At 71.5% G+C, this 55,750-nt stretch carries 49 protein-coding genes and 1 pseudogene (1 of these 50 cut by a window edge); 17 read left to right on the plus strand and 33 right to left on the minus strand.

Going from position 1 to position 55,750, the window contains the following annotated elements:
* From AB0D85_RS46350 to AB0D85_RS46360, 3 genes and pseudogenes are all read left to right on the plus strand, one after another.
* Nucleotides 1–209, plus strand: a pseudogene (locus AB0D85_RS46350) (electron transfer flavoprotein subunit beta); the annotation flags it as partial.
* 21 nt (nucleotides 210–230) lie between these two features.
* Nucleotides 231–1,193, plus strand: a complete 963-nt coding sequence (locus AB0D85_RS46355) for an electron transfer flavoprotein subunit alpha/FixB family protein (RefSeq protein ID WP_362335563.1) — start codon at nucleotides 231–233, stop codon at nucleotides 1,191–1,193.
* Between the two features lie 98 nt (nucleotides 1,194–1,291).
* Nucleotides 1,292–2,446, plus strand: a complete 1,155-nt coding sequence (locus tag AB0D85_RS46360; protein WP_362335566.1) for a histidine kinase — start codon at nucleotides 1,292–1,294, stop codon at nucleotides 2,444–2,446.
* Between the two features lie 94 nt (nucleotides 2,447–2,540).
* Here the strand turns inward: AB0D85_RS46360 and AB0D85_RS46365 are convergent, their stop codons facing one another.
* The 4 genes from AB0D85_RS46365 to AB0D85_RS46380 all read right to left on the minus strand — a co-directional run bounded on the left by AB0D85_RS46365 (nucleotide 2,541) and on the right by AB0D85_RS46380 (nucleotide 8,607).
* On the minus strand, nucleotides 2,541–3,782 hold the full coding sequence (locus tag AB0D85_RS46365; RefSeq protein ID WP_362335570.1) for a cytochrome P450: 1,242 nt from the start codon (nucleotides 3,780–3,782) through the stop codon (nucleotides 2,541–2,543).
* A gap of 328 nt (nucleotides 3,783–4,110) precedes the next feature.
* Nucleotides 4,111–5,715, minus strand: coding sequence for an FAD-dependent oxidoreductase (locus tag AB0D85_RS46370; RefSeq protein WP_362335573.1), 1,605 nt, complete (start codon nucleotides 5,713–5,715; stop codon nucleotides 4,111–4,113).
* A gap of 199 nt (nucleotides 5,716–5,914) precedes the next feature.
* Nucleotides 5,915–6,760, minus strand: a complete 846-nt coding sequence (locus AB0D85_RS46375; RefSeq protein ID WP_362335576.1) for a mycofactocin-coupled SDR family oxidoreductase — start codon at nucleotides 6,758–6,760, stop codon at nucleotides 5,915–5,917.
* Nucleotides 6,757–8,607, minus strand: coding sequence for an NAD(P)/FAD-dependent oxidoreductase (locus tag AB0D85_RS46380; RefSeq protein ID WP_362335579.1), 1,851 nt, complete (start codon nucleotides 8,605–8,607; stop codon nucleotides 6,757–6,759). The genes AB0D85_RS46375 and AB0D85_RS46380 overlap by 4 nt, the downstream gene beginning before the upstream one ends.
* A 145-nt stretch (nucleotides 8,608–8,752) precedes the next feature.
* Here AB0D85_RS46380 and AB0D85_RS46385 point away from each other — a divergent pair, with 145 nt between their 5' ends.
* Together AB0D85_RS46385 and AB0D85_RS46390 are read left to right on the plus strand one after the other, a co-directional pair.
* Nucleotides 8,753–9,769 (plus strand): LLM class flavin-dependent oxidoreductase, encoded by a 1,017-nt coding sequence (locus AB0D85_RS46385; protein WP_362335582.1) that lies wholly within the window; start codon nucleotides 8,753–8,755, stop codon nucleotides 9,767–9,769.
* 48 nt (nucleotides 9,770–9,817) lie between these two features.
* Nucleotides 9,818–10,072, plus strand: a complete 255-nt coding sequence (locus AB0D85_RS46390; protein WP_362335585.1) for a NifU family protein — start codon at nucleotides 9,818–9,820, stop codon at nucleotides 10,070–10,072.
* A 71-nt stretch (nucleotides 10,073–10,143) separates the two neighbouring features.
* On the opposite strand, the gene AB0D85_RS46395 is transcribed toward AB0D85_RS46390, so the two are convergent.
* From AB0D85_RS46395 to AB0D85_RS46420, 6 genes are all read right to left on the minus strand, one after another.
* The gene (locus AB0D85_RS46395; protein WP_362335588.1) at nucleotides 10,144–10,707 is read right to left on the minus strand and encodes a flavin reductase family protein; all 564 of its coding nucleotides are present in this window, start codon (nucleotides 10,705–10,707) and stop codon (nucleotides 10,144–10,146) included.
* 24 nt (nucleotides 10,708–10,731) lie between these two features.
* Nucleotides 10,732–11,913 carry a hydroxylase gene (locus AB0D85_RS46400; RefSeq protein WP_362335591.1) on the minus strand — a complete coding sequence of 394 codons (1,182 nt, stop codon included), beginning with the start codon at nucleotides 11,911–11,913 and terminating at the stop codon, nucleotides 10,732–10,734.
* A gap of 207 nt (nucleotides 11,914–12,120) precedes the next feature.
* Nucleotides 12,121–12,945, minus strand: coding sequence for an IclR family transcriptional regulator (locus AB0D85_RS46405; protein WP_362335594.1), 825 nt, complete (start codon nucleotides 12,943–12,945; stop codon nucleotides 12,121–12,123).
* A gap of 126 nt (nucleotides 12,946–13,071) precedes the next feature.
* Nucleotides 13,072–13,842, minus strand: coding sequence for a glucose 1-dehydrogenase (locus AB0D85_RS46410; protein ID WP_362335598.1), 771 nt, complete (start codon nucleotides 13,840–13,842; stop codon nucleotides 13,072–13,074).
* Between the two features lie 9 nt (nucleotides 13,843–13,851).
* Nucleotides 13,852–14,643, minus strand: coding sequence for an SDR family NAD(P)-dependent oxidoreductase (locus tag AB0D85_RS46415; RefSeq protein ID WP_362335601.1), 792 nt, complete (start codon nucleotides 14,641–14,643; stop codon nucleotides 13,852–13,854).
* A gap of 73 nt (nucleotides 14,644–14,716) precedes the next feature.
* Nucleotides 14,717–15,736, minus strand: coding sequence for a GDSL-type esterase/lipase family protein (locus AB0D85_RS46420; RefSeq protein WP_362335604.1), 1,020 nt, complete (start codon nucleotides 15,734–15,736; stop codon nucleotides 14,717–14,719).
* Nucleotides 15,737–15,914: 178 nt separating this feature from the next.
* Between AB0D85_RS46420 and AB0D85_RS46425 the strand changes: the two genes are divergently transcribed.
* Nucleotides 15,915–16,694 carry an SDR family oxidoreductase gene (locus AB0D85_RS46425; RefSeq protein ID WP_362335607.1) on the plus strand — a complete coding sequence of 260 codons (780 nt, stop codon included), beginning with the start codon at nucleotides 15,915–15,917 and terminating at the stop codon, nucleotides 16,692–16,694.
* 65 nt (nucleotides 16,695–16,759) lie between these two features.
* On the opposite strand, the gene trxA is transcribed toward AB0D85_RS46425, so the two are convergent.
* The 5 genes from trxA to AB0D85_RS46450 form a co-directional block, all read right to left on the minus strand.
* On the minus strand, nucleotides 16,760–17,086 hold the full coding sequence (trxA, locus tag AB0D85_RS46430; protein WP_362335610.1) for a thioredoxin: 327 nt from the start codon (nucleotides 17,084–17,086) through the stop codon (nucleotides 16,760–16,762).
* Nucleotides 17,087–17,118: 32 nt separating this feature from the next.
* The gene (locus tag AB0D85_RS46435; RefSeq protein WP_362335613.1) at nucleotides 17,119–18,825 is read right to left on the minus strand and encodes a hypothetical protein; all 1,707 of its coding nucleotides are present in this window, start codon (nucleotides 18,823–18,825) and stop codon (nucleotides 17,119–17,121) included.
* A gap of 48 nt (nucleotides 18,826–18,873) precedes the next feature.
* On the minus strand, nucleotides 18,874–19,809 hold the full coding sequence (locus AB0D85_RS46440) for an alcohol dehydrogenase catalytic domain-containing protein (protein ID WP_362335616.1): 936 nt from the start codon (nucleotides 19,807–19,809) through the stop codon (nucleotides 18,874–18,876).
* Nucleotides 19,810–19,822: 13 nt separating this feature from the next.
* The gene (locus tag AB0D85_RS46445; protein ID WP_362335619.1) at nucleotides 19,823–21,760 is read right to left on the minus strand and encodes an NAD(P)/FAD-dependent oxidoreductase; all 1,938 of its coding nucleotides are present in this window, start codon (nucleotides 21,758–21,760) and stop codon (nucleotides 19,823–19,825) included.
* Nucleotides 21,761–22,150: 390 nt separating this feature from the next.
* On the minus strand, nucleotides 22,151–22,945 hold the full coding sequence (locus AB0D85_RS46450; protein ID WP_362335622.1) for an FCD domain-containing protein: 795 nt from the start codon (nucleotides 22,943–22,945) through the stop codon (nucleotides 22,151–22,153).
* Nucleotides 22,946–23,142: 197 nt separating this feature from the next.
* Here AB0D85_RS46450 and AB0D85_RS46455 point away from each other — a divergent pair, with 197 nt between their 5' ends.
* The 4 genes from AB0D85_RS46455 (at nucleotide 23,143) to AB0D85_RS46470 (ending at nucleotide 27,805) form a co-directional block, all read left to right on the plus strand.
* Nucleotides 23,143–24,270 (plus strand): acyl-CoA dehydrogenase family protein, encoded by a 1,128-nt coding sequence (locus AB0D85_RS46455; protein ID WP_362335625.1) that lies wholly within the window; start codon nucleotides 23,143–23,145, stop codon nucleotides 24,268–24,270.
* Nucleotides 24,267–25,454: an acyl-CoA dehydrogenase family protein gene (locus AB0D85_RS46460; protein WP_362335628.1), complete on the plus strand. Its 1,188-nt coding sequence runs from the start codon at nucleotides 24,267–24,269 to the stop codon at nucleotides 25,452–25,454. The genes AB0D85_RS46455 and AB0D85_RS46460 overlap by 4 nt, the downstream gene beginning before the upstream one ends.
* 188 nt (nucleotides 25,455–25,642) lie before the next feature.
* Nucleotides 25,643–26,833: an acyl-CoA dehydrogenase family protein gene (locus tag AB0D85_RS46465; protein WP_362335631.1), complete on the plus strand. Its 1,191-nt coding sequence runs from the start codon at nucleotides 25,643–25,645 to the stop codon at nucleotides 26,831–26,833.
* Between the two features lie 42 nt (nucleotides 26,834–26,875).
* Complete coding sequence (locus tag AB0D85_RS46470; RefSeq protein WP_362335860.1) at nucleotides 26,876–27,805, plus strand: cyclase family protein; 930 nt, start codon at nucleotides 26,876–26,878, stop codon at nucleotides 27,803–27,805.
* Between the two features lie 102 nt (nucleotides 27,806–27,907).
* Here the strand turns inward: AB0D85_RS46470 and AB0D85_RS46475 are convergent, their stop codons facing one another.
* Nucleotides 27,908–28,678, minus strand: coding sequence for a crotonase/enoyl-CoA hydratase family protein (locus tag AB0D85_RS46475; protein ID WP_362335634.1), 771 nt, complete (start codon nucleotides 28,676–28,678; stop codon nucleotides 27,908–27,910).
* Nucleotides 28,675–29,442, minus strand: a complete 768-nt coding sequence (locus AB0D85_RS46480; RefSeq protein WP_362335637.1) for an SDR family NAD(P)-dependent oxidoreductase — start codon at nucleotides 29,440–29,442, stop codon at nucleotides 28,675–28,677. The genes AB0D85_RS46475 and AB0D85_RS46480 overlap by 4 nt, the downstream gene beginning before the upstream one ends.
* Before the next feature lie 79 nt (nucleotides 29,443–29,521).
* Between AB0D85_RS46480 and AB0D85_RS46485 the strand changes: the two genes are divergently transcribed.
* Together AB0D85_RS46485 and AB0D85_RS46490 are read left to right on the plus strand one after the other, a co-directional pair.
* Nucleotides 29,522–31,090, plus strand: a complete 1,569-nt coding sequence (locus tag AB0D85_RS46485) for a class I adenylate-forming enzyme family protein (RefSeq protein ID WP_362335640.1) — start codon at nucleotides 29,522–29,524, stop codon at nucleotides 31,088–31,090.
* Complete coding sequence (locus AB0D85_RS46490; protein ID WP_362335643.1) at nucleotides 31,087–32,328, plus strand: MaoC family dehydratase N-terminal domain-containing protein; 1,242 nt, start codon at nucleotides 31,087–31,089, stop codon at nucleotides 32,326–32,328. Before AB0D85_RS46485 ends, AB0D85_RS46490 begins: the two co-directional genes overlap by 4 nt.
* Before the next feature lie 48 nt (nucleotides 32,329–32,376).
* On the opposite strand, the gene AB0D85_RS46495 is transcribed toward AB0D85_RS46490, so the two are convergent.
* Nucleotides 32,377–33,180, minus strand: a complete 804-nt coding sequence (locus tag AB0D85_RS46495; protein ID WP_362335646.1) for an enoyl-CoA hydratase/isomerase family protein — start codon at nucleotides 33,178–33,180, stop codon at nucleotides 32,377–32,379.
* A 128-nt stretch (nucleotides 33,181–33,308) separates the two neighbouring features.
* Here AB0D85_RS46495 and AB0D85_RS46500 point away from each other — a divergent pair, with 128 nt between their 5' ends.
* Nucleotides 33,309–34,391: an acyl-CoA dehydrogenase family protein gene (locus tag AB0D85_RS46500; RefSeq protein WP_362335649.1), complete on the plus strand. Its 1,083-nt coding sequence runs from the start codon at nucleotides 33,309–33,311 to the stop codon at nucleotides 34,389–34,391.
* Here AB0D85_RS46500 and AB0D85_RS46505 read toward each other — a convergent pair.
* Genes AB0D85_RS46505 through AB0D85_RS46520 form a run of 4 tightly spaced genes read right to left on the minus strand, consistent with a single transcriptional unit; the run spans nucleotide 34,372 to nucleotide 39,446 of the window.
* Entirely contained in the window at nucleotides 34,372–35,427 is a 1,056-nt protein-coding gene (locus AB0D85_RS46505) for an LLM class F420-dependent oxidoreductase (RefSeq protein ID WP_362335652.1), read from the minus strand. The genes AB0D85_RS46500 and AB0D85_RS46505 overlap by 20 nt on opposite strands.
* A 43-nt stretch (nucleotides 35,428–35,470) precedes the next feature.
* Nucleotides 35,471–37,114, minus strand: coding sequence for an AMP-binding protein (locus AB0D85_RS46510; RefSeq protein WP_362335655.1), 1,644 nt, complete (start codon nucleotides 37,112–37,114; stop codon nucleotides 35,471–35,473).
* 22 nt (nucleotides 37,115–37,136) lie between these two features.
* Nucleotides 37,137–38,285, minus strand: a complete 1,149-nt coding sequence (locus AB0D85_RS46515; RefSeq protein WP_362335658.1) for a thiolase family protein — start codon at nucleotides 38,283–38,285, stop codon at nucleotides 37,137–37,139.
* A 60-nt stretch (nucleotides 38,286–38,345) separates the two neighbouring features.
* Nucleotides 38,346–39,446 carry a CaiB/BaiF CoA-transferase family protein gene (locus tag AB0D85_RS46520; RefSeq protein ID WP_362335661.1) on the minus strand — a complete coding sequence of 367 codons (1,101 nt, stop codon included), beginning with the start codon at nucleotides 39,444–39,446 and terminating at the stop codon, nucleotides 38,346–38,348.
* 56 nt (nucleotides 39,447–39,502) lie between these two features.
* On the opposite strand from AB0D85_RS46520, the gene AB0D85_RS46525 reads away from it, so the two are divergent.
* Nucleotides 39,503–40,690, plus strand: a complete 1,188-nt coding sequence (locus tag AB0D85_RS46525; protein ID WP_362335664.1) for an acyl-CoA dehydrogenase family protein — start codon at nucleotides 39,503–39,505, stop codon at nucleotides 40,688–40,690.
* Nucleotides 40,691–40,788: 98 nt separating this feature from the next.
* On the opposite strand, the gene AB0D85_RS46530 is transcribed toward AB0D85_RS46525, so the two are convergent.
* From AB0D85_RS46530 to AB0D85_RS46550, 5 genes are all read right to left on the minus strand, one after another.
* Complete coding sequence (locus AB0D85_RS46530) at nucleotides 40,789–41,739, minus strand: SDR family NAD(P)-dependent oxidoreductase (RefSeq protein ID WP_362335667.1); 951 nt, start codon at nucleotides 41,737–41,739, stop codon at nucleotides 40,789–40,791.
* A 208-nt stretch (nucleotides 41,740–41,947) separates the two neighbouring features.
* Entirely contained in the window at nucleotides 41,948–42,142 is a 195-nt protein-coding gene (locus tag AB0D85_RS46535; RefSeq protein WP_362335670.1) for a ferredoxin, read from the minus strand.
* A gap of 21 nt (nucleotides 42,143–42,163) precedes the next feature.
* Entirely contained in the window at nucleotides 42,164–43,351 is a 1,188-nt protein-coding gene (locus AB0D85_RS46540) for an FAD-dependent oxidoreductase (protein WP_362335673.1), read from the minus strand.
* Between the two features lie 270 nt (nucleotides 43,352–43,621).
* On the minus strand, nucleotides 43,622–44,362 hold the full coding sequence (locus AB0D85_RS46545) for an SDR family NAD(P)-dependent oxidoreductase (protein ID WP_362335676.1): 741 nt from the start codon (nucleotides 44,360–44,362) through the stop codon (nucleotides 43,622–43,624).
* A 115-nt stretch (nucleotides 44,363–44,477) separates the two neighbouring features.
* Nucleotides 44,478–44,870 (minus strand): carboxymuconolactone decarboxylase family protein, encoded by a 393-nt coding sequence (locus tag AB0D85_RS46550; protein ID WP_362335679.1) that lies wholly within the window; start codon nucleotides 44,868–44,870, stop codon nucleotides 44,478–44,480.
* A 292-nt stretch (nucleotides 44,871–45,162) separates the two neighbouring features.
* On the opposite strand from AB0D85_RS46550, the gene AB0D85_RS46555 reads away from it, so the two are divergent.
* The gene (locus AB0D85_RS46555) at nucleotides 45,163–46,824 is read left to right on the plus strand and encodes an NAD(P)/FAD-dependent oxidoreductase (RefSeq protein WP_362335682.1); all 1,662 of its coding nucleotides are present in this window, start codon (nucleotides 45,163–45,165) and stop codon (nucleotides 46,822–46,824) included.
* A gap of 53 nt (nucleotides 46,825–46,877) precedes the next feature.
* Here AB0D85_RS46555 and AB0D85_RS46560 read toward each other — a convergent pair whose 3' ends face one another.
* A complete protein-coding gene (locus tag AB0D85_RS46560) occupies nucleotides 46,878–47,276 on the minus strand; it encodes a nuclear transport factor 2 family protein (RefSeq protein ID WP_362335685.1) in 399 nt (132 codons plus the stop codon).
* A 192-nt stretch (nucleotides 47,277–47,468) separates the two neighbouring features.
* Here AB0D85_RS46560 and AB0D85_RS46565 point away from each other — a divergent pair, with 192 nt between their 5' ends.
* A complete protein-coding gene (locus tag AB0D85_RS46565; RefSeq protein ID WP_362335688.1) occupies nucleotides 47,469–48,515 on the plus strand; it encodes a cyclase family protein in 1,047 nt (348 codons plus the stop codon).
* A 74-nt stretch (nucleotides 48,516–48,589) separates the two neighbouring features.
* Here the strand turns inward: AB0D85_RS46565 and AB0D85_RS46570 are convergent, their stop codons facing one another.
* The 3 genes from AB0D85_RS46570 to AB0D85_RS46580 form a co-directional block, all read right to left on the minus strand.
* The gene (locus tag AB0D85_RS46570; protein WP_362335691.1) at nucleotides 48,590–49,531 is read right to left on the minus strand and encodes a hypothetical protein; all 942 of its coding nucleotides are present in this window, start codon (nucleotides 49,529–49,531) and stop codon (nucleotides 48,590–48,592) included.
* 125 nt (nucleotides 49,532–49,656) lie between these two features.
* Nucleotides 49,657–50,394 (minus strand): TetR/AcrR family transcriptional regulator, encoded by a 738-nt coding sequence (locus tag AB0D85_RS46575; protein ID WP_362335694.1) that lies wholly within the window; start codon nucleotides 50,392–50,394, stop codon nucleotides 49,657–49,659.
* A 312-nt stretch (nucleotides 50,395–50,706) separates the two neighbouring features.
* On the minus strand, nucleotides 50,707–52,704 hold the full coding sequence (locus tag AB0D85_RS46580) for a dehydrogenase E1 component subunit alpha/beta (protein WP_362335697.1): 1,998 nt from the start codon (nucleotides 52,702–52,704) through the stop codon (nucleotides 50,707–50,709).
* Between the two features lie 129 nt (nucleotides 52,705–52,833).
* On the opposite strand from AB0D85_RS46580, the gene AB0D85_RS46585 reads away from it, so the two are divergent.
* A complete protein-coding gene (locus AB0D85_RS46585; RefSeq protein ID WP_362335700.1) occupies nucleotides 52,834–53,541 on the plus strand; it encodes a TetR/AcrR family transcriptional regulator in 708 nt (235 codons plus the stop codon).
* 56 nt (nucleotides 53,542–53,597) lie between these two features.
* Here AB0D85_RS46585 and AB0D85_RS46590 read toward each other — a convergent pair whose 3' ends face one another.
* Nucleotides 53,598–54,752, minus strand: coding sequence for an acyl-CoA dehydrogenase family protein (locus tag AB0D85_RS46590; protein ID WP_362335703.1), 1,155 nt, complete (start codon nucleotides 54,750–54,752; stop codon nucleotides 53,598–53,600).
* Between the two features lies 1 nt (nucleotide 54,753).
* Nucleotides 54,754–55,750, minus strand: the 3' portion of a protein-coding gene (locus AB0D85_RS46595) for an alcohol dehydrogenase catalytic domain-containing protein (protein ID WP_362335706.1). 62 nt of this gene lie beyond the right edge of the window; the window shows 997 of its 1,059 coding nt (coding positions 63–1,059); the start codon falls outside the window, past its right edge — the gene reads right to left on this strand; it ends in the stop codon at nucleotides 54,754–54,756.

Raw genomic sequence — 55,750 nt, forward strand, 5'->3', positions numbered from 1 at the left:
GGATCATGGCGGCGAAGAAGAAGCCGGTTCAGTCCTGGGACCTGTCCGACCTCGACATCGAGGCGGAGGAGGTCGGCCTGGAGGGCGCCTGGACCAAGGTCGAGGACGCCACCGCGCGTCCGGCCCGTACCGCGGGCACGATCGTCAAGGACGAGGGCGAGGGCGGCAAGCAGCTCGGTGCCTTTCTCGCAGGCCAGAAGTTCATCTGACGCAAAAGGAGTTGCTGTCCCATGGCTGAAGTCCTCGTCTACGTCGACCACGCAGACGGTGCCGTCCGCAAGCCCACCCTGGAGCTGCTGACCCTGGCCCGCCGGATCGGCGAGCCCGTCGCCGTCGCCCTCGGTGCCGGCGCCGCCGACACCGCCGCCGCGCTCGCCGAGCACGGCGCGACCCGCGTGCTGACCCACGATGCCGCCGAGTACGCCGACTACCTGGTCGTCCCGAAGGTCGACGCCCTCCAGGCCGCCGTCGCCGCCGTCTCCCCGGCCGCCGTCCTGGTCCCCTCCTCCGCGGAGGGCAAGGAGATCGCCGCCCGCCTCGCGCTGCGCATCGGCTCCGGCATCATCACCGACGCGGTCGACCTCGAAGCCGGCGACGAAGGCCCCATCGCCACCCAGTCGGTGTTCGCCGCCTCCTTCACCACCAAGTCCCGTGTCTCCAAGGGCACCCCCGTCATCACGGTCAAGCCCAACAGCGCCGCCGTCCAGGCCGCCCCGGCCGCCGGCACGGTCGAAGCCCTCAACGTCACCTTCTGCGCCGCGGCGACCGGCACCAAGGTCACCGCCCGCACCCCGCGTGAGTCGACGGGGCGTCCGGAGCTGACCGAGGCCGCGATCGTGGTCTCCGGCGGCCGCGGCGTCAACGGCGCCGAGAACTTCGCGGTCATCGAGGCCCTCGCCGACTCCCTCGGCGCGGCCGTCGGCGCCTCCCGCGCCGCGGTCGACGCCGGCTGGTACCCGCACACCAACCAGGTCGGCCAGACCGGCAAGTCCGTGTCCCCGCAGCTGTACATCGCCAACGGCATCTCCGGCGCCATCCAGCACCGCGCCGGCATGCAGACCTCCAAGACCATCGTCGCGGTCAACAAGGACGCCGAGGCCCCGATCTTCGAACTCGCCGACTACGGCGTCGTCGGCGACCTCTTCGACGTCGTCCCCCAGCTCACCGACGAGATCAACGCCCGCAAGGCCTGAGCAGGCAGTCCTCCGGGGTGATGGGGTAGCTGGCTACACCATCCAATGACGGTGCTGCTCCACCGCGCCCGCCGTTCGCGTCGCCTAGCGTTGGTCCCATGTGGAAAGCGATGTGCCAGGCCGCGCGGGCGACGGGACAGCTGGCCCGTTCCGTGGCCTTGACCTTCGCCCTGTATCTCTTCGTCACGGTGCTGCTGATCACCGTCGTCGCCACCCTCTCGGTGGTCGGGGCATGGATGCTGCCCGAGACCGTCCTGCTGATCCGCCGGATCGCCGGGGCGAAGCGGCGGATGGTCGGCTCATGGACCGGCCGGGAGATCCCGGAGGCGTACCTGCCGCTGACCGGCACCGTGCGCGAGCGCGTCCGTGCCGCGGTGGGCGACCCCGGTACCGCTGCCGACCTGCGCTGGCTCGGTGCGCAGTACCTGTACGGGCCGCTGGGGCTGCTCGCCGTAGCGCTGTGGCCGCTCGGGCTGGTCGTCGACGGCCTGTGGTGCGGCGTGCTGCGGAGACCGGCCGTGGTGCTTCCGCTGATCGGGCGCCTCGCCGACCTGGACGCCCTGTGGTCCGAGTCGCTGCTCAAGCCGTCGCCGAAGGCCCGGCTCACCGTCCGGGTGGCGGAGCTGACGCAGACCCGGGCGGGCGCGATCACGGCGCACGGCGCCGAGCTGCGCCGGATCGAGCGGGACCTCCACGACGGCACCCAGGCCCGTCTGGTCTCCCTCTCCATGCGCATCGGTCTGGCCAAGCGGGCCTACGACCACGATCCCGAGGCCGCGCGCCGGATGCTCGACCAGGCGCAGGAACTGGCCGAGGAGGCCCTGACCGAGTTGCGGCACGTCGTCCGCGGCATCCACCCGCCGATCCTGACCGACCGCGGACTGGTCGGCGCGGTCCGGGCACTGGCCGCCGGCAGCGGGCTCGACGTGACCGTCGATGTGACGGGGCTGGATGATCCGGGGGTGCGCGCCCCGGCCGCGGTGGAGGCCGCCGCGTACTACGCGGTCGCCGAGGCGCTGACGAACGCGGCGAAGCACAGCGGGTCGCCCCGGGCCTATGTCGGCCTGGAGCGTGTCGGCGGCGGTCTGCGGGCGACCGTCCGCGACGACGGGCACGGCGGCGCCGACGAGGCGGGCGGCACCGGGCTGCTCGGCATACGGCGTCGGGTGGCCGCGCTGGACGGCGAGGTGACCGTGTCCAGCCCTGTGGGAGGACCGACCGAGATCTCCGTGGAGTTGCCCTGCGTGTGGTGATCGCCGAGGACGCCGCGAGGCTCCCCGCGTCCACCGCGTCGTGGCCCGGCAAAGGTGTCCATGCCGGCCGTCCGGCCGGCATGGACACCGCTGACTACCAGGCGACGGGCAGCTCGTAGATGCCGTAGGCCTGCGAGTCCTCCTTGAACTTCAGCTCGGAGAGGTCGGCCGCCATCCGCAGCGTCGGGATGCGCTTGAACAACGTGCTGAAGACCACGTGGAGTTCGACCCGGGCCAGCTGCTGCCCGACGCACTGGTGCGGTCCCCAGCTGAACGACATGTGGTGCGAGGCCTTGCGGGTGAGGTCGAGCTTCTCCGGCTCGGGGAACGCCTCCGGGTCCCAGTTGGCGGCCGGCAGGGCGGCGATGACGCCCTCGCCGGCCCGGATGACCTCGCCGTCGATCTCGATGTCGTCGACGACCGCGCGCCGGGCCAGCAGGTGCGGGATGGTCAGGTAACGGAGCAGTTCCTCGACCGCGTTGGTGACGAACTTCGGGTCGTCGCTGTTCTCGCGCAGCAGCGCGAGCTGGTCCGGGTTCTCCAGGAGGACCGCGGTACCCAGGGTGATCATGTTGGCGCTGGTGTCATGACCGGCGACCAGCAGGATGTGCCCGAGCGGGGCCGCCTCCGACATGGCGAGATCGCCCGCCTTGACGCGCTCGGCGAGGTCGGAGAGGACGTCCTCGCCGGGGTTGTCCATCTTGGCCTCGATCAGCCCGGAGATGTACTCGCGCAGTATGCGGGTCGTCTCCGCCGCCTCCTCCGCGGTCTTGAACCGCGCGTTGGTGACCCCGGCGTGCTCCTGGAAGAACTCGTGGTCCCCGTACGGCACCCCGAGCATGGCGCAGATCATCAGCGACGGCAGCGGCAGCGACAGCGCCTCGTTCAGCTCGGTGGGGTTCGGGCCCGCCAGCATCCGGTCGATCAGGTCGTCGGTGATCTGCTGGATCTCCGGGCGCAGTTTCTCCATCCGGTGCCGGGTGAAGGAGCTCGTCAGCATCCGGCGCCAGCGCTGGTGCTCGGTGCCGTCGGTGTTGTTGATCGACGGCTGCATCTCGGCCGCGTGCGCCTTCATGGACGCGGTGGTGTGCGGGTAGCCGGGCGCCCCGATGTTGGCGCTGAGCCGGGGATCGGCCAGCAGCTGACGCTGCGCGGCGTGGGTCGTCGCCACCCAGGGAGTGCTGCCGTCCCAGGTCTCGACCCTGCGCACCGACTTCCCCGAGTCGTGCAGCGCGAGCAGGGCCGGCGGCGGGGCGAAGGGGCACTCCGCCGCCCGTGGCGACGGGTACTTCGGCATCTCCTCGGTCACGCCGGCGCCGGTCGTGTTCTCAGCCATGTCCGCACTCCTCTTTCTTGACTTCGTCATCAGACGGCGACGGTCCACGCGCGTTCGTCATGACGTCGGCGGAACTGCCCGCCTCGCCCTGCCGCGGTAGACGGCGGCTGCCCCAGGACGGCCTTCGAAAGTCATGCGCGGCTCCTGGCCCACGGCACGGCGATGTGCACGGCGGCAATCTTACGTCGACCGATCGGTACAATCAATGGCGGCGCTTCTTTCCCGCCAGGCCCGGGCACCCCGAGAACGACTGCGCAGAGGAGAGCACGGGCCGGAGGCCGCGCCCCCCGTGGAGTCGCGGCCTCCGGCCTTCCGTTGCGCCGGACGATCAGGCCGGCCCCTGCCCGACGAGGTCGAGCACGGCACGGTAGGAGAACGCCAGGCTGCTGCCGATCGGTGTGCCGGCACCCGGATACGCCCGGCCCGACATGGCGGCGGCGGTGTTCCCGGCCGCGTAGAGCCCCGGGATCGCTTCGCCGTCCGGCCTCAGGACGCGCGCGTTCTCGTCGGTCCTGAGCCCGCCTTTGGTGCCGATGTCGGAGAGGACGACCGTCGCGACGTAGAAGGGCCCGGTCTCGATCGGCTGGAGCAGCGGGTTGGCGACGCCGGGCCACGGCTTCGCCGGGTAGTTCATGACGGGTCCGGCGGGGAAGCCCACGATGTGGAAGTTCATCTGGTCCCAGGGGCTCTCGCCCCGGTGGAACCGTTCGTCCACACCGTCGGCGGCGTAGCCGTTGAACTCGTCCACGGTCTTGCGCAGCGCCTCGTACGGCACCCCGATCAGCCCCGCCAGCTCTTCCAGGGTGTCGGCCTTCTTCAGCGCGCCCGACTCCAGCCACGCGGGGTTCGGCGGCTGCTCGGGGTCGCCGCCGAAGCCGTCGCGGTCGATCAGTCCCTGGTCGAGGATCCAGTGGCAGGGGATGTGGGAGACGCCGGTGGTGGAGTGCAGCCGCACCATCTCGTGGCCGGCCTGGTCGTAGGGGCGGGTCTCGTTCATGAAGCGCTCGCCGGCTCCGTTGACCCAGATTCCGCCGCGGGTTCCCGAATGGAACACCGGCAGCCCGTCCGGCTGGACGAGGCCCGGCGCGTACCAGGCCTCGTCGAGCAGGTCGGTGGCCGCGCCCACCGCCACGCCCGCCTGGAGCGCGTCCCCGGTGTTGCCCGGGCAGCCGTTCGACCAGGTGCCGTCGAGCGGCACCGGGTGGTACTTCGCCCGGAGTTCCGCGTTGCGTTCGAAGCCGCCCGCGGCGAGGAGCACACCGCGCCCGGCGCGGAAGGTGACGTGCTCGCCCTCGCTCGTCGCGGTGACGCCGACGACGCGGTCGTTCTCCACCACCAGGCTCTCCAGCCGGGTGTTGAGCCGGAGCGTCCCGTTCCCGGTCTCCAGGAAGGCCGCCAGGGCCCGGCCGATGAGGGCGCGGCCGCCGGTGAGCACCGTGCCGCGCTCCACGCCCCAGCGTTCCCTCGGGATGCTGCCGCGGACCGTCTCGGCCCGGTCCCCGAGGTCCGCGACGGGGAGATCGGGCGGGAAGATGGTCCGTCCCGCGAGCGTCGCGCCCGGGGCCGACGCGAAGTAGTCGGGTACGGGGCCGTGGACGAACGACTGGAACCAGGGGTTCTGCTCCAGTTCGTCGATCAGCCGGCGCCCCGCCTCCAGATAGGCGTCCTGGAGGTGCTGCCTGGTGTCGTCCGCCACCACGCTGCGCAGATAGGCACGGGCGTCCTCCGGCCCCTCCTCGATGCCCGCCCGCTTCAGCGGCGCCGACCCCGGGTACCAGATGCCCGCGCCGGAGTAGGCGGTCGTACCGCCGACGCGGTCCGTCTTCTCGATCACGAGGGTGCGCAGGCCCCGCGACGCCGCGACATACGCGCCGACGAGCCCGCCTCCCCCCGATCCCACGACGACGACGTCGTAGCTCTCCCCACTGGCCATCACAGTCCTCCTCGTGTGCAGCTCTCAGGGTTGCGCTCCGGGCACCCGTCCCAGGGCACCCGGAGCGCCGGTGACCGTCCCTTGTCACCTCGCCCGGCGGAACTCCCCCGGGAGAATGACGTCAGTGTGAAGGGGGCCTTCTCCGCCAGGGTGGCCGGATTCCGGTCACCGGAACGGAAACTGCGGGGCCCACGCGGTGTCAGCGGTTGGTGCGGCCCAGGTCCACCGGAAGCTGGACTCCGGTGATGTGACGTGCCTCGTCCGAGGCGATCCAGGCCACGGCCGCCGCGATGTCCTCGGCCTGGCTGACGCCGTCGGGCAGCACGCCCTGGAAGAAGGCGCTCAGTTCCGGGTCGTTCTCCAGGACGGGGCGGATCCCCGGCACGAGTTTGGTGTCGACGCCGTGCGGGTGGACGGTGTTGACCCTGATCCGGTGCGAACCCAGCTCGTTGGCAAGGGTTTTGGCCAGTCCGGTGACACCGTGTTTGGCGGCCACGTAGTCCGCCAGCAACGGCAGTCCGCGCAGTCCGGCGACCGAGCTGGTGAAGACGATCGCGCCGCCGGTCGCCTGCTCGATCATCAGCGGCACGGCGGCCTTCACGGTGTGGAAGGCGCCGGTCAGGTTGATGTCGAGGGTGGCGTTCCAGTGGTCGAGCTCGATCTCCCAGGTGCGGGCGAACGTGGTCATGCCCGCGTTGGCCACCACCACGTCCAGCCGCCCGAGTTCGCGGACGCTGTCCGTCAGGGCCGACCGTACGGCGGGGAAGTCGCGGATGTCGGCCTTGTGGGTCAGGATGCGCCGGCCGAGCTTCTCGACGAGGCGGGCCGTCTCCGCGAGGTCCTCGACGGTCGCTCCCGGGTACTCCGTGGTGGGCAGGTCCTCGCAGATGTCCAGCGCGATGATGTCGGCGCCCTCCGCGGCGAAGCGCACCGCCTCGGCGCGGCCCTGCCCGCGTGCCGCTCCGGTGATAAAGACGACCTTCCCCTGGAAACGGCGGGCGATGGGCTCGCCCGGAACGGGTGCCTCGGGAACGGCGGCGGTCATCGGGTGCCTCCTTCGTCGGCGGCCTGCTGTGTGGTCGAGGCCGGTTTCGGTGCGGGTGTGAGGCTCAGCCCGGTGAGTTCACCGCTGTGCCGCCATTGCTCCAGCATGCTGAAGTAGGCGGTGGAGGTGCCCGGGTAGTTGACGTTCTTGGGGGGCCGGGCCGTGGGGTCGCCCTCGTTGTTCCAGCGGCCCGGTGTGCAGTCCTGGAGGAAGGTGCCGCCGCCCAGGAGGGCGAGGCCGGAACCTTCCACCACATGCCGGACGTAGGCTTCCTCGTCCTGCCGGGTGGCGTCCGCGATCACCCCGCGGCGCTCGAACTCCCCGACGCAGGCGGCGACATGCTGCGCGGTCTCGTCGAGGGTGTGGCAGAAGTTGATCGCGGCGGTGCCCTGGGTGTAGTTGGGCGGCAGGATGAAGAAGTTGGGGAAGCCGCTCGTCATGACACCGTGGAAGGTCTCCGGCCCGCCCTGCCACTTCCGCGAGAGGCTGACACCGGCGCGGCCGGTCACGTCGAAGCCCACCCGGTCGACGTAGGCGGAGTCCTGGTCGAAGCCGGTGGCCAGGATCAGGCAGTCGACCGGGTACTCGGTCCCGTCGACCTCGACCCCCCGCGGGGTGATCCGCCGTACGCCCTGCCCCTGGGTGTCGACCAGCCGGACGTTGGGCCGGTTGAAGGACGGCAGGTACTCGTCGTGGAAGCAGGGGCGCTTGCACTGGTAGCGGTAGTACGGCTTCAGGGCCTCGGCCGTCGCCGGGTCCCGCACGGTCTCGTCGATCCGGGCCCGGATGTTCTCCATGTGCCTGAGGTCGGTCAGCTCCCGCTTCTCCGCGGCCTCCTCGGGGCTGAGGTCGCCGTAGGAGTCGCTGCTGAGCAGCGCGTGGTAGAAGACGGTCCAGCCGTCCCCCACCTGGTCCTCGGTGATCTGCTCGCCGTTGGTGACGAGGGTGAAGTTCTCCCGCCGCCGCTTCGTCCAGCCGGGTTTCTGGCTGCGCGCCCACTCCAGGTCGGTCTCCCTGTTGTCGCGGACGCCGACCGTGGACGGGGTCCGCTGGAAGACGAGGAGTTCGCGGGCCGAGGCGGCGAGCGGCGCCACGACCTGGACGGCGGTGGCGCCGGTGCCGATGACGCCCACCGTCTTGTCGCCGAGCTTGGTGAGCGGGCTGCCGGCGTCGCCGCCGGTGTAGTCGTAGTCCCAGCGCGAGGTGTGGAAGAGCCTGCCCCGGAAGGTGTCGATGCCCTCGATGGCCGGCAGCTTCAGCGAGGTGAAGGAGCCGTGCGCCACCACCACGTACCGGGCCTGGAACGCGTCACCGCGGTCCGTGCGCACGGTCCACCTGGCCGTGTCCTCCTGCCAGTCGAGCCCGGTCACCGAGGTGTGGAAGAGCGCCTGGTCGTAGAGGTCGAAGTGGCGGGCCAGGCGCCGGGCGTGGGCGAGGATCTCGGGGCCGTAGGAGTAGCGGTGCCGGGGGATGTAGCCCAGTTCCTCCAGCATCGGGAGGTAGATGTAGGACTCGACGTCGCACATCGCGCCGGGATAGCGGTTCCAGTACCAGACACCGCCGACGTCCCCGGCCTTCTCGACGATGCGGATACGGTCGAGGCCCGCCTTGCGCAGGTGCGCGGCGGCGAGCAGGCCGCCGAATCCTCCTCCCACCACCATCACGTCGACGGTGTCGTGCAGCGGCTCACGCGGCACGACGTCCGTGAACGGGTCCTCGACCAGTTCCTCGTGCTGGGTGAGGTCGAGGATCTCGCGGCGCGAGGGATCGAGGCGCTTGTCCCGCTCGGCCCGGTACTTGGCACGCGCCCGATCGAGTTCCGCGGGTGCGGCCGAGGTCTGCGTCATCCCTGTTTCTCCGTCCTGGGGAGAGCGACGTTACAAGAACAGCTAAATCATGTGAAGGTATCGAACACCTTCAATTAGCTAACTCAATGCTATGATTGCGAGGTTCATTCGTGAAGCACACGGACGTCCGGGAGGATCGGACCCCATGACCGAGTTCGGGATGCCCTGGCCGGGGGCCGAGGTCGGCGCGACGGCCGAGGGCGCGGGCGTCACGGCCTTCTGCACCGGCGAGTTCGCCGACCACGACGCCTATGTGACGGTCGCCCAGATGGCGGCCGCGACCCGCAGCGCGCTGGTCGGATCGGCCATCGCCTACGGGTTCTCGCGCACCCCGTTCGCCCACGCCACGGCGATCCGCACCCTGTGGAACCAGGCTCCCGGACGCGTCTTCGCCGGGCTGGGTTCGGGCGCGTTCGCCATCAACCGCGACTGGTGCGGTGTGCCGGCCGACCGCCCCGTGGAGCGGATGTCCGAGCTGGTGACGGCCGTTCGGGCCTGGCTGCACGCCGAGAACGGCCAACGCGTGCGCTTCGAGGGCGAGTTCTACCAGGTCGACGCCAGGGTCAAGGCACCGGTGCTCGGCCGGATCGAGGTGCCGGTGCTGCTGGCCGGGTTCCAGCGGCGGATGGCGGCCGCGGCCGGCCGTACCGCCGACGGCATCATCGGCCACGGGCTCTTCACCGACCGGTGGTGGGACGACATGGTCCGGCCGGCCGTCGAGGCGGGCTTCCACGAGAGCGGACGGGAGCGGCGGCCGCTGGAGCACGGCTGGCTGCTGACGGCGATCGACGACGCCGATCCCGAGCGGGCCGTCACCGACATGCGCCGGATGATCGCCTTCTACCTGACCGTACGCACCTACGACGCGTTCGCCGCGCACCACGGCTGGACCTCCCAGGTCGAGAAGATCAGGGAGGCGTTCGCCGAAGGCCGGACGGACGACATGGCACGGGCCGTCACGGACGACATGGTCGACGCCGTGGCACTGTGCGGGAGCACGTCCGACGCCGTCGCCGCCCTGCGCCGGCGACGCGGTTCCCTCGCCCGTGACGTCGCCCACTTCGCGCCGCCGTCCTTCCTGGTGAGCGAGCGTCGCCGGCAGGCCTACGCCCGTGCCTCCCTGGCCCTGCTCCCCGCGCTGAAGTCCGACGCGGCACCCTGAGGAAGCCCCGACCCTCACCCCGCACACCGACGTCAGAGGAGACCTGTCATGCCGCAAGCCCGGGAAGTCGTCCAGGAAGTACTCGCGCTGCTGGAGCCGATGGTCGCACCGGACGGCGGGTCCATCCGGCTCGCGGAGTTCGCACCCGAACAGTCCCGGCTGACCGTGGACTACTCCCGCGGCCACAACGACGCCTGCTCCACCTGCGTGCTCGACGGCGATTCGCTCAAGGCGTTCATCGAGGAGGGGCTGCAGACCCGGGGCATCGAGCTCTCGGAGGTGACGGTACGGGAGCCGAGCTGAGCACCCCCGACCACGGGCGGGGCACGGTGAGTTCACCGTGCCCCGCCCTTTTCGCGCACCTGCCCCGGCGGCTACCAGCCGACGAGCCGGTCCAGCAGGACCGAGGTGCTGGAGAAGTAGTCGCCGTAGCCGCCGCGGAAGAACAGCAACGGGGTCTTGGCCGACTCGGCGCGCAGCGCGCGGACGCGGCCCACGGCCAGGTGGTGGTCGCCGATCTCCACGACGTCCGCGAGCTCACAGTCGACCCAGGCCACGACGCCGTCGAGGACCGGGTTGCCCAGCGGCGACCGACGCCAGGTGATGCCGTCGAACCGGTCGGCCCCCCGCGTCGCCATCGACCGGCACAGCACCTCCTGGTCGGAGGCGAGGGCGTTGACGCAGTAGCGGCCGGCGGCGCGGATCCTCGGGAAGGTCCGCGAGGAGCGGTCCGCCAGGAACGCCACCAGGGGCGGTTCGAGGGAGACCGAGGTGAAGGACCCGACGATCATCGCCTCGGGCCGGCCGTCCGGCATCATCGCGGTGACGGCCACCACGCTCGTGGGGAAGTTCCCCAGCACCTGACGGAAGTGGGTCCTGTCCTCGGGAGCGTCCGGGGAACCGGCGGAAGAGGCACTCGGTGCGCCCTCGGCGTGCATGTATGTCCTCCCGTGAACGGCGGTTCAGAGCATCACGCGCAGCTGCGGGGGCAGGTCGATCCCCATCTGCGCCAGCGAGTTGGCGTGGTAGGCCACACCGGGAACATGGATCATGTGGGCCAGGCCCACGTGCGCGTCCCGCCAGTAGCGCTGCAGCGGGTTGTTCCGCCGGATCACGTTCCCGCCGGACCTCGCGAAGATCTCGTCGAGCGCCGACACCGCCCGCCAGGCGCAGCGCACCTGGTTGCGCCTGATGTCGGAACGCTCCTCGATCGTGACCGTCTCCCCCGCGGCCACGCGGTCGTGGGCCCGGCTGATGCCGTCGATGAGCTGCACGCGCGAGGCGGCGATCTCCGCGGCGGCCTCCCCGGCCGTGTAGAGCACATAGGGGTCGTCGCGGACCTGGACGCCGGTCACCGCCACGCGCTCGCGCTGCTGGGCCAGATGGATGCCGAGGGCGCCCTCGCAGATGCCGATGACGGCGGAGGTGATGCCGAGCGGGAACATCGAGGTGAAGGGCAGCCGGTAGAGGGCCTCACCGACACCGTTGCTGACCGCCGCCTCCCCCGCCGAGACCTCGTCCTGGTCGACGGTCCGGTAGGCCGGGACGAAGGCGCCGTCGACCACGACGTCCTTGCTGCCGGTGCCGGACAGTCCGATCACGTCCCAGGAGTCGTCGATGATCTCGTACGACGACCTGGGCAGCAGCACGTGCAGGACGTGCGGCGGGGACGCCGGCCGGCCCTTGCCGTCCCCGACGAGTGCGCCGAGGAAGACCCAGTCGGCGTGGTCGGTGCCCGACGAGAAGGGCCAGCGCCCGGACAGGACGTACCCTCCGTCGACGGGTTCGGCGATCCCGTTCGGCATGTAGGGGGAGGCGATCCAGGTGTCGGGGTTCTCGCCCCAGATCTCCTGTGCCACCCTCGGGTCCATCTGCGCGGCCTCCCAGGGGTGGACGCCGACGACTCCGCACACCCAGCCGGCGGCTCCGTCGTGGCGGGCCACGGCCATGACGGCCTCGGCGAAGTCGCGCGGATGGGCCGCGTAGCCGCCGAACTTGGTGGGCTGCAGCAGCCGGAGCACCCCGGCGGAGCGCAGCAGAGCGACCGTCTCGTCGCTCAGCTTGCCCAACTTCTCGTTCTCGGCGGCCAGTTCCGCCAGCCTCGGACCGTACTGCTCGACTCGTTCGACGACGTCATGCGGCATGCCTGGTACCGTCCACTTCCTCGTATGCCGCCTCCCGAGGACGGCGTGGAATATCCCTCATTGTCATTTCTTGCGGTGTCTGCGGGGCGCCGGGTCCCGTTGGGCGGGACACCGTGGCCGCGAAGGGGAGGCGAGCGGTCGCCGCCGGGCCGTGCGGTCGCCGCGGTCGCCCCGGGCGCGGCGCTCGGCGTCGCGTCCGCCTGCCGCTCAGCGTCCCGCGTCCGCCACGCCGACGGACGTCATCTGCCCGCTGAGCGGAACGGACGTGATCAGCGGGCGCGGCCGCGGCCTGGACGTCACCGTCAGCCGGCGGGAGATCTCGGCGGCGATCCACTTCACCCGGAACTTCAACTCCTCGGCGCGGATGTGTTCCTTGGGGCCGCACACCGAGATGCCGGCGATCGCCCGGTCCATCACGAGGACCGGTGCGGCCACGCACGCCACCGTGGACACGGCCTCGCCGGTCTCCGTGGCGTATCCGGTGCCGCGGATCCGGGCGAGGGCGGACTCCAGGGCCTGGGCCGTGGCGATGCTCGCGTCCGTACGACGGCACAGACCGCTCCAGAGGTATTCGTCCACCACCTCCTCGGGGGAGTACGCGAGGATCGCCTTGCCCACCGCCGTGCAGTGGGCCGGAAGGCGGCCGCCGATCCGGGACGGCAGGGTGCTGGCGAACGCTCCGCCGACCCGTTCCAGGTAGACCACGTCCTGCTGGTCGAGCACCGCCAGGTGCACCACATGGCCCGTGGCCGCGCACAGTTCCTGCAGCAGCGGCCGGGCGGCCTCGTTCATCCGGGTCCGGTGCACGACCAGGCTGCCGATCTCGAACATGCGCAGCCCGAGCCGGTACTCGTTGTCGTACCTGCTCAACAGGCGGGCGCTGACCAGCTGCTGGAGGATGCGGTGCACGGAGGAGCGCGGCAGACCGCTGCGCGCGCTGATCTGACCCAGGTTGAGCGGTCCGGCGGACCGTTCGAAGACACCCAGGATCACGACGACCCTGTCGACCATGCTGGACGGTGATTCGGACACTGCGACCTCCTGAGCATCCCTGGACGGCCGACCGCTCGGCACGGTCGTGGCGGCGGCACGTCCAACGGGTCCCTGACGGGAAGGACTTCATCGGCTCTGTCTCGTCGGATCGGTCGGGTCGGTGGTTCAGACGGGCAACTCCCGGTAGGGACCGGCGAGATGGCCGCCGTCGGCGGTGAACTGGGCCCCGGTGCAGTAGGAGGACTCGTCCGAGGCGAGGAACAGGGCCATGGCCGCGATCTCCTCCGGCCGGCCCATCCGGGTCAGTGGCTGCCGCCCCACGGTGCGGGCCAGCCGCGCGGAGCGCGCCTCGCCGATGGAGCGGACGAGCGGTGTGTCGATGATCCCCGGGTGCAGTGAGTTGACCCGGATGCCCAGAGGACCGAGGTCGATGGCCAGGGACCGGGTGAGGCCGGTCAATGCGTGCTTGGAGGCGACATAGCTCGCCATCGAGCCCACGCCGGTCAGTCCGTCGATGGAGGACACGTTGACGACCGAGGCTCCGTGTCCCTCGCGCAGGAGGGGAAGCATGGCGCGGATGCCGTAGAACGCCCCGTGCACATTGACGTCGAACAGCCGGAGGTGGTCCTCGATGTCGAGCTCGTCGATCCGGCCGAGCCGCGCGGGCGCGATCCCGGCGTTGTTGACCAGGACGTCCAGGCGTCCGAACCGCTCCCGCACGGTGGCGGCGACGGCGTCCCAGTCCGCGGTGGAGGTGACGTCGAGCCGGAGGTAGCGTCCGCCCGCCGAGCGCGCGGTCGCCTCGCCGAGGTCGTCCAGGACGTCGCTGACGATCACCTCCGCGCCCTCCCGCGCGAACAGGGCGGCCTCGCAGGCGCCCTGACCGCGCGCGGCCCCGGTGATCAGCGCCACCTTGCCCTGCAGTCTTCCTGTCATGCACGCCTCTCAGGCCATCGAAGCTCCGCCGTTGACGCGGATCACGTGTCCGGTGACGAAGCGGCTCGCCCCGGACGCCAGATAGAGGACCGCGTAGGCCGAGTCGAGCGCCTCGGCGACCGTGCCCAGCGGTGAGGCGGTGGCCATCCTGCCCGCGAGTTCGTCGAACCGGTCCTGCTGGAAGCCGCCGGAGTCGTCGACGTGCCGCTGCCGGGTGATGCCGGTGTCCGTCCAGCCGGGTGCGACCCCGTTGACCCGGATGCCCCGGGGTCCCAGTTCGACGGCGAAGGTACGGGTCAGCGCCTCGCCGCCCTTCTTCGCCGCGGCGTAGGAACCGGTGCCGGCGGTGGCGAAGTCGATGATGGTGGAGAGCGTGTTGACGATGCTCGACCCCGGTCGCATGACGCGCGCGGCGGCCTGAGCGCCGTAGAGCACGCTCTTCAGGTTGACCGAGAGGACCCGGTCGAACTCCTCGGGCGGCACCTCGGTGAGCGGGCGGCGGATCATGATGCCCGCGTTGTTGACGAGAACGTCGAGCTGTCCGAGCCCGGAGACGGTCTCGTCGACCAGGGCGGTGACGGCGTCCGGATCGGCCACGTCCACGCGGCGGGCCACGGCTTCCCCGCCGTTCTCCTTGATGCCGGTCACAGTCGCCTCGGCGCTCTCCGGGTCGAGGTCGGCGACGACGACCCGGGCGCCGGCCGCGGCGAGCACGTCCGCGCTCGCCCGGCCGATGCCGCTGCCGCCCCCGGTGACCACGGCCACCTTGCCGTCCAGCCGGAATGCGGTCGACGGATCCATCTCGCTCCTCCCCCGCCGTGTCACGGCGGTGTTGGTTCGTACGGTCTGGGACCGTCGGGGTTCCGACGGCCCGTCATGCCGTCCCCGCCCCCACTCGCCCGGCCTCCCGTCCGAGCCCGGCGGCGACCTGCGCCGTCACCCCCTCGGCGAGGGCCCGGTGGCCCTCGTCGCCCGGGTGGATGCCGTCCACGAGCAGTTCGGCCGGCACCAGGTCCCGTCCCGGGACGAGCGTCACGCGGTCGTCCCCGGTCGTCACGGCGAACCGGCGCACCGACTCCTCCAGCGCCTCGCGGAGATCGGCGAGCGTGGCGCCGAAGCGGTTGGGGACGGCTTCCGCGTCCGGCCGGACGACGGGGCTCACCACGACGACCGGGGCCTCGGGCAGCCCTTCGCGTACGACGGTGAGGTAGAGCCTCATCGTCTCGGCGATGCGGGCCGCGCTGGTCGGCAGCGACGTGTACGCGTTGGTGCCCCACGCCAGCGCCACGGCGTCGGCCCCGGAGGCGGCCACGGCGTCGGCGGTGGGGAGTTCGCCCCGGGCCGCCCCGGCGAAGCCGAGGTTGACCAGGTCGAGGCCCAGGGTGCCGGCGACCCGCGAGGGCCAGGCGAGACCGGGTTCCGTGACCGACCAGCCCTGGGTGATCGAGTCGCCGTACACCACCCACAGGGGACCCCTGGGCGCCGGTTCCAGGAGCCCGTCCCCCGCCAGACCGACTACCGCGACCTCGACGGACTCGGGCAGATACACGCGTACGACCTGGTCCGGATCCCGCTCCGGCAGCGGCACGCGCACCACTGCCCCGTCGGCCGGCAGGGGCACCCTCCGCGACGGCCTGTTCGCCACCCGGACCACGAAGGCCTCGGGGAGCGTGGGCGCGGGCACGGAGGTCCGCTCCCCCACGGTCACCGTCAACTCGACGGTCGTCACCGCGCCGGTGAAGGCGAGGTGCACTCCCGCGGGCACCCGGGCGGCCCGTACGGTGTCGGCGGTCAGCTTCGCGCAGACACCGGCCGGCAGCCGCGAGCGTCCGTCGGCCCAGGGCACCGTGGGCAGGACACCACGGAGAAAGCGCTCCGGCTGAACCCGGATCATGGGGAATCACCTCTCGATCGGACTTCGGCCCGGGGCGTTGAACACTCCTCCGTGAATCATCTAACTTACTTAACGGATATCGCTATATTAACGAGGTGGCTCCATCCGGCGTCAAGGAACGTGTCAGCACCTTCCGGAGCGCTTCTGCGGACGGCCCCTCGGCAGCCAGGGAGGCACGATGGGCATCACGGAACTCACCCCCGACTACCGCGACTTGATCGACCTGACCGGCAGACACGTCCTGGTTCTCGGCGGCGGTCTGGGCATCGGACGGCAGACCTGCCTCGCCGCCGCCGGCGTCGGCGCCCACGTGTCCGTGGTCGACATGGACCACACCCGCGCCAAGGCGGTCGCCGAGGAGGTCGGCGGCCTGGCACTCACGGGTGACGCGACGGACCGCGCGGAGGTCGAGCGGTTCGTCGGCGAGGCCGTGGCACGGTTCGGCCCGGTGCACGGGCTGGCCGACATCATCGGCCTGTCCGACAACGGTCCGCTCAGCGAGGTGACCGACGAACTCTGGACGCGGGGGCTCGATCTGAACCTCCGTCATGTCTTCCTCGCCCTGCAGATCGGCGCGCGTGCCATGACCGAGGGCGGCTCGATGGTGTTCGTCGGGTCCGTATCGGGGCTGCGCTCCGCGCCCGGCCACGCCGTGTACGGGGCCGCGAAGGCCGGACTCGCCAACCTGGTCAGCACGGCCGCTCTCGAACTCGGCCCCGGCATCCGCGTGAACGTCGTCGCCCCCGGCCAGACGGCGACCCCCCGGGTGGCCGAGCGGCACCCGGAGCCCGGCTACTACGACCGGGCCGCGGAGCAGGTGCCGCTGGGCAGGGTGGGCCGGACGAGTGACATCGCCTCGGCCATCCTGTTCTTCCTCACCGACCTCTCGGCATGGGTCACGGGGCAGACCCTGGTGGTCGACGGCGGCGCGGGACGGAAGTTCGCCTACCGGCTCTGACACGAGGCACGGACGGGGTGGCGCGGACCGGGAGACCCCGGTCCGCGCCACCCCGTCGTCGCACCTCACAGATGGTCGGCGATGGCCTTCTCGATCACCGTGCGCGGCTTGGCGCCGACCAGGGTCGTCACGAGTTCCCCGCCGGAGAACAGCAGGAGAGCGGGGATCGAGGAGACCCCGAACCTCCGCGCCGTCTCCGGGTTCTGGTCCAGATCGACCTTCACGATGTCCAGGGTCCCCTGGTGCGCCTCGGCCATCGTGTCCAGGATCGGGCCCATCATCCGGCACGGGCCGCACCACGGCGCCCAGAAGTCCACGAGCACCGGCCGGCCGGCCCCCCGGACGACCTCGTCGAAGTCGTCGTCGGTGACCGCGCGCACGACTGCGGACATGGTCACCCCTCCTTCCTCCGCCTGGCCGCGGACTATCCGATCGCGATGATCTTCTCGGTGATCGGTGTGGTCATGGTGCCGAAGACGAACTCCTTGGGCGTGCCGTGTCCGGCGACGGCGATGTTGATCGCGGCCGGGTCGTTGAACGCCTGGACGGACTGGCTGCGCTGCTCCTCGGGCGTGAGCTGGAACATCCAGTCCCACTCGGGCCGCACCAGCCCGCGCTCCCGGAAGTCGATGAAGGGCGCGATGACATCGGCGATCCGCGGCCGCATGTTGTGCAGCAGGAACCGCTTCACCGCGTCCTTGCTCAGCCCGGCGTCCGCGAACTTCCTCGCCGTCTCCGGCGGCAGCAGGTAGAAGAGCCCGTCCTCGTTGCCCTGGAGGCCGGCCAGCGTGCTGGTCATGAACCCGACCTGGGTGAGGGTGGGGGTGCGCGCCGCGATGGAGCGGATACGGCGGTCGGCCGGCCCGTGGTTGGAGCCGAGGTCCCACTCGCCCACCGTGTGCACCACCGTCACCGTGCTGTCGTCGGGGCGCAGTCCCTGGCCCACCTGGTAGGGCTCCCAGGGGCTTTCGTCCTCGTTCTCCCCCAGCACCTGGATGTTCTTGCGCACCGTGCCGATGGTGTCGAGGTCCATGCGCCCGGGGATCCAGGCGCCGAGGTTGCGCAGGGTCAGGGCGACCGCCCGGCCGATGCGGATGTTGACCCGGTTGTTCAGGCCGGGGCCGAGCGGGCTGCGGCCGCTGTTGATGCCGAGCTTCTTCACCAGGGGGCCGTTGACGAGGATCACGGGGGCGAACGCCCCGGTGGACATCAGGACCGAGAGGTTCATCGGGGGCGGGCAGGCGGCGATCGCCTTGAGCGCGGCGATCACGACGGGCAGTTCCTCCGGGCGGCACCCGGCCATCGCGGCGTTCACCGCGATCCGCTCCAGGGTCCCGTTGCCGTGCAGCGGGGGGACGGTGAGGATCAGCTCGTCACGGGGCCGCCCCTGGGCCTCGACGATGGCCTCCACCTTCGCCCGGGTCGGCGGATGCAGCGGCAGGCCGTCGCCGAAGTCCCGTTCCAGGTAGTACGTGTTGAAGGCGTCGACGGCCGCCACCGCGTCGGCCCCGTGGAAGGTGTACGACTCCTGCCAGTCCTCGGCCTCCTCCTGCGGCTCACCGGCGGCGTCTTCGCCGTGCCCGGCGTCCTCGGTGAGGGCGCGGATGACGTCGTCCGCCAGCGGCACGGTCTGCTCGGCAGCCTGTTCCGCCGTGAGCGCGGTGAAGACCCGGGGCACGACCACGTACCGCAGGCCGGGCACCCCGAACACCTTGGCGCTGGTGTCCGTGTCCCGCTCGAAGCCCCGGGCCACGATGGTGACCTGCGGAACGCCGGCCTTCTCCGCCTGGGCGCCGTCGTGGATCAGCCAGGAGGTGCAGGCGCCGCAGTCCGCCGTGGCACCGATCAGCGCGTCGCTCTCCTCGATGGCCCGCCGCAGCAGCTCGGGCTCGAAGCGGATGGATCCGGGGTAGAGGCGGATCTTGAGATCCGGGTACCTCTCCTTGATCTTCTCCGCCACCGCACGCAGCGCGACCTCGGCGTTGGGCTTGCTGTTGGAGAGCAGCCCCAGCACCTTCCCGTTCAGCGTGTCCAGTCGCGGGGCGATGGGCGACCCCGCGGATTCCTGCTTGTCCGCGGTCGGATTGACCACCTCGACGGTGATCTGCTCTGCGCCGGCTTGGATCGTCACGACCCTCTCCTCAACCGTTCGGTTGTCTGTATCAGTTGGATGGTTCATTCACGGATGTACGACGACCTTGAAGGTCCCCGGTGGTCTGGCGGCGGCGATCTCGAAGGCGCGTGCGGCGTCCTCGATGCCGAACCGGTGGCTGATCAGGGTCCGGGCGATCTCGGGCCGGTCGGCCAGCAGCCGGGCGGAGCGGGTGAACTCCCTCGCGCCCGTGGCGTCCTGCGCGTACCCCATCGACGGCACGAGGCGGACCTCCTTGAGGAAGGCGGCCATGTACGGCCAGCCCATGTCGGGGGGATAGACGCCGACCGTGCTCACCGTGCCGAGCGGCCGGGCCAGTTCGATGGCACGGGACAGCCCGCTCTCGCTGCCGCTCGCCTCGACGACGACGTCGTACAGGCCCGACGGGCGGGTCATCCCCAGGCGCTCGCCCGCCTCGGCCTGGTACGGGTGTCTGGCCAGGAGGGACACCTCGGGTGCGCCCATCCGCTGGGCCGCGGCGGCTGCCAGCATGCCGATGGTGCCGGCCCCCACCACCGCGACCCGGGTGTCCGGGCCGACCTCGCCCTTGTGGCAGGCGTGCCAGGAGACGGCGCCCGGCTCGACGAGTGCCGCGTCCTCCAGGGGCAGCCCGGGCGGCAGCGGTACGAGTGCGGACGACGGCGCCCGGTAGCGCTCCGCCATCCCGCCCGGCGCTGTCATCCCCACGATGTCCCGGCCCGCCGCCCGGCACATGTTGTGCCGGCCCGCCGCGCACCACTCGCAGTCGCCGCACCGGGCGATGGCCTCGACGGCGACGGGTGTGCCGTCCGGGGCCGTACCGGCTATCTCGTGCCCGGCGATCTGGGTGCTTCCACGTCTCAGATATCTCAGGTCCGAGCCGCAGATCCCCACGGCCGCCACCCGGACCGACTCGCCCTCCCCGCCCGGCTCGTCGGTCTCCACGACCTCGACGCCCGGGGGCGCGCAGCGAACCGCTCTCACCGCAATCCACCCCTCACGCGAAGTCGTAGTCCTCGGGGCGGAACCGCGCCAGCAGCTCGTGGTACTCCTCAAGGCGCCAGGGCACGTTGACCTGTTGCCGGCCGAACTCGTTCACGTAGTAGTTGCGGTCCTTGGATCCCGGGTCGTACCAGATGAGGGAGAGCATCGCCTCGTCCAGCCGGCGGTTGTAGTCCGCGAAGACCTCCTCACGCACGGCCAGCTGGCGATGGCCGCCCTCGATCAGGGCGACCAGCCCCTCGGCGATGTAGCGCGCCCAGGTCTCCATCCATACGATCAACGACCCCGACCGGTTCTGCGAGTTGGGCCCGTACATGATGAACAGGTTCGGGAAGCGGGGCACCGTGATGCTGAGGTAGGCGCGGGGGCCGCCGCCCTCGGGGTCGTTCCAGCGGTCCTCCAGGGTCTCCCCGTCCAGCCCCTGGTAGCGGGTGGGCCACAGGTACTTCTGGGTGGCGAAGCCGGTGGCCGTGAAGACGAGGTCGTAGGAGCGTTCCTTGCCGTCGGCGGTGCGGATACCGGTCGGGGTGAACCGCTCGATGGTCTCCGTGACCAGCTCGACGTTGTCCTCGAGGAGCGAGGCGTACCAGTTGTTGTCGACGATGAGCCGACGGGCCATGGGCGCGTGCCGCGGGATGAGCTTCTCCCACAGGTCGGGGCGGTCGCCGAGCTTGGACTTCACGTACGTGGTCAGGCTCTCCCGGTAGCCGTCGTTCGCCTCGTTGACGAGACCGCCCGCGGCCTGCCACTCGGGGTCGGGTTCCTGGAGGACCTGGCCGCCCAGGCGGAGGGTCGCGATGGAGTAGCAGTACCAGTTCCAGTAGTACGGCATGGTGTCCAGCAGCCAGCGGGTCTCCGGAGTGATGGCCTCGCCGTAGCGGTCCCGGGGGCTGATCCACTGCGGGGTGCGCTGGAAGACGCCGACGTTCCGGGCCCGCTCGCGCACGGACGACATCATCTGCACGCCGGTCGAGCCGTTGCCGATGATGGCGACGTCGCGGCCGTCGAGCCGTTCCTGGCCGGTGCATTCGGCGGTGTGCACGATCTCGCCCCGGAACTCCTCGATGCCCGGGAGGTCGAGGCGCTTGGGCGTGGCGAACAGACCACTGGCGCTCACCACGGCATTGGCGTCGATCTTCTGCGCCCGGCCGTCGATCTCGACGTCGAGCGACCACCGGCCGGTCCCGGCGTCGAAGACGGCTTCCCTGACGTCGCTGTCGAAGCTGATGTGCTCGAAGACGCCGTACTTCTTGGCCACGTGCTGGAGGTACTCGCGGACCTCGCCGGCCCGCGCGAAGTACTCGGTCCACGGGTAGTTCTTCTCGAAGAAGAACTGGTAGAGGAAGTTGGTGGTGTCCACCCGGACGTCGGGGTAGGCGTTGATGCTCCAGGTGCCGCCCAGTTCCGGGCGCCGCTCGTAGACCGTGTACGGGATGCCGAGGTGCTCCAGCTGGACGGCCACGGCGATGCCGCCGAAGCCGGCGCCGATGACCGCCACATGGAAGCCCTCCGGGACGGCCGGATCGGCGGCCGTCCACCGGGCGAGCCGGGGGTGGTCGTCGAAGGCGGCGAGGTCGCGCCGGTAGGCCCAGTCCCGTTCGGTGAGTTCCTCGTTGCGGAACGCCTCGTACATGCGGCGCAGTTCGGTGTCGTCGGGCTTGACCTCGGTGAAACCGGACGGCTTGTGGAGGAGGAACTCCTTCGCCCTGGCCCGCAGTTCGGTTACGGCCTCCTCGGCCACGACCGTCTGGTTGAGCGCGCCGCCGTACATGGGGGTCGTCCTGAGCGGCATTTCGAGCAGGGACTCGTCCCGGGTGGCCTGGTACAGCGCCAGCCTCAGCGCGTTCAGATCGGCGTCGTCCAGCGCGCGGTCGACGAACGCCCCGTCCACCTGCGGTGGCGTTCCCGTCGCGAGCCTGCCGTTCTCCGTCATGCGGCTCCTTCCCTGAAGGCGCGCCCGCGGTGACGGGCAGCCATCCACGCATCAAGGTTATTCAGTTAACTTAATCGACTCATGGAGCCGGATTCAAGACGGAGGTCGGGCGCACTCCGCGCATGACATGACAGGGGCGGGCGGATGATCGTCGCGGAGATCCGGCACCGGGACGGGCGCCGCGGCCGTGGGAGCCTTCGGCGCCGGGCCGCCGTACGAGGAGAAGGGCCCCGGCGTCGCCAAGGCCTTGAGGCCGGGGAGCAGGCAGGCTCCACCCGGCGTCCGCGTCACGCGGCCGACATCACGTTCCGCTGAGCGGGACAGCCGCTGCGAAACCGACGCCCGTCTGCGGAAATGGGACGGCGTCGCGCTGTACCGCGGCGACCCGGGTCAGGAGAAGAGGTCCACCACGGGCTTGTTGTGCAGGTCGTCCTTGAGGAGGTAGGTGCCCGCGACCTTCATATGGTTGCGCCAGTGCCGCTCGGCACCCTCCGCGTCCCGCGCCTCGAGCAGTGTCACGAGCCGCCGGTACGCCTTGATCGCGCGCTGGAAACGCTCGGGCGACTCGGTCTTGTCGAAGTTGCGCGCGACCCGCAGTTCGAGATGGGTCGCCACGATCTCCTGGAGCACGGCACCCTGGACGGCGAGGGTCCGGTTGCCGCAGCGGTCCATGATCAGCTCATGGAACCGGTAGGTGAGCCTCGACCACAGGGCCGGGTCGGGCACGGCGTCGTCCTTGGCCTCCACCGCGGACTGCAGTTCCGCCACCACGGCTTCGAGGTCGGCGAGGTCCTGCTTCGTCCTGCGCTTGGCCAGCATGCGGGCGCACGCGGGCTCGGCGACCATCCGGGCCTCGTACACGTCGTCGACGGTGGTCCCCTGCATCTGCAGGAGCAGGCCGACGTGGCGGGCCGCCACGGAGAAGTCCGGGGCCATGACCTGGGCGCCGCCCCGGCTGCCGCGGCGGACCCTGATGAGCATCTCGGCCTCGAGGATGCGGAAGGCCTCGCGCAGGGTGGGCCGCGAGACGCCGAACTGCTCCATGAGCTGCATCTCGGGCGGCAGGGTCTCGCCGGGGTTCAGCTCGCCCTGGACGATCCTGCGGCGCAGCTGTGCGGCGATCAGCTCCGCCGTCTTGGGCGCACGGACCGTCTGACCGATTTGCGGACCCAATGTGGCACTCATGCGAATGAGTGTACTTGATGGGAGACTCTCATCACCTGCGTGACGACGAGGACATCCGGCCGCCGGCCCGCCTCCCCCAGCCCTCCCGATGACCGGGACGACCGAGCCCTCTCGATCCGTTAATCAGTTTACTGATTTACCCGATCACTGCTAAGGTCACGATGCGTGAAGGTCACGACGATGCCGGTGGACACGCGATGAGCCTCAGTCTCGACGAGGACCAGGAGGAACTGCGCCGGCTGGTGCGCGGGTTCCTCGACGACAAGGCCATGACGCACCGGCCACCGCCTGCCGACACCCGCCCGCAGGAGTACGACCCGGACGTCTGGCGGCAGCTCTCCGCCCAGCTCGGCCTCACCGGACTCACCGTGCCCGAACGGTACGGGGGCGACGGCCTGGGTCCGGCCGAACTGGGCGTCGTACTGGAGGAGATGGGCCGGGCCCTCTGCCCGAGCCCGTTCTTCGCCACGGTGGCGCTGGCCGGTCAGGCCCTCCTGCGGTGCGGTGACGTCCGGGCGCAGGAGCGCTGGCTGCCGGGCATCGCCTCGGGCGCCCTCACCGCGACGCTGGCGACGGCCGAACCGGACGGCGGCTGGGAGTCGGACGTCCGCACGGCCGCGACCGGCCTGCCCGACGGCGGCTGGTCGCTGAACGGGACGAAGAGCCACGTGGTCGACGGGCACACCGCCGATCTGCTGCTCGTGACCGCGCGGTGCCCCGACGGCGTCGGCGTCTTCGCCGTCCCGGGAACCGCGCCCGGCCTGACCCGCACGGTCCTCGACGCCCTGGACCCGACCCGGCCGCTGGCCCGGATCCGCCTCGACGCCACCCCGGCGACCAGGATCGGCACCGGCGACGCCTCGGCCTGGCTCGCCGCGGTGCGCGACCAGGTCCGCGCCGCCCTCGCGGCGGAGCAGGTCGGCGGTGCCGCGGCCTGCCTCGACATGGCCGTCGCCCACGCCAGGACACGTGAGCAGTTCGGGCGCCCGATCGGCTCCTTCCAGGCGGTCAAGCACAAGTGCGCACAACTCCTGGTCGAGGTGGAGTGCGCCCGGTCGGCGGCCAGGTTCGCCGGATCCGCGGTGGGCACACCGGGCACCGAGGCGGCGATCGCGGCCGGCGTGGCCCGCACCTACTGCTCGGAGGCCTTCACCCACGCGGCGAAGGAGAACATCCAGATCCACGGCGGGATCGGCTTCACCTGGGAGCACCGTGCGCACCTCTATCTGCGCCGGGCCAAGTCGTCCGAGCTGTTGTTCGGCACGCCGCGCGAGGAACGCGCCCGGCTCGCCCGGCTCACCATGGCGGGAGGAACCCACGCATGACGACCACCGCCCCGAGCCCGCGCGGCCAGGAGTCGCTCGACGGCTTCCGGACCCGGCTGCGGGACTTCCTGGCCGGCCACGGCCCCGGGCGGCGCCCGCGGGATCCCGAGGAGCGCTTCGCCTGGACCCGTGCCTGGCAGGCCGCTCTCTTCGACCACGGTTTCGCCGGGCCCGGCTGGCCGACGGAGTACGGCGGTATGGACCTGCCCTTCGCCCATCAGGTGGTGTACCAGGAGGAGTTGGCCCGCGCCCGGGTGCCCGGACCGGTCGGGACGGGGCTGGGGATCGCCGCGCCGACGATCATCAGGTTCGGCAGCGCCGAGCAGAAGCGCCGCTGGCTGCCCGCGATGCTGCGCGGCGACACGGTCTGGGCGCAGGGCTACTCCGAGCCCGAGGCCGGCTCCGACCTGCCGAGCCTGCGCACCACCGCACGCCGCGAAGGTGACGCGTACGTGGTGAACGGGCAGAAGGTGTGGACCAGTCACGCCGCCCGCGCGGACGTCTTCTTCACCCTCGTGCGCACCGGCACGCGTGAGTCCCGGCAGCGTGGGATCAGCTATCTGATCGTCGACGCCCACGCTCCGGGCGTGGAGGTACGCCCGCTGCGGGACCTGACGGGAGACCATCTGTTCGCGGAGGTGTTCTTCGACGACGTCCGCGTGCCCGTCGCCGACCGGGTCGGGGAGGAGAACGGGGGCTGGCCGCTGGTCCGCACGAGCCTGGGCCACGAGCGCGCCGCCGGGGCCATGAACCAGGCCGCGACCTACCGCCGCGTCCTCACCGAACTGCGGCAGCTCCTCGCCGAACGGGGGGCGTTGGACGACGCGGAGGTGCGGGACCGGATGGCCGACTTCGAGATCCGGGTGCGCATCATGGGCTACAACGGGCAGCGGACCATCTCCGACATCCTCGCCCATGGCGAGCCGGGCCCGGTCTCCTCGGTGTCCCGGCTGCACATCACCGCCTTCGAGCAGGACATCCACGAGTTCGCCGTCGACATGCTGGGCCCGGCGGGTCTGCTGGGCCGGGGGTCCGAGGAGGCGGTGCAGCGCGGCAGATGGCTCTACGGCTTCCTGCGCACCCGCGCGTCGACGATCGGCGCGGGCACGGCCGAGATCCAGCGGAACACCCTCGCCGAGCAGGTACTGGGTCTGCCCCGCGATCCCGGGATGCCCGCGGTCTGAGGTCCGGCGGGGCGGACGGCCCGGCGGTCTCAGGTACGGCGGGGCGGACGGGCCCGCCCGCGACGGGGACACCGTCCGACCAGGACACCGTCCCACCGAGCGCGGTCAGGACACCGTCCGACGGACCGTGACGAGGACCTCGGCCGACCGCGACCGGGGCACCACAGCCCGCTTCGACAGGAGAGACGATGAAGCTCGACACCGATGCCGGACTCGACGCCTTCCGCGCCGAGGTGCGGGCGTTCGTCCGCGCCCACGCGCCCGGCACCAGGACCCACGCGGGTGTACGGGCCCCGGCCGCCGCCCTCGTGCCCGAACTGCGGCGCTGGATCGCCCGGTTGCACGAGGCCGGCTATCTCGGCAGGTCGTGGCCGACGGAGTACGGCGGTCTCGCCGATCCACGTCCGGGGCCCGCGTTCGTCGTCGCCGAGGAGCTGGCGCGCGCCCGGGCCTGGGGGCAGATCGGTGCCGGTGCCCTGGCCTCGGGCGCACTGCTGGCCCACGGGTCGGACGCGCAGAAGCGGCACTTCCTGCCCCGGCTGCGGTCGGGCGCCGACCTGTGGTGCCAGTTGTTCAGCGAGCCCGAGGCGGGCAGCGACCTGGCGGGGCTGCGCACCCGGGCACGCCGGGAGGGCGGCCACTTCGTCGTCGACGGGCAGAAGGTGTGGACGACCAACGCCCAGTACGCCGACGTCGGATATCTGCTCGCGCGGACCGATCCCGCGGCCCGCAGGACCCGGGGCATCACCGCGTTCGCGCTGGACATGCGGACACCGGGGGTGGAGATCCGGCCGCTCCGGGAGATCACCGGCACCGCCGACTTCAACGAGGTGTTCCTGGACGGTGTGCGCATCCCCGTGGACCGGGTGATCGGCGAGGTGGGCGACGGGTGGCGGGTCGCCGGCGCCAGCCTGGCCCAGGAGCGGGGTTCGGTCGCCGCGCGGAGCGCCGAACTGCTCGACGACCTCGACGGCCTGCTCGATCTGGCGGCCCGGCCGGGTCCGGACGCGGCGCCCGCCCTGCGGGACGGCGCCACCCGCGCCCGGCTGGGGCGGCTGGCCACCCGGACGCTGGTCGCCGACCTGATGAGCAAGGCGGTGCAGTCCCGGATGGCGGCCGGCACCGACGAGCCCGCCGACCCCGCGATGGTGAAGATCTTCTACAGCGAGACCAATCTCGAAGCCGTCTCCCTCGGCGTCCAGCTGCAGGGAACCGACGGCCTCCTGGTCGAGGGCGACGAACGCGCCGTGGCCGGTGGCTACTGGCAGGACGCCCTTCTCTACTCCCGGGCCTACACCATCGCGGGCGGTGCCAACGAGGTGCTGCGCGACACGGTCGCCGAGCGGGCCCTCGGGCTGCCCCGGGAACCACGTTCCTGAACCACCAGAAGAGTCATGGCGCACGAGAGGCGGAATACCGTGCTGAGCGTTGCCGAGTTCGACACCTTGGCCGAGCGGGTCACCAACTGGAAGCGCTGGGGCGCGGACGACCAGCTCGGCACCCTCAACTTCATCACCCCGGAGGTGGTCAGGAAGGCGACGGCCTCGGTGGTCACGGGCGAGGCCTACTCCCTCGCCATGCCGCTCTCGCTGGACGGACCGCAGCAGTCCGGCACGAGCGTCCCGGGGCGCATCAACCCGGTGCGGACCATGCTCGCGATCAACGCGCCCATGTCGGCGTCCCCGGACTCGGTGGCGTACAGCGACGACATCGTCGTGACCCCCACCCAGGCCGGGACGCACTGGGACGCGCTGTCGCACTGCAGCCACCGGGGCCTCATGTACAACGGCGTTCCGGCGGACGCGGTGGACGCCTCGGGGGCGACCAGGCTCGGCATCGAGGCGGCCGGCACGATCGTGTCGCGCGGCATCCTGCTGGACGTCGCCCGCCACGAGGGCGTGGACCGGCTGCCCGGCCGGTTCGCGGTGACCCGTGCGGTCCTGGAGGCCGTGGAGGAGGCCCAGGGGATGCCGGTCGAGGAGGGCGACATCGTCCTGGTCCGGACGGGGCAGGTGTCGTACTTCCTGGCGGGCGACGTGCCGGGCTACCGCCGACCGGTCCCCGCGCTGGACTACGACGCTCCGCTCTTCCTCCACGAACGGCGTGCGGCCGCGGCCGCGATCGACAACATGCCCATGGAACTGCTGCCGTCGAACGTCGAGGAGGTGATGCTGCCCGTGCACATCCTCTCTCTGGTGATGATGGGCATGATCCAGGGGCAGAACTGGGTGCTCGAAGACCTCGCGGCCGCGTGCGCCCTCGACCGGCGCTACACGTTCCTGCTGCACGCGACGCCGGAGCGCTTCGTGCGGAGCACCGGCGGAATGGTGAACCCCGTGGCGATCCGCTGAGGGCGGGAGGGTGGTGCGGCGCGCACACGGTGCCCGTCGTCGCACCACCCCGGGTCCGTCACCGGACCACTCGTACGGTCCGTCACCGGACGGCTCGTACGTCTAACTCCCCGTCCACACGGGCTCTCTGCGCTCCACGAAGGCCCGTGCGCCTTCCTTCGCGTCGTCCGAGGCGAACACGGCGTCGGACAACGGCGCCTGCCGCAGCCATACTTCGTCCTGCGGCCAGTCGGACGCGGCGCCCGCCACCGCCTTGGCGCACCGGACCGCCAAAGGCGCGTTCCCGGCGACCCGTTCGGCGAGTTCCAGGGCCGCCTGCAGCGCCTTTCCCTCGGCCACCACGCGGTTGACCAGGCCCAGCCGTTCCGCGCGGCCGGCGTCGATGGGGTCGCCGGTGAGCAGCAGTTCCATCGCGACCGAGCGCGGCAGGCGCTGCGGCAGCCGGATCATGCCGCCGCCGCGGGCGACCAGTCCGCGCCGTACCTCGGGCAGTCCGAACCGCGCCCCCTCGGCGGCCACCACCATGTCGCAGGCCAGGGCCAGTTCGAAGCCGCCGCCGAGTGCCCAGCCCTCGACGGCGGCCACGATCGGCTTCTCCGGGGGTGCCTCGACGAGCCCGCCGAATCCACGGCCCGGCAGGGCGGGCCGCTCCCCCCGGGCGAACCGCTTGAGGTCCATGCCCGCGCAGAACGTCCCGCCCGCGCCGGTCAGTACGGCGACGGACAGCTCGGGTGAGGCGTCGAGGCGGTCGACGGCTTCGGCGACGATGTGCGCGGCCGCCAGGGTCATCGCGTTCTTCTGCGCGGGTCTGTTGAGGGTGATCACGAGGATCCGGTCGTGCCGGTCCACCAGCACCTCGGGGCCGGTGCTCATCGCGGGCCCATGCGCAACGCGCCGTCGAGGCGGATGGTCTCGCCGTTGACGTAGGGGTTGCGTACCAGGGTCAGGGCCAGGTCGGCGTAGTCCTCGGGGTTCCCCAGCCGCCTGGGGTGGGGGATGGTCTCGGCGATGCCGCGGCGGATGTCCTCACGGAGCCTGGCCAGCATCGGGGTGTCGAAGGTGCCGGGTGCGATGGTGTTGACCCGGATCGCCCAGCTGGCGAGGTCGCGGGCCGCCACCAGCGTCATCGCGTGCACCCCGCCCTTGGAGGCGGCGTACGAGGTCTGGCCGATCTGTCCTTCGAAGGCCGCCGCGGACGCGGTGAGCACGATCGCGCCGCGGTCGCCGTCCTCGACGGTGTTGCCCGCCATGGCGGCGGCGGCCAGCCGCAGGACGTTGTAGCTGCCGACCAGGTTGACCTCCAGGACCTGCCGGTAGCTGTCCAGCGTGGCGGGTGCTCCCGACTTGTCGAGGATGCGCAGCCGGTCGCCGCCGCGGCCCGCGCAGTGCACGACGGCCCGCAGGTTCCCGGCCTCCTGGGCGGCTTCGAGCGGGGCCCGCAGGCTCTCCTCGTCGGTGATGTCGGCGGGCACGAACCGTACTGCGCCGCCTATCGCGGCGGCGGTCTCGGCGCCGGGCGAGCCGGGCAGGTCGGTGATGACCACTTTCGCCCCGGCGTCGGCGAACGCCGCCGCGGTCGCGGCCCCGAGGCCGGAGGCACCGCCGGTGACAAGTGCGGTGATCGCGTCAAGTCGCATGGTTCTCCTGGAGTCGAGCCATCGGTACAATCAAGTAACTAATTTACCTCAAAGGCCCGCCTCCCCGTAGAAGGGTGCCATGACGAAACAGGCCCGCTCGCTGCCCGTAGGGCGCAGCTTGCCCCCGCTCTCGAACTGGCTCCGCCGCGTGCTGGACGTCGAGCCGACCGCGACGGCGCTGACCTTCGCGGAGTCGGACTTTCCGTGGTCGTACTTCGCGGGTGTCGCCCGCGACCTGGACGCGCTGCTGCGTGACCACCCCACCGCCCGGCGGATCGGTCTCGTCCTGCGCAACCGGCCGGGCCAACTGGCCGCGCTGGTCGCCACGATCGCCACCGGCCGGCAGGTCGTCACCCTCAGCCCGCACGTGGGCGACACGGGACTCGGCGAGGACATCCGCACGCTGCGTCCGGACGTCGTCATCGCCGACGACGAGGACTGGCGCCGCGCCTCCGTCCGCGCCGCCGCGGAGGAGGCTCGCGCCCTCCCCCTGGTCGTGTCGCCGGAGTCGGGCCTGCGGCCCCACCCGGTGTCCTGGCTGCCCGAGCCGCCGGGCCTCCCCATGGACGACGTGGCCGTGGTGATGATGACCAGCGGCACCACGGGCAAGCCCAAGCGCGTCTCCCTGAGCTATCCGCAGCTCACCGCCGCCTTCGGGGCCGCCGGCACGGTCCTCGACGACGGCACGGGGCCGCGTCTGCGCCAGGGGTACGTCATCCTGTGGTCGTCCCTCGCCCACATCAGCGGGCTCTACTTCGCGATCGCCCATGCCGTCGACGGACGGTCCGTCGCCCTCCTGGAGCGCTTCCAGGTGGAGGAGTGGGCCGAGTTGGTGCGCCGGCACCGGCCCCGGCAGCTGCGGCTGCCGCCCACCGCCATCCGGATGGTGCTGCACGCGGAGCTGCCGGCCGACACCTTCGCCGGCGTGCGGGCGATCGGCTCGGGCACCGCACCCCTGCCGCCGGACCTGGCCGAGGAGTTCGAGGCCCGCTACGGCGTGCCGATCCTGCCCACCTACGGCGCCACCGAGTTCGCCGGCGCCATCGCGGGCTGGTCGCTCGACGACCACCGCCGGTGGGCCACCGCCAAGCGCGGCAGTGTGGGCCGCGCGCACCCAGGCATCGAACTGCGGGTCGTCGACCGCGCGGCGGAGGCACAGGTGCAGGGGCCCGGCCGTATCGGTCTCCTGGAGGTCCGCGGCGCACAGCTGCCCACCACCAACGGTGACTGGCTGCGCACCAACGACCTGGCCTCGGTGGACGAGGACGGGTTCCTCTTCATCCACGGCCGGGCAGACGACGCGATCAACCGCGGCGGCTTCAAGATCCCGCCGAGTGTGATCGAGGACGCGCTGCACCAGCATCCGGCCGTCAGTGACGCGACCGCCGTGGCCCTCGCCGACGAGCGGCTGGGCGAAGTGCCCGTCGTGGCGGTCACGTTGTGCGGCCAGGCCAGTGAACGGGAACTCCTCGACCACCTCGCGGCGCGGCTGACGCGCTATCAGATGCCGGTGCAGCTAAGGATCCTGGACCAGTTGCCGCGCACCCCTTCGCTCAAGGTCGACCGCCCCCGCCTCCAGGAACTCTTCGGCACCGAGGGGACACCGGAGGGACAACCGCCCGTCTCACGTATCGAGGAGCGAAGTTGACCACGTTGACGGACCGGCCCGACTACGGCCTGCTCACCGACGAGGCCGTCGAGCGCTCGCGCCGCCGCATCGGCGTCCCGCAGCGCCGGCTGCCACCGCACAACCTGGAGGTGACGGCCGACGGCATACGGCACTTCGCGCTCGGCTATGGCGACGACAACCCCCTGTGGTGCGACCCCGCGCACGGTCCGGGCACCCGCTGGCAGGGCACGATCGCACCGCCCAACTTCCTGTACACCATGGGCGAGAACGCCGTGGAGCAGGACGACCGGGCCAAGGCGGTCCTCAAGGGCGATCCGTTCGCCGGGCTCGGCGCCTACCAGGCGGTCATGGAGTTCGAGTACTACCGCCCCCTGCGGCTCGGCGACCGCTGCTCCTGCCTGCGGACCCAGGTCGGCGTCCAGGTCAAGGCGAGTTCCTTCGGCGGCCGCGCCGCCCACGTGACCAACGACTTCCTGTTCGCTGACGGCGCGGGACAGGTGGTCGCGGTGCAGCGCGGCACCTGGATCCACACCGAGCGGCACACCGGCAGGGAGCGCGCGGACGAGAAGAAGGGCCCGGACTTCCCGCCCTACACCGAGGAACAACTGGCCGAGATCGACGCCGCGTACGACGCCGAGTCCCGCCGCGGGGCGCACACCCGCTACTTCGAGGACGTGAGCATCGGCGACGAACTCCAGCCACGGGTCAAGGGCCCGCTCACCGTGACCGACGTCGTCGTCTGGCACGTGGGCTGGGGCATGCAGCTGACTCCGCCGGGGGCCTTCGCGGTCGCCCGGCGGGTCCGCCGCAAGGCCCCCGGGCTCTACCCGCCCAACGCCAGGAACATCCCGGACACCGTGCAGCGGCTGCACTGGGAGCCCGAGCGCGCCCACGAGCTGGGCATCCCCATGAGCTACGACTACGGCGGCATGCGCGAGACCTGGCTGACGCACGCGCTCACGGACTGGATGGGCGACGACGGCTGGCTGTTCCGACTGCGGTGCGAGCACCGCAAGTTCAACTACGTCGGGGACACGACCTGGGTGCGCGGCACCGTGGTGGACAAGGCGGTGGTCGACGGCCGCAACGAGGTGCACATCGACATCTCGTGCCACAACCAGCGCGGTGAGGTCTCCACACCGGGGCGGGCGGTGGTGCTGCTGCCGACCCGGCAGTCGCCGGTGCGGCTGCCGGACCCTCCGGCGGACAGCCTCGGCGAGCTGCTCGACCTGGAGATCGCGCGGTTCGCGGACTGACCGGGCCGGCCGGAGCGACGCGGTGGAGTGCGGCCGCCCCGGCCGGCGTCAGCGCAGTGTCCACCTCGGTTTGACGAAGGTCTCGCGCGAGACCTGCGGCTTGCCGAGGGGGTTGCCGATCGTGGTGTAGTGCCAGCCGAGCGCCTGGGCCGTCTCCCGGTCCAGGCCGTGCGTCTCCCAGATCGCCCGCACGGTGCCCTGCACGGCCTCCGGAGGCTTGGCCGCGATGATGCGCGCCAGTTCGTCGGCCCGGCCCCACAACTCCGCGTAGGGCACCAGCTCGGACACCAGCCCGATCTCCCGCGCCCGGGCCGCGGACATCCGCTCGTCCAGGCCGAGCAGCGCCCACCGCAGCGCCTCGCCCAGGGGAATGCGGCGGGCCAGCCCGATCGGCTCCAGCGCGGAGGTCATGCCGTAACTGACATGAGGGTCGAAGAAGGTGGCGTCATCGGCGCCGATCACGATGTCGCAGTCGTTCAGCCAGTAGAACGCCCCGCCGGCGACCATGCCGTGCACCGCGGCGACGACGGGCTTCCAGACCTTGTTCTGCTTGGGGCTCAGGCCCCGTCCGGGGTCCTCCTGGCTCCATACGTTCTCGGCCAGGTGGATCCGGTCGGTCACGTCGGTGCCGGTGCAGAAGGCGCGCTCGCCCGCCGCCCGCAGCACCACCGCGTGGACGGTGTCGTCGGTGCGCACCCGCCCCCAGAGGTCTCGGAACTCGTCCACCATCGTCTGGTTGAACGCGTTGAGCCGGTCCGGACGGTTGAGCGTCACCGTCGCGACATGTCCCTCCACCTCGAACAGCACGGTCTCGTAGCCGTGTGCGGCACCAACGGGCTGCTGATCCGACATCGTCGTTCCTCTCCCCCACCGGCTTCCCGGCCCACGGGCTTCTCCGGAACCGGCATCCCAGATAGCTTAATCATTGCACTCAATCAGAGGCTAGTGATCGCAAGCCGCGCCCCAGGAAGGAACGGTCGATGGTCGACTTCGAACTCTCCGAGGAACAGGCCGCGTTGCGCGGGATATCGCGTGACCTGCTGACCTCGGACTGCCCGCCGCGGACCGTTCGGGCGGTCGTGGCGGCGGGGCTGGACGTCGACGACAAGCTGTGGGAGCGCGGGGCGCGGATGGGCTGGCCGGGCCTGGCCACGCCCGAGGACTCGGGGGGCGCCGGGCAGGGGCTGGCGGAGCTCTGCCTGGTCGCCGAGGAACTCGGGCGCGCGGCGGCTCCGGGCCCCTTCCTGGAGACGGCGCTGGCGTCCTGGGCCGCGGCGCGCGGCACGGCCCCGCTCACCCCGGAACTCGCCGAGGGACGGCTCAAGGCCGCCTTCGTGCACCAGGGTTCGCTCGCCGTACGCCGGACAGGGCGCTCGCTCGTCCTCTCGGGCCGGGCCACGACCGTGCACGCCGCCGGCTGCGCCGACCGGCTGCTGGTGGTCCTCACCGGGGACGAGCCGTACGTCCTGCTGGTGCCGACAGCGGCGGCCCGCACCGAGCGGCGCACCACCCTCGACCTGACCCGGTCCTGGTACGACGTCCTGTTCGACGACGTGGCCGTGGCGGACGACCAGGTGCTGGCGACGGACTCCGGCGAGGCGCGCCGCTGGGTGGACGCGATGGCGGTCCTGACGGCCGCGGACGCGCTGGGCGTCGGGGAGCGGCTGCTGGAGATGACGGTCGGGCATGTCACCGTACGCGAGCAGTTCGGGCGCCCGCTGGGCAGTTTCCAGGCGGTGAAGCACAAGGCCGCCGACATGCTGATCGCCCTGCGCGGGCTGCGGGCGGCCGCCTACTACGCGGCGCTGGCCTTCGACGCGGACCGCGAGGACGCGTCGGCGGCGGCCTCCGTGGCCAAGGCGTTCGCGAGCGAGTGCCTTCCCGCCGTCGCCGGGGAGGCCCTCCAGTCGCACGGCGGCATCGGCTTCACCTGGGAGCACGACCTGCATCTGTATCTGCGGCGGGCGACGGTCGACGCGCTGGTCCACGGCACCGCCGCCCACCATCACGAGCGGGTGCTCGCCCGCCTCGAACGCGCCCGTCTCACCCGGCGAGCCGCTTGAGCAGGGCCAGGTCGGCGACCCGCCGGTCGTGGGTGTCCGCGACCGGCGAGGCGTTCAGGCCCGTCACCCCGCTCTCGCGGTAGGCGGCCACCCGTTCCGCCACCAGGCCGGGCGGCCCCACCAGGGCGACCCGGTCGAGCAGTTCGCCGGGGACCGCGGCGGCCGCCTCGGCCTTCCGGCCCGTCCGGTACAGCTCCTCGATCCGGGCCGCCGGCTCCTCGAAGCCGTACCGGGCGACGAGGTCGTTGTAGAAGTTCCTGCCGCGGGCGCCCATGCCGCCGACGTAGAGGGCGAGGTACTCGCGCACCCGCTGCCGGCCGGCCGCGAGTTCCGCCACGTCCTCGCTGACCAGGACCTTCACATCGGCGATGATCCGGAGCGGCGGCAGTCCGTCCCGACGCCCGGCCCGGCCGGCCTCCAGGGAGGGTCCGAACACCTCCTTGGCGGCCTCGGGGAGATACAGGGTCGGCTGCCAGCCCTCGCAGAGTTCGGCCGCCAGTTCCACGCTCCTGGCTCCCAACGCGGCCAGGACGATCGGGATGTCGGGCCGTACCGGGTGGTTGATCAGCCGCAGCGGCTTGCCGGCCGGTCCGCTGCCGCCGCGCTCGGCGGTCAGCGGCAGCTGGAAGTGCCGGCCCTCGTGCCGCAGGGGTTCACGGCGCCAGACCGTCCGGCAGATCTCGACGACCTCCCGGACCCGGGCCAGCGGTGCGGTGTACGGCAGCCCGTGGAAGCCCTCCACCACCTGCGGCCCCGAGGCGCCCAGGCCGAGTTCGAACCGGCCGTCGGACACGAAGTCGAGGCCGGCCGCGGTCATGGCGAGCAGTGCCGGGGTGCGCGAGTAGGCGTTGAGGATGCCCGAGGCGATGCGCATACGGTCCGTCCGGGCGGCGAGATAGCCGAGCTGGCTCACCGAGTCGAAGGTGTAGGCCTCGGGCAGCACGACCGAGTCCACCCCGGCCGCCTCGAAGTCGCCCAGCCGCCGGGCGGCTTCGGCGAAGCCGCCCGAGTAGCTCATCAGCAGTCCCACGTCCATGGGGAGCCTTCTCTCTGTCGGCCGAGGTGGGGCCGGCCGCGGGTCACGGCCGGCTGCCTTCCGTGGTCCCGCCCGCCGCCCGCAGCCGCTCGCGCAGCTCGAACTTGCGGACCTTGCCCGACGGGGCGAGCGGCAGCTCGGGGACGACCTCGATGCGCTCCGGGGCCTTCTGCGGGGCGACCCGGTGGCGGGCGAACAGTTCGCGGACCTCCTCGACGTCCAGCGTGCCGCCGTCGAGGACCACGAACGCGGCCACCCGCTCCCCGTAGCGCGGGTCGGGTTCGGCGACCACCGCGGCGTGCCGGACCCGGGGGTGGGTGGCGAGGATGTCCTCGACCTCCTTGGAGGCGATGTTCTCGCCGCCCCGGATGATGATGTCCTTGATGCGGTCGGTGATGGTCAGATGCCCGTCCTCGTCGAGCCGTCCGACGTCACCCGTGCGGAACCAGCCGCCCGGCGCGAACGCCGAGGCGTCGTACGCCGGGTCGCGGTAGCCGACGAACTGGCTGGGCCCGCGGGTCAGCACCTCGCCCTGTGCCCCCAGCGGCACCGGCCGCAGGTTCTCGTCGACGATCCGCACCTCGTCGCCGAACCGCACGAGGCCGTCGGTGAGCGACCGCTGGCGTGCGGAGGCGTCCGGCGGGGAGGTCGCGCAGCGGGGGTGCTCGGTGCTGCCGTAGGCCCGCGCGACGACGATGCCCGCGGCGTCGGCCCTGGCGACCAGCGCGGGCGGCACGTTGGCCGCGCCGATCTGCACGAACCGCAGGCTGGAGATGTCCCGGCCGTCCTCCTCGGCGGCCTTGAGCAGTGCCTCCACGTGCAGCGGTGTGCCGCTGGTGATGGTGCAGCGGAACATCTCGACGAGTTCCACGGCGCGGTGCGCCTGCCAGCGGTCCATGTGCACGGTGCCGGTGCCGCCGACGATCCCGCTGCACGCGGCCAGCAGCCCCGCGACATGGCCCGAGGGCCAGGGGATGAGGCGGGTGTCGTCCGGGCCGGCCTCGTTCATCAGGTCGCCCTTGCGCAGTTCGTGCAGCAGCGTGTTGTGCGTGTGCTGCACGCCCTTGGGGACTCCGGTGGTGCCCGAGGTGTAGATCACCGCGCAGACGTCGTCGGCGTGCACGCCCTCGGGCGCCGGCGCCTCCCCGGTCCCGGCGACGAGCGTGCTCCAGGGGACGGCGTCCGGTGCCGTCCGCTCGCCGATCATGACGATGTGTTCGAGTTCCGGTCCCGCGTCGAGACCGGCCACCCGCTCGGTGAAGTCGATGGAGCGCCAGGCGTCGGGCAGGATCAGCACCTTCGCTCGGGCGTCCCGGAGGATGGCGCCGACCTCGGCCGCGCCGTAGATGTGGGTGATGGGCAGGACGACCGCGCCGGCCAGCCAGGCCCCGAAGTACGAGACCACCAGCTCCAGGCGGTTGGGGACCTGGACGGCGACCACGTCGCCGGGCCGCACCCCCAGTCGGCGCAGTCCGGCCGCCGCACGTCTGCCGAGTGCGAGCACGTCCGTCAGCGTCACCGTGCTCGTCTCCGTCTCCGTGGCGAACACGAAGCGGGTGCCGGGAACGCGCAGGCCGGCGTCCTCCAGGGCCTCGGCCATGGTCCGCGAGGAGTAGTGGCCCTCCCGGTACCAGCGGTCGCGCAACAGCGCGCGGTCGCGCCGCCGTTGCTCGGACGTCACACTCACCGCGGTCGGTGTGCCGCCCATGTCAGTCGGCCAGTTCGAAGACGGTGGCGTTGGCGGTGCCGCCGCCCTCGCACATGGTCTGCAGCCCGAACCGGATGCCCTCGCGGCGCATGTGGTGCAGCAGCCGGGTGGCGAGGACGGCACCGGAGGCGCCCAGCGGGTGTCCGACCGCGATGGCGCCGCCGAGGGGGTTGACCCGGTCGGGGTCGGCCTTCAGCTCGGTCTGCCAGGCCAGGGGTACGGGTGCGAAGGCCTCGTTGACCTCGAAGGCGCCGATGTCGTCGATCGTCAGGCCGGCCCGGTCGAGGACCTTGCGGGTGGCGGGGATGGGGGCGGTCAGCATCATCACCGGGTCGTCCCCGACGACGGCGCCCGCGCGGATGGTCGCCAGCGGCCGCAGTCCGTGCCGGCGGGCCAGCTCGTCGGTCGTGATGAGCAGCGCGGCGGCTCCGTCGGAGATCTGGGAGGCGTTGCCCGCGTGGATCACGCCGTCCTCCTGGAACGAGGGCTTCAGCCTGGCCAGGGTCTCGGGCGAGGTGCCGCGGCGCAGCCCCTCGTCGTGGGTGAGGTCCGGGGCGGCCGGCACGGCCGCCAACTGGTCGTCCAGGACTCCCTCGTCGATGGCCGCGGCGGCCAACTCGTGTGAGCGGGAGGCGTATTCGTCGAGCCGCTGCCGGCTCAGCCCCCATTTGCGGGCGATCATCTCGGCGCCGGTGCCCTGGTCCAGGCGGTCGGTGCCGTAGCGGTCCAGTACGGTCCGGCCGTAGGGGAGTCCGGTCGCGCGGGCGGCGCCGAGCGGGACCCTCGACATGGTCTCGACTCCGCCCGCGACCACCCAGTCGTAGGCGCCCGCGACGACGGCGTGCACCGCCGACTCGATGGCCTGCTGGCCGGATCCGCAGGCCCGGTTGAAGGTGACTCCCGGAATGCTCTCGGGCCAGCCGGCCGCGAGGGTGGTGAACCGGGCGATGTTGCTGGACTGGTCGCCCAGTTGCGTGACGCAGCCCCACATCACGTCCTCGACGTACTCCGGCGGGATCCCCGTCCGGTCGACCAGTGCGCGCAGGACCACCGCCGACAGGTCCACGGGATGGACCTCGCTCAGTGATCCGTTGCGCTTCCCGATCGGGGTGCGAACCGCGTCCACGATCACTGCCTGACGTGCCGTCATCTCTCCTCGCTCCCACTTCACAGGTTCCGTCGCCCGGCGGCCCTCGCACGGGCACTCGGGTCAGCTGTCCGTGCCGTTCTCCGCCGCGCCCCACCGGTGGAGCGCCTCCGCCACCGGCCGCACGGCCGCTCCCCCGGCCGGCCGGGCGGGCACCGGCGGTCCGCCGCCCAGGGTCGGCCGCCAGCCCGGCAGTCCGCCCGGCGCGGGCACCAGGGCGCCTCTCGCCCGCAGGTGCGGGTGACCGGCCGCCTCGGCCAGGTTCAGTACGGGGGTCAGGCAGGCGTCGGTGCCCGCGGCGGCGTCCGCCCATTCGTCCCGGGTGCGCCGCAGCAGGGCCGCGGCGATGTCCCGGCGCAGCTCGGGCCAGCGGGCGGGGTCCTCGCGGACGCCGGTCCAGGCGGGGTCGAGTCCGAGCAGTTCGGCCAGCGCGGCGAAGAACGGTGCCTCCAGGGCGCCGATCGCGACATGACCGCCGTCGGCGCAGGGGTAGACGTCGTAGTAGGGCGCCCCGGTGTCCAGCCGGTTGGTGCCGGCGGTGTCCGACCAGGTGCCCCGGGTCCGGTACTCGTGCAGCATCGTCGTGAGGTAGGTCGTGCCGTCCACGATGGCCACGTCGAGCACCCGGCCCGCTCCGGTCCGGGCGCGCTCGTAGAGTGCGGCCAGGACGGACGTCACCAGGTACATGCCGCCGGCGCCGAAGTCCCCGAGCAGGTTGGCGGTCGGCGCGGGTACCTCTCCCCGCCGGCCGGCGTGGTGCAACGCCCCGGTGACCGCTATGTAGTTGATGTCGTGCCCGGCGGCGGGCGCGAGCGGGCCGTGCTGTCCCCAGCCGGTCATCCGGGCGTAGACCAGCCGCGGATTGCGGTCGCGGACGTCGTCCGGGCCCAGTCCCAGCCGTTCCATGACGCCGGGGCGGAAGCCCTCGATCAGGACGTCGCAGTTCGCGGCGAGCCGCAGCGCCTGCTCGCGGCCCTCGGCCGACTTGACGTCGAGTTCGACGACGGGACGGTTCTCCACCAGCGCGGGCCGGGTGGCGAACGGCCGGGCCACGGCGAGGACATCGGCCCCCAGATCGGCCAGCAGCATGCCGGCGAACGGCCCCGGACCGAGGCCGAGGAACTCCAGGACCCGCAACCCGCCGAGGGGTGGAACCGGTGACATCGGTCCTCCTATGATGACTCGACGCCATAGGGTATATCAGTTAACGGATTTAGATAATGACCCGGGAGCAGCCGATGCCGTACGCCTTCTACGAGGACGACCACGCAGCCTTCCGCCGGACCGTGCGCAGCCTGGTGGAACGCTCGGTGGTGCCGTATCTGGAGGAGTGGGAGGAGGCACGTCTCGTCGACCGCTCGGTATGGAAGGCCGCGGCGTCGGCGGGCGCGCTGGGGCTGCGCGTCCCCGAGCGGTTCGGGGGCGCGGGCTCCGCCGACTACCGCTTCCGCTGTGTGATCCAGGAGGAGCTGGCCGAGGTGGGGGCGGCGGCGCTGGCCTCCGGTTTCGCCATCAACGAGGACATCGTCGCCTCGTACCTGGTGCGGTTCGGGACCGAGGAGCAGCAGGCGGAGTGGCTGCCGGGGATGGCCGCGGGCGAGGTGGTCACCTCGATCGCCATGACCGAGCCGGGCGGCGGGAGCGATCTGCGGGGCATCCGCACCGAGGCCCGGCGGGACGGTGCCGACTGGGTCCTGAACGGCGCCAAGACCTTCATCACCAGCGGCTCCAGCTCGGACCTGGTGATCGTGGCCGCCCGCACCGGGGAGGCGTCCGGCCGGGCCCGGCTCTCCCTGTTCCTCGTGCCGTCGACCGCGCCGGGTTTCCAACGGGGGCCGAAACTCAAGAAGTTGGGCCTGCACGCCCAGGACACCGCGGAACTGTACTTCGACGACCTGCGGCTGCCCGCCGGGGCACTGCTGGGCGAGGAGGGGGCAGGGTTCGGGCAGCTCACCGCCCAGCTCCCGCTGGAGCGGCTGTCCATCGCCTGGCGTGCGGTGGCGGCGGCCGAGGCGGCGGTGCGCTGGACGGTGGAGTACACGCGGGAGCGGCAGGTGTTCGGGCGGCGGCTCGTCGACTTCCAGAACACCCGGTTCCGGCTCGCCGAGCTGACGACGGAGGTCGAGGTGACACGCGGCTACCTGGAGCGCTGCATCCTCGACCTCAACGAGGGCACGTTCGACGCGGTCACCGGGGCCAAGGCCAAGTGGTGGGCCACCGAACTCCAGAACCGGGTGGTCGCCGCCTGCCTCCAACTGCACGGCGGTTACGGCTACATGGACGAGTACCGGATCTCCCGGGCCTACGCGGACGCGCGGGTGCAGACCATCGTCGGGGGAACCACCGAGATCATGAAGGAGATCATCGGCCGGGACCTGGCGGGGCCGAGGCCGGACCGGCAGGCATGAGTGAGAGGGGGCGCCCGCGCCACCCAGCGGGGTGCCCCCTCTCGGTCCGAAATCCGAGGTCCGAGGTCCGAGCGCCGGCGAGGGCGCGCGGCTGCGGGCTACGAGGCCTCGGTGCCCTCGGTGCCGGGCTTCTCGGCGAACTGGTGCCCGAGGAACGCGCCCGTCCAGGCCATCAGGTCGGACGGCACGTAGTAGCCCTTCTCGTCGTTGATGGCGTCCCAGTTCCCGGCGACGTCCTCGACGGAGGCGAGCCCGCCCTCGTGCACATAGCCCGGCGTGGAACCGATGAAGAAGCGGGAGAACCGGCCCGCGCCCGCCGCGTAGATCTCGCCGTTGACCGGGCAGTCCTCGTGCGCGAGGTAGGCGACCATCGGGGACACCGCCTCCGAGGTCATACCGGCCTGCTGGGCGGCCGCGTCGGCGGCGGCCTCGTCCTCGATGCCGCCCATCCGGGTCAGCGCGGCCGGGGCGATCACGTTCACCTTGATGCCGTGGGCCTCGCCGGCGAGGCGCGCGCTGCGGGCCAGGCCGATCACCCCGCCCTTGGCCGCGGCGTAGGAGAGGTTGTTGTCGAGCCCGAAGACGCCGGCGGAGGTCGTCAGCACGACCCGCCCGTAGCCCTGCTCGACGAAGTGCGGCCAGGCGGCCTTCATGGTGTTGAAGGAACCCAGCAGGTGGACGGCGAGATGGCGTTCGAGGTTGTCCAGGTCCACCTCGGGCAGTCCGGCCCACCGGATGATGCCCGCGTTGTTCACGACGATGTCGATCCGGCCGAAGGCCTCCAGGGCGGCGTCGACGATGGCCTTGCCGCCCGCCTCCGTGGAGACGTCATGGGTGTCGGCGACGGCCTCGCCGCCGGCCGCGACGATCGCGTCGACCACCTTCTGCGCCGGGCCGGCGTCCGTGCCCTCGCCCGCCATCGATCCGCCGAGGTCGTTGACGACGACCTTGGCCCCCCGCTCTGCCAGCAGCCGGGCGTGGGCGCGGCCGATCCCCCGGCCCGCCCCCGTGACGACGGCCACCCGTCCTTCGAAGCTCAACTGGTCCATCGACGACTCCTGTCGTACTGCGCTTGTCCCGTGAAGCGCCGGTGGAGGAGCACCGGCCCCGGCTCTGGCGAACTGTCATATGTGGTGCGCCCGCCGCCGGTCGGCGGCGGGAGTAGCGGTGGCACGGGCTGCGTGCCAGGTGTGTGTGGGGGGGGCTGCCGGGGCCCCGGACCCCGGCAGTCGGCGCCTTCCGTGCGAAGGCGGGCGGTCACTCCTCGACGCGGATCGCGAGTGCGGGGCACACGGCGGCCGCGTTGCGGACGTCGTCCGCCAGCTCCGGACCCGGGGTCTCGTTCAGCAGGACGACGATGCCGTCCTCGTCACGCTGGTCGAAGACGTCCGGGGCGGCGGCGACACACTGTCCGGCGGCGCAGCACTTCTCTTCGTCGATGACAACCTTCATGGCGCTTCTCCTGGTTGGGGTTCAGGGGGTGGAGACCGGGGTGTGGAGGCCGTCGACGACCTCCTGGCGGCGCAGCCGCGTCTGCTTGGGCATGTTCCAGCCGAGGACGCCGGTCACGACGCCGTCGCTGGTGTACCGGGCGACGAACCGCCGGGCGGCCACCTCGCCCTCGACGATCTCCACCTCGGCGTCGGCCGGGAGCATGCCGTGCACCTGGAGCTTCGCGTCGAACTGGTCGGTCCAGAAGTACGGCACCGGCGCGTACGGGCGGTCCTCGCCGAGGATCACCGCGGCGACGGCCGCCGCCTGCTCGGTGGCGTTCGTACGGTTCTCCAGCCGGACCAGCCGGCCGTAGCCCTCGTGGTGGAACCGGGCCACGTCGCCGACCGCGTAGATCCCGTCGGCCGCTCGGCACCGGGAGTCGCACACCACGCCGTTGTCGAGGGCGAGTCCGCTGTCCGCCAGCCACTGCGTGGCCGGGGCGGCGCCGATCGCGACGACCACGACATCGGCGGGCAGGGTCTCCCCGGTGGTCAGCTCGACTCCGGTGACCCGGCCGTCCCGGCCGGTCAGCCCCGCGCAGCCCGCGCCGAGCCGCAGCCGTACGCCGCGCTCGCGGTGCAGGTCGGCCAGCAGCCCGGAGACCATCGGGCCCACCTGCAGGGCCATCGGCGCGTCCAGCGGCCCGGTGAGGGTGACGTCCAGCCCGAGCGCGCACGCGGTGGCCGCGATCTCGGATCCCAGCACCCCCTCGCCGACCACGACCAGCCGGGCCCCGGGCCGCAGGTCCGTCTTGAGGGCCAGGGCGTCGTCGAGACTGCGCAGTACGTGCACGCCGGCCAGGCCGTCCTGCCCGGGCAGGGCACGGGCCCGGACACCGGTGGCGATCACGACCGCGTCCGCGGACAGCTCGCGCCCGGCCGCCGTCCGCACGGTGCGGGTCGGCACGTCGAGGGCGACCGCCTCCTCACCGAGCACGAAGTCGGCGTCGAGACCCGAGAGGACCTCGTCCGTCCGCAGCGTCGCCCGTTCCGCCTCCCATGCGCCGGAGAGGACCTGCTTCGACAGGGGCGGCCGGTCGTAGGGCGCGTGCGGCTCGTCGCCGATCACGACGACCTCACCGGAGTACCCCTTGCGCCTGACGGCCTCCACGGTGGTGAGCCCGGACGCCGAGGCGCCCACCACCAGGAGCCGTGCGGGGGCGGTCATGCGCCCACCCCGGCGGCCGTCGGCCGGGCGGGCGGCCGGTGGCCGCCGTCCGGGAAACCGTGCTCGATCCTCATACCGTCACTCCGATGCAGCTTCGCGCAGCCGTGCCACGTAACTTATACTTACCGGTCGAAACAATGAATAGGGGTGGAGAGATCCATGGGGTCACCCGCCCCTGAGGAGGCCGGCCCGGTCCCCCGTGCCGGGCCGGCGTCGCCGCGCTGCGGCCGGACCCGCCGGCGTCACCGCGCGACCCCGGACCCGCCCGCGTCAGACGAGGTAGCGCCCGCCGTTGGTGCTGAGGGTCTGGCCGGTCACATAGGCGGCCTCCTCCGAGGCGAGGTAGGCCACCGCGTAGGCGACGTCCTCCGGCCGGCCGGCCCGCTTCATCGGCATGTGCGCCGCGGCGGCGTCGATGTCGACGGGACCCTGCCGGGCGAGCGGGGTGTCGATGAAGCCGGGCGGGACGTGGTTGACGGTGATGCCCTTGTCGGCGTACTCGATCGCCAGCGCCCGGGTCAGCCCGATGACCCCGCCCTTGGAGGCCGCGTAGTGGGCCATCGCGGGAGCCCCGGTCTGCGCGGACGACGACGAGATGTTCACGATCCGCCCCCAGCCCGCCGCCAGCATGTCCGGCACCAGCTCCTTCGTCACCAGGAACGGGCCCTTCAGATTGACCCCGATCATCCGGTCCCAGGCGTCCTCCGCGATGCTCGTGAAGGGCTGGTAGGCGGTGATCCCCGCGTTGTTGACGAGAATCGCGACGGGCCCCAGCTCCTGCCGGGTCCGGACGGCCGCCTCGGCGACGGCGCCGGCGTCGGCCGCGTCGCCGCCCACGGCGATCGCCGTACCGCCCGCCTCCTGGATCTCGGCGACGGTCTTCTCCGCGCCTTCGAGGTTCAGGTCCCAGACGGCGACCGACGCGCCCCGGGCGGCCAGCACGGTCGCGACGGCCTGCCCGATTCCGCGGGCACCGCCGGTGACGACGGCGACTCTTCCTTGCAGTGACATGCGTGCTCCTCATCTTGCGTGACGCCTCGCGACCGTCCCTGACCGGGCCGCGCTCGCGTGGCTGGTGGTTCGTCCCCGTGGGTTCGTGCGACGCCGCGCGGGGCGTCGCGCGCCGTCAGTCGGGGAGTGCCTCCCGGGCGGCGGTGCGTGCCGCCGTCGCGGCCGGGAAGCCCGCGTAACCACTGGCGTGGTAGATGACCTCGGCGATCTCCTCGCGGGTGAGGCCGTTGGTGAGGCCGACGCGGAAGTGGGTCCGCAACTCGGTCTCGGCCCCCAGCGCGATGAGCAGGCCCAGGGTGACCAGGCTGCGGTCGCGCGGGCTGAGCCCGTCACGAGCCCACAGCGCGCCCCACACGCTGGTCAGGCCGATCTCGACGAGTTCTTCTCCGAGACGTCCGTCCCGCAGGTCGATGTCCCCTTCGGGGAACACGCCCGGCAGCGCGTCTCGCATGGCCTTGAGTCCCGCTTCGCGCAGGTCGGTCGGCTCTTCTGCATTCGTGGCCGTCATGTGCGACTCCTGTTGGCACAACGCTGTGTCCGCCCCCGGAGGGAAAGTTAGACCAATCGGTCGGTATAATCAACGTCCACGACAGCATTCGCCTGTCGAGCGGGGCGCCGCGCGGCCGGGACGGGCACACGGCGCGAGATCGACACCATTCGAAGGCCGCCTCCCTGCTGCGCGGCCATTGATCGAGCCAGGACCCTGCTCTACTCTCGCCTCAATATTCGATCGATCGGTCGAATTAACAAACTCGGGCTCACGCGGGCGGAGCAGCCCACCTGTGCACTGTGGAGGGCAGATGAGCAACACGACGAACACGACGACAGCGGCACCCGGAGGCCAGGCCGATCCGGCCGGCCTGCTGGATGTCGTGGTCATTGGCGCGGGCGTCACCGGCATCTACCAGCTGTACCTGGCCCGCGAGGCGGGCCTCTCGGCGAAGCTGCTGGAAGCCGGCAGCGGCGTCGGCGGCGTCTGGTACTGGAACCGCTACCCCGAGGCGCGCTTCGACTCCGAGAGCTACACCTACGGCTACCTCTTCTCCAAGGAGCTGTGGGAGGAGTGGGAGTGGACCGAGCAGTACGCCGGACAGCCGGAGATCGAGCGCTACTTCAACTACGTGGTCGACCGCTTCGACCTGCGCCGTGACATCGTCTTCAACGCGAAGGTGGCCTCGGCCGTCTTCGACGAGGGGACCGGCACCTGGACCGTGACGGCCGAGAACGGGACGACGGTCAGGAGCCGGTTCGTCGTCGCCGCCACCGGAAACCTGTCGGTGCCGTTCATCCCCGCCATCAAGGGCCGCGAGGACTTCAGGGGCGAGCAGTACCACACCAGCCGCTGGCCCAAGCAGCCCATCGACTTCACCGGCAAGCGCGTGGCGCTCGTCGGGACGGGCTCCAGCGGCGTCCAGGTCGTGCCGGCCATCGCGGACGACGTGGCCTGCCTCACCGTCTACCAGATGAAGGCGGACTGGGTCACGCCGCTCAACAACCGGCCGATCACCGACGAGGAACAGGCCTCCCTGAAGGCGGACTTCGAACGGATCCGGGACACCCTCAACACCTCCCCCAGCGGCTTCCTGCACGCCATGAACCCGGTGAGCGGTTCCGAGGTCGGCGCCGAGGACCGCCAGGAGTTCTACGAGAAGATCTGGAACAGCCCGGGCTTCACCAAGCTGACCGAGCACTACCGCGACATGACGTACAACCCGGAGATCAACGCCGAGTGGTGCGACTTCATGGCGGGGAAGATCCGCAGCATCGTCAAGGACCCCGTGACGGCGGAGAACCTGGTCCCCAAGGACGGCGGCTACGGCGCCCGGCGCCCTCCGTTCGGCACCGGCTACTTCGAGGCGTACAACAAGCCGTCCGTCTCCCTCGTCTCCCTCCCGGAGGAGCCCATCGTCCGGTTCACCGAGACGGGCATCGAGACCTCCGAGGGACTGCGCGAGTACGACATCGTCATCTGGGGCACCGGCTACGACTTCGGCACCGGGGCGCTCAACCGGCTGGGGGTGCGCGGACGGCAGGGCCTGGCGCTGGAGGAGTACTGGGCGAACGGCCCGCGCACCTACCTCGGTGTCGCGACGGCGGGTTTCCCCAACTTCTTCTTCCCCGGCGGCCCGCACGGCGCGCTCGGCAACAACCCCCGGTACGCGGGCGACCAGGCGGACTTCACGCACGACGCCATCGTCCACGCACGCGACTACGGCTACGACGTGATCGAGGTCAAGGCGTCCGCGGAGAAGGAGTGGACCGACCTCATGAACAGCCCCGAGAGCTTCTCGATCTTCCAGAAGGCCAGCTACTTCTACGGGGCCAACATCCCGGGCAAGGCGGTCAGCCAGCTGCTGAACCCCACCGGCCGCTGGAAGCTCCAGGAGCTGATCGGCGAGGTCAAGGAGAACGACTTCAACACCTTCGATCTCTCCAGGACGGGCACCGCGGCCGACGCCTGATCCGGTCACGACGATGCCGGGCCGGCCCGGAGGCCGGCCCGGCATCGACCCGCTCAGACCTGGTAGCTGGTGGTCCGGCGCAGGAAGAGCCACTTCCCGTCGGCCCGGCGCAGTGTGTCGACGTAACGGCCGGTGATCTGCACCGCCCAGCCCGACTCGCCGCGCTGGAGGAAGACGACATCGCTCACCGCGGTCGCCTCGTCCTCGCCGGCCGGGGTCACCAGCGTGTTGCTCACCATGTGGAGCTGGGGCAGCGTGGGCTCCCACCCCTTGAACGCCTGGCGGATCGCCTCGCGTCCCTCCAGGGGGTCGACGCCCGGCACCTCCAGGACGGCGTCGGGCGTGTACAGGGCCACGATCTCGTCGGTGCGGCCGGCGTCCTGCGCCTGGGTGTGCGCGCCGATGGTGGCACGCACACCGGCCACGATCTCGGCGTAAGAGGTCTCGCTCATGGATGGCTCCCAGTCCTGACGGTTGCTTGCAGAGCATGGTGTACCTCATTTCGACCGGGCAGTCTATTGCCGTGCAGGGAAAAGGTGATCGAGTAGCCGGAAAGCAATGACGGATTTCATTGACCGAGTGGTACAAACTCAATAGCATGACGGCAACAGTCGACAGGGACGTCGACAGAGGAGGCGTTTATCGTGACGAAGCGTTGGAAGCAGCGGCCGCCGGGCTCGACCTGGGGCGACTGGGGCGAGGACGACGAGCTGGGCCGGATCAACCTGCTCACCCCCGAGAAGGTCCTCCAGGGTGTGCGCGAGGTCGAGCACGGCATCACCTTCAGCCTGAGCCTGCCGCTCGACTATCCCGGTGGAACCGCCCTCAACCAGCGCCGTTACCCGCCGATTCTCCGCCCCACGGAGGACCTCGCCCACAACCAGGACGTCTTCTACAACGTCGTCGCCCGCGAGCAGATCGACCCCTCGCTGATCGACGTGTGGTCCGACGACGTGGTGACCCTGTGGCTGCAGTACTCCACCCAGTGGGACTCCCTCGCCCACCAGGGCGCCGAGTTCGACGCCGACGCCGACGGCACCGACGAGCCGGTGTACTACAACGGCTACCGGCCCGGCTCCGACCTCGTCGGCCCGCAGGACGACGCCAAGGGCGACGACAGCGGCAGCAAGAGCTTCGCCCGCCACCTGGGTCTTGAGCACATGGCCGAGCACGGCGTCCAGGGCCGCGGTGTCCTCATCGACATCGCCCACCACCTCGGCACCGGCTACCAGGCCGTCAGCTTCAAGCAGCTGCAGGACATCATGGCCGCGGACAACGTGACCGTGGAACCGGGCGACATGCTGCTGCTCCACACGGGCTTCGCCACCCAGGTCCTCGCCTGGAACAAGAACCCCGACCCGGTCGCCATCCACCAGACCGCCGCCTACCTCGACGCCGACGACCCCGATCTGCTGCAGTGGATCGCCGACAGCCAGATCTCGGCGCTGATCTCCGACAACTACGCCGTCGAGGGCGTCGGTGTCACCCAGGCCCAGGGCCGTCACACCCTGCTGCCCATCCACCACCTCTGCCTGTTCAAACTCGGTGTCCCGCTCGGCGAGCTGTGGTACCTGAACGACCTCGCCGCCTGGCTGCGCGAACACAACCGCAGCCGTTTCCTCCTCACCGCGCCCCCGCTCAACCTTCCCGGCACCCAGGGAAGTCCGCTCACCCCGGTCGCCACCGTCTGACGCCGCGGGCGGCCTCCCGCCCATGACGCCGCGATGCCCCAGAACTCCGTTCTGGGGCATCGGCGTGCCAGGCCTCAGGCGGCCCGGCCGGCCTCCGAGAAGATGAAGGCGCCCAACCGGTCGCCGGCGGTCGCCGCGGATTCCCGCGGTCTGCCGTCGCCCAGGAGGGACGACACCAGCGTGCTGCGCACCAGGTCCGTCCATTCCTCCTCGGCCGCGAGTCCCACCTCCACGACCTCACGCCCGCTGTCGCGCGCGTGCAGGAGCGCTCCGGTGACGAAGTCCACCTGGTCGCCCGGGTGCCGGGGATCGTCGGGCACGCCGTGCGGTCCGCCGGGGAAGAAGAAGTTCGGGAAGCCCGCGGTCATCACCCCGAGGTAGCTGCGCGGGCCGTCGGCCCAGTAGCCCGAGAGCCTGAGTCCGTCCCGTCCGCGCACCCCGAGGCCCCTGAGCGCACCGCCGAGCGCGCGGTCGCCGACGGTGAGGAGGCCGCCCGCGCACACACCGATGTCGCTGAACGCCCCGGCGCCGCCGCTGTCCCGCCCCGCGCCGCCGGTCTCCGGCAACGGCACCGGCAGGGCCCCGGTGGCGGCCACCACATAGCGCGCCCGGTACGCGGCGCCACCGCCCGTCAGCACCGACCACGTCCCCGTCGGGTCGTCGTACACCGCGGAGCGGACCCTGGCCCCCAGCCGGATGTCACCGCGCAGCCCGTGGCGGTCGACGAGGTGGTTCAGGTAGTGCTCGATCTCCGGCTGTCCGGCGTCCTCGGGCAGCCGCTCGCGCCCCGCTCCCAGCTCGGCCGAGAACAGGTGCCCGCGCATGCCGCTGTCGGTCTCGAAGCGGGCCTCGAAGGAATTGTTCCAGTACCAGATGCCGCCGACGCCGAGACCGGCTTCCAGCAGCAGTGCGGAGAAGCCCTCGGCCCGGGCGCGGTAGAGCTGGTACAGGCCCGTCGTCCCGGCTCCGATCACCAGCATGTCGACCTCGGGCGGCTGGCGCGTCAGTCCAGTCATGGATCCTCCACATGCAGAGCAGTCGTCCACTGCCCAGCGGGGATTAGACCGATCGGTCGGCGAATTAAAACGCGGTCACACTACCCGGCCCGAGCAGTGCGGGGCAATGCCCGGAACGCAGGCAATCAGCCGCGTTTCGCCGCCCGGCGGCGCGGGGACGGCGCGGGGCCGTCCGCCTGCGTGTGACGGATGGGCTCGGGGGTGGCGGTCTCCCTCTTGGCGAGGAACTCGCTCATCCGCTCCTCGAGGTCTTCGCACGCGTAGCCGGGGCCGGCGAAGCCGCGGAAGAGGGTGGCGCAGTACTCGCGCGAGAGGTGGCCGGCGTCCCACTCGCCCGCGGGGTTGATCCACTGGTACGTGTGGTTGTGCATGTTCAGGAACTGCAGGGTGGCGAGCCGCGGATCGAGCTTGCGGAACGACCCGTCCTCCATGGCCGCCACCAGCAGCTGCTGGACGACGTCCTCGAACTCCCGGCGCTGGTCCAGCAGCCGGGAGCGGTTGGCCCCGCGCAGGTTCCGGTAGTCGTGCTCGTAGACCCAGACATGGTCGAGGCGGGCGAGGATGTTCTCCAGGAGGGTCTGGGACAGCATCCGCAGCCGGAGCACCGGGTCCTCGTCCAGGGCGGCGATCCGGTGCACGTTGGCGAGCATCGGGCGCATCACCCGGTCCTGGATCTCGACGAGGAGATGCTCCTTGGAGCCGATGTAGTAGTACAGCGCGCCCCGCGCGAGCCCGGCGACATCGCCGACTTCCGCGATACCGGTGGCGGCGTACCCCTTCTTGGCGAACAGTGCGGCCGCCTTGTCGATAATCTCCTGCCGCTTGATCTCGTAGCCCGGTCCGTGCCCTGGTGGTCTTGCCATGACTCCGCAGTCTAGGGGTTTGAGCGCGATGATCGAAGTGCCGTTCCGGATCTTGGATTGCAGTCCGGGGTCCACGGGTCGCGCACGCACGCTCGTCACAGTTTTAGACCTTCCGGTCTAATGATTGACCGACGCTTTCCGCGTCACTAGAATTCCCTTAGTCCACTCGGGTGAGGTCATACATCACCGCCGGTCCGACCGTGGGGTCCTGCCGATTCTACCGGGCCGGTTTCGGACTTCAGTAGCAGAGATGCCTCCGGGAGATTTCCCGGAGGCATCTCTGTCGTGCGTCCCCGTCCCGCTCCGCCGTGTTCAGACCGCGGCGATACGACGCAGTGTCTCGGCGATCGTGTCACGCGAGGGCAGCCAGGCGCGCTCCAGGGACGGCGCGTACGGGGCCGGCATCGCGGGCGGGGCCACCCGGGTGACGGGGGCGTCCAGGTGCCAGAACCCCTCGTCGACGGCGAGGGCGGACAGTTCGGCGCCGACGCCGAAGTCCCGTACCGCTTCGTGGGCGATGACGAGGCGGTTGGTCTTGGCCAGGGAGGCGAGGACGGTCTCGCGGTCCAGCGGGGCGATCGTGCGCAGGTCGACGACCTCCACGCTGATCCCCTCGGCGGCCAGCAGCTCCGCGGCCGCGAGGCAGTCCTGGACCATCCGGGACCAGGAGACGAGCGTGATGTCGGTGCCCTCGCGGACGACCTTCGCCTTGCCCAGCGGGATCAGGTGGTCGGCCGCGGGGCGCGGGCCCTTGAAGCCGTACTGGAGGCGGTTCTCGACGAACACGACCGGGTTCGGGTCCTGGATGGCGGCCCGGAGCAATCCGTAGGTGTCGGCGGGGGTCGAGGGCATGACCACGGTCAGCCCGGGGATGTGCGCCAGGATCGCTTCCAGGCTCTGGGAGTGCTGGCTGCCCGAGGAGCGGCCCGCGCCGAACTGGGTGCGTACGACGAGGGGCATCGAGGCGCGTCCGCCGGTCATGAAGCGGAGCTTGGCGGCCTGGTTGAGCAGCATGTCGAGGCAGACGCCGATGAAATCCATGTACATGATCTCGACGACCGGCTTCATGCCGGCCATGGCCGCGCCCACCGCCGTACCGAGGATGGCGCTCTCGCTGATCGGGGTGTCCCTGACCCGGCCGGGGAACGCCTGCGCGAGCCCGCGGGTGAGCCCGAAGACGTTGCCGCCCGCGCCGACGTCGATCCCGGCCACGAACACCGAGGGATCCGCGGTGAGTTCGTGCTCCAGGGCGAGGCGTACGGCGTCCATCGAGCGGAAGATCTCGGCGTCGGCCGGGAGCGGGGCGGGCTCGGGTATGTAGGCACGCGGTGCGGAGACGAAGTCGGTGAGGGTCTCGGGGGCGGGCTCGGGCAGGCTCCTCGCCCACTCCACGGCCGCCGTGATCTCCTTGTCGATCTCCTCGTCCACCGCGTCGGCCCGGGCCTCGCTCACCCCGGCGGCCGCCAGATGCCGGCGGGCCACCAGCAGCGGGTCGCGCTCCTTGGCCTCGGCGACCTCGTCGGCCGTGCGGTAGCGCTGCGGGTCGCCCTCGTAGTGGCCGTGCCAGCGGTAGGTCTCCGCCTCCACCAGGACCGGACCGCCGCCCTGCCGGATCCGCTCCACCACGTCGGTCATCATCCCGGCCACGGCCAGCACGTCGTTGCCGTCGATGTGGGCGTATCCGATGCCGTAGCCGGCGGCCCGGGCGGAGAGCGGGGCCCGGTGCTGCTCGGAGGCCGGGGAGAACTCGGAGTAGTGGTTGTTCTCGCAGAGGAAGACGACGGGCAGGTCCCATACGGCGGCCAGGTTGACGGCCTCGTGGAACATGCCCTGGGCGACCGCCCCGTCCCCGAAGAACGCCACCACGACATCGCCGGCGGCACGCAGTTTGGCGGCGGTGGCCGCGCCCGCGGCGATCGGCAGGCCCGCGCCGACGATGCCGTTGGCGCCGAAGATGCCCAGTCCGGGGTCGGCGATGTGCATGGAACCGCCGCGGCCGTGGCAGGTCCCGGCGTCCTTGCCCATCAGCTCCGCCATCATCGGGGCCACGTCCAGGCCCTTGGCCAGCACATGCCCGTGGCCGCGGTGGGTGGAGGTGATCCCGTCACTGGCACGGAGCGGCCAGCAGGCGCCGACGGCGGAGGCCTCCTGACCGATCGACAAATGCAGGAAGCCCGGAATCTCGGTGGCCTTGTAGAGCTCCGAGGCCCGCTGCTCGAACCGGCGGATACGGCTCATCCGCCGGTACATTTCCAGGAGTTCATTCGCATGCGTGGATTCCACGCCGGTGATCTGCGGTGCCACAGTCATGTGCGTCCTCGCTACACTCACGCAGGCGATGCGCCAAAGGCACCGCCTCGGCCATCATTTAATGTACTGGTCGGTCCAGCGAACCGGGGATCCTGTCGGCGCGCTGCCGCACGAGAAGGGGAGATGCGGATGCCACGACCGCCAGGACACGGTCCCGACTTCGAGGTCAGACGCCAGAGGATCGTCGACACGGCCGCCGAGCTGTTCGCCCGCCAGGGGTACGCCGCGACCTCCGTCAACGACCTGGGCCGGGCGGTCGGGCTCGCCAAGGGCGCGCTCTACTACTACATCGGCTCCAAGGAAAACCTGCTGATCGAGATCCAGTCGCGGGTGCTCGAGCCGCTGCTGAACCGCGCGCGAGAGGTCGCCGGGCTCGACGAGTCCCCGCTGACGCGGCTGCGGCTGCTGTCCGAGTCGCTGCTGACGATCATCTTCCGCCGCCTCGACCACATCTGGGTCTACGAGCACGACTACCGCAGCCTCAGCGGGGACGAACTGGCCACCGTGCTGCGCCAGCGGACCGAGTTCGAGCAGCTCGTCGCCGGGGTGCTCGCCGAGGCCGCCGAGCAGGACATGATCCGTGCGGTCCAGCCCCGGCTGGCGACCCTGCAATTCCTCAATCTGCACAATCACACCTACCAATGGGTGCGGACCGACGGCTCCTGGGATCCGGCCTTCCTCGCCCGCGAGTACTGCGCGACCCTGTTCCGCGGGTTCGGGGCGGCCGACCACGTGCTGGAGGCCGTCGAGGAACGGGCCGAGGCGTTCAAGCGCGAGCGGCCCGGACTTCCGCTCGACCCGGAGACCGGCTGGGCGCCGGTCGCGGTGGGGGGATGATCCGGTCCGGCGGTGGGTGACGTACCACCCACCGCCGGGGGAAGCAGCCCCGGGCCTCACGCCCGGCGGACCAGGTCCCTGGCGATCACGTTGCGCTGGATCTCGTTCGTTCCCTCGCCGATCTCCAGGATCTTCGCGTCGGCGTAGAAGCGGGAGATCTCCGACTCGCGCATGTACCCGTAGCCGCCGTGGATCTGTACCGCCTGGGAGGCGGCGCGGTTGGCGACCTCGGAGGCGTACAGCTTCGCCATCGCCGACTCCGTGGCGTGCGGGCGGCCCTGGTCGGCGAGCCAGGCGGCGCGGTAGACCATCCACCGGGCGGCCTCGAACTCCGTGCCGATGTCGGCGATCTTGTGCGCCACGGCCTGGAAGGCGGCGAGGGGGCGCCCGAACTGCTCACGTTCCTTGGCGTGCTGGATCGCGAGCGCGAGCGCCGCCTTCGCCAGCGACATGCTGAGCGCGGCCACGCTGATCCGGCCCTTGTCCAGTACGGAGAGGAACTGGCGCAGTCCGCCGCCCTCCTCGCCGATCAGGTGGTCGTCCGGCACGAAGCAGTCGGTGAAGACGAGTTCGCGGGTGTCCATCGCGTGCCAGCCGAGCTTCTTCAGCTTGCGGCCCACGGTGTAACCGGGCGTGTCCGTCGGCACGTAGAACGTCGCGAACTGCTTGCGGCCCTCGTCGTCCCGTCCGGTCACCGCCAGCAGGGTCACACCCTGGCTGATGTCGGTACCGGCGTTGGTGATGAACATCTTGGTGCCGTTGATCACCCAGCCCCCGTCCGCCCGGCGGGCGGTGGTGGCGATGCCGGCCGCGTCGGAGCCGGCGCCGGGCTCGGTCAGGCCGAAGGCGCCGAGGGCCTCGCCCCGTGCGAGCGGCGCCAGCCAGCGGTGCTTCTGCTCCTCGGTGCCGTAGGCGAGCAGCGGCAGGGTGGCGATCGTGGAGTGCGCGTTCCAGGTGGAGGCGACGGACTGGTCGGCCGCGCCCAGTTCCTCCATCACCGCCACGTAGGACACCATGTCGGAGCCGGCGCCGCCGTACTCCTCGGGCACGAGCATGCCCATCAGGCCGAGTTCGCCGAGCTTGGTGAAGATGTGGGTGGGGAACTGTTCGTTCTCCGACCACCCGGCCGCGTGCGGCGTGATCTCGCGAGCGGCGAACTCGCGGACCATCTGCTGCAGCGCCTGCGTCTCTTCAGGCAGGTCGAAATCCATGTCACAGTCCCTTCGGAGTCAGCAGAACCTTGAGATGAGAGGCCCGGTCCCCGGCCAGGTCCGCGAAGACCCCGGCGCCCTCGTCCAGCGCATACCGCCCGGTCAGCAGCGCCGAGGCGTCCAGGCGCCCGGTGCTCATCAGGTCGATGACCCGGGGGATGTCGAAGTTGTAGCCGAGGGTGCCGAGCACGGACCGCTCGTAGAACACGAGTTGCCCCATGTCGATCTCGACGCTGCCGTGGCCGACGCCGGCGAGGACGACCCGGCCGCCGCGCCGGACGGTGGCGACCGCCTGGGCCGCGAGCGAGGCCACCCCGGTCGCGTCGATCACCACGTCGGGGCCGATGCGTCCGGTGCGCAGGAACACCTCGCGCCGTACGTCCGTCTCGCGCGGGTCGAAGGCCTCGGTCACACCGAGGTCCAGGAGCTTCTCCCTGCGCCCCTTCAGCGGTTCGCTCACATAGAGGCCCGCGGCTCCGGCGAGGCGGGCCGCGAGCACGACGGCGAAGCCGATCGGGCCGCCGCCGACCACCAGGACGTTGTCGCCGGGGCGGACGCCCGCCCGGGTCACCGCGTGCAGGCCGACCGCGAGGGGTTCCGCGAGTGCGGCCATCTCGTCGGTGACGTTGTCGGGCAGGCGGGTCAGCCCGGCCAGGGGCACGGTGACGCGGTCGGCGAACCCGCCCGGGGAGGCGAGTCCGACGGAGCCGCTCTTCGGGCAGATGTGGTACTCGCCGCGCACGCACCAGTAGCAGGTGCCGCAGCGCCAGACCGGGTCGGCGGTCACCCGGTCGCCGATCGCGATCCCGGGTACTTCGCCGCCCAGGGCGAGCACGGTTCCGCTGAACTCGTGGCCGAGGGCCAGCGGCGGCTCGGCTCCGGTCAGCGGATGCGGACCGGTGCGGATCATGTGCGGGCCTTCGAGGAACTCGTGCAGGTCGGTGCCGCACACTCCGCACCAGGAGACCTCGACGACCGCCTCGTGCGGCTTCGGCGGC

Source organism: Streptomyces sp. NPDC048277 (genome assembly GCF_040652235.1).
Classification (GTDB): domain Bacteria; phylum Actinomycetota; class Actinomycetes; order Streptomycetales; family Streptomycetaceae; genus Streptomyces.

Excerpts from the sequence above, each read along its gene's own strand:
- trxA (WP_362335610.1), bottom strand. The coding sequence starts at position 17,086 with ATGTCCGCAGTCGTGCGCGCGGTCACCGACGACGACTTCGACGAGGTC.
- AB0D85_RS46535 (WP_362335670.1), bottom strand. The coding sequence starts at position 42,142 with ATGAAGGTTGTCATCGACGAAGAGAAGTGCTGCGCCGCCGGACAGTGT.
- AB0D85_RS46370 (WP_362335573.1), bottom strand. The coding sequence starts at position 5,715 with ATGGCCAGTGGGGAGAGCTACGACGTCGTCGTCGTGGGATCGGGGGGA.
- AB0D85_RS46560 (WP_362335685.1), bottom strand. The coding sequence starts at position 47,276 with ATGAGCGAGACCTCTTACGCCGAGATCGTGGCCGGTGTGCGTGCCACC.
- AB0D85_RS46525 (WP_362335664.1), top strand. The coding sequence starts at position 39,503 with ATGACCCGGGAGCAGCCGATGCCGTACGCCTTCTACGAGGACGACCAC.
- AB0D85_RS46375 (WP_362335576.1), bottom strand. The coding sequence starts at position 6,760 with ATGACCGCCGCCGTTCCCGAGGCACCCGTTCCGGGCGAGCCCATCGCC.
- AB0D85_RS46555 (WP_362335682.1), top strand. The coding sequence starts at position 45,163 with ATGAGCAACACGACGAACACGACGACAGCGGCACCCGGAGGCCAGGCC.
- AB0D85_RS46465 (WP_362335631.1), top strand. The coding sequence starts at position 25,643 with ATGAAGCTCGACACCGATGCCGGACTCGACGCCTTCCGCGCCGAGGTG.
- AB0D85_RS46580 (WP_362335697.1), bottom strand. The coding sequence starts at position 52,704 with ATGACTGTGGCACCGCAGATCACCGGCGTGGAATCCACGCATGCGAAT.
- AB0D85_RS46500 (WP_362335649.1), top strand. The coding sequence starts at position 33,309 with ATGGTCGACTTCGAACTCTCCGAGGAACAGGCCGCGTTGCGCGGGATA.
- AB0D85_RS46480 (WP_362335637.1), bottom strand. The coding sequence starts at position 29,442 with ATGCGACTTGACGCGATCACCGCACTTGTCACCGGCGGTGCCTCCGGC.
- AB0D85_RS46445 (WP_362335619.1), bottom strand. The coding sequence starts at position 21,760 with ATGACGGAGAACGGCAGGCTCGCGACGGGAACGCCACCGCAGGTGGAC.
- AB0D85_RS46585 (WP_362335700.1), top strand. The coding sequence starts at position 52,834 with ATGCCACGACCGCCAGGACACGGTCCCGACTTCGAGGTCAGACGCCAG.
- AB0D85_RS46420 (WP_362335604.1), bottom strand. The coding sequence starts at position 15,736 with ATGATCCGGGTTCAGCCGGAGCGCTTTCTCCGTGGTGTCCTGCCCACG.
- AB0D85_RS46365 (WP_362335570.1), bottom strand. The coding sequence starts at position 3,782 with ATGGCTGAGAACACGACCGGCGCCGGCGTGACCGAGGAGATGCCGAAG.
- AB0D85_RS46360 (WP_362335566.1), top strand. The coding sequence starts at position 1,292 with ATGTGGAAAGCGATGTGCCAGGCCGCGCGGGCGACGGGACAGCTGGCC.
- AB0D85_RS46545 (WP_362335676.1), bottom strand. The coding sequence starts at position 44,362 with ATGTCACTGCAAGGAAGAGTCGCCGTCGTCACCGGCGGTGCCCGCGGA.
- AB0D85_RS46505 (WP_362335652.1), bottom strand. The coding sequence starts at position 35,427 with ATGGACGTGGGACTGCTGATGAGCTACTCGGGCGGCTTCGCCGAAGCC.
- AB0D85_RS46455 (WP_362335625.1), top strand. The coding sequence starts at position 23,143 with ATGAGCCTCAGTCTCGACGAGGACCAGGAGGAACTGCGCCGGCTGGTG.
- AB0D85_RS46380 (WP_362335579.1), bottom strand. The coding sequence starts at position 8,607 with ATGACGCAGACCTCGGCCGCACCCGCGGAACTCGATCGGGCGCGTGCC.
- AB0D85_RS46395 (WP_362335588.1), bottom strand. The coding sequence starts at position 10,707 with ATGCACGCCGAGGGCGCACCGAGTGCCTCTTCCGCCGGTTCCCCGGAC.
- AB0D85_RS46385 (WP_362335582.1), top strand. The coding sequence starts at position 8,753 with ATGACCGAGTTCGGGATGCCCTGGCCGGGGGCCGAGGTCGGCGCGACG.
- AB0D85_RS46450 (WP_362335622.1), bottom strand. The coding sequence starts at position 22,945 with ATGAGTGCCACATTGGGTCCGCAAATCGGTCAGACGGTCCGTGCGCCC.
- AB0D85_RS46415 (WP_362335601.1), bottom strand. The coding sequence starts at position 14,643 with ATGGATCCGTCGACCGCATTCCGGCTGGACGGCAAGGTGGCCGTGGTC.
- AB0D85_RS46530 (WP_362335667.1), bottom strand. The coding sequence starts at position 41,739 with ATGGACCAGTTGAGCTTCGAAGGACGGGTGGCCGTCGTCACGGGGGCG.
- AB0D85_RS46570 (WP_362335691.1), bottom strand. The coding sequence starts at position 49,531 with ATGACTGGACTGACGCGCCAGCCGCCCGAGGTCGACATGCTGGTGATC.
- AB0D85_RS46425 (WP_362335607.1), top strand. The coding sequence starts at position 15,915 with ATGGGCATCACGGAACTCACCCCCGACTACCGCGACTTGATCGACCTG.
- AB0D85_RS46520 (WP_362335661.1), bottom strand. The coding sequence starts at position 39,446 with ATGTCACCGGTTCCACCCCTCGGCGGGTTGCGGGTCCTGGAGTTCCTC.
- AB0D85_RS46460 (WP_362335628.1), top strand. The coding sequence starts at position 24,267 with ATGACGACCACCGCCCCGAGCCCGCGCGGCCAGGAGTCGCTCGACGGC.
- AB0D85_RS46410 (WP_362335598.1), bottom strand. The coding sequence starts at position 13,842 with ATGACAGGAAGACTGCAGGGCAAGGTGGCGCTGATCACCGGGGCCGCG.
- AB0D85_RS46485 (WP_362335640.1), top strand. The coding sequence starts at position 29,522 with ATGACGAAACAGGCCCGCTCGCTGCCCGTAGGGCGCAGCTTGCCCCCG.
- AB0D85_RS46475 (WP_362335634.1), bottom strand. The coding sequence starts at position 28,678 with ATGAGCACCGGCCCCGAGGTGCTGGTGGACCGGCACGACCGGATCCTC.
- AB0D85_RS46495 (WP_362335646.1), bottom strand. The coding sequence starts at position 33,180 with ATGTCGGATCAGCAGCCCGTTGGTGCCGCACACGGCTACGAGACCGTG.
- AB0D85_RS46400 (WP_362335591.1), bottom strand. The coding sequence starts at position 11,913 with ATGCCGCATGACGTCGTCGAACGAGTCGAGCAGTACGGTCCGAGGCTG.
- AB0D85_RS46540 (WP_362335673.1), bottom strand. The coding sequence starts at position 43,351 with ATGACCGCCCCCGCACGGCTCCTGGTGGTGGGCGCCTCGGCGTCCGGG.
- AB0D85_RS46575 (WP_362335694.1), bottom strand. The coding sequence starts at position 50,394 with ATGGCAAGACCACCAGGGCACGGACCGGGCTACGAGATCAAGCGGCAG.
- AB0D85_RS46590 (WP_362335703.1), bottom strand. The coding sequence starts at position 54,752 with ATGGATTTCGACCTGCCTGAAGAGACGCAGGCGCTGCAGCAGATGGTC.
- AB0D85_RS46390 (WP_362335585.1), top strand. The coding sequence starts at position 9,818 with ATGCCGCAAGCCCGGGAAGTCGTCCAGGAAGTACTCGCGCTGCTGGAG.
- AB0D85_RS46355 (WP_362335563.1), top strand. The coding sequence starts at position 231 with ATGGCTGAAGTCCTCGTCTACGTCGACCACGCAGACGGTGCCGTCCGC.
- AB0D85_RS46515 (WP_362335658.1), bottom strand. The coding sequence starts at position 38,285 with ATGACGGCACGTCAGGCAGTGATCGTGGACGCGGTTCGCACCCCGATC.
- AB0D85_RS46550 (WP_362335679.1), bottom strand. The coding sequence starts at position 44,870 with ATGACGGCCACGAATGCAGAAGAGCCGACCGACCTGCGCGAAGCGGGA.